At 69.3% G+C, this 55,773-nt stretch carries 55 protein-coding genes, 1 tRNA gene and 1 other RNA gene (1 of these 57 only partly in view); 38 read left to right on the forward strand and 19 right to left on the reverse strand.

The genetic code is table 11. The features are described from left to right. The first annotated feature begins 242 nt into the window (after positions 1-242). The 11 genes from B2W79_RS15115 to dapF all read left to right on the forward strand — a co-directional run bounded on the left by B2W79_RS15115 (position 243) and on the right by dapF (position 11,195). Positions 243-2,987, forward strand: coding sequence for a DNA translocase FtsK (locus tag B2W79_RS15115; RefSeq protein WP_292790822.1), 2,745 nt, complete (start codon positions 243-245; stop codon positions 2,985-2,987). 107 nt (positions 2,988-3,094) lie between these two features. Further along, a complete protein-coding gene (gene pgsA / locus B2W79_RS15120; protein WP_280559496.1) occupies positions 3,095-3,829 on the forward strand; it encodes a CDP-diacylglycerol--glycerol-3-phosphate 3-phosphatidyltransferase in 735 nt (244 codons plus the stop codon). Then, entirely contained in the window at positions 3,819-4,325 is a 507-nt protein-coding gene (locus B2W79_RS15125) for a CinA family protein (RefSeq protein ID WP_063250564.1), read from the forward strand. The genes pgsA and B2W79_RS15125 overlap by 11 nt, the downstream gene beginning before the upstream one ends. A gap of 147 nt (positions 4,326-4,472) precedes the next feature. Further along, the gene (locus B2W79_RS15130; RefSeq protein WP_373270486.1) at positions 4,473-4,841 is read left to right on the forward strand and encodes a helix-turn-helix domain-containing protein; all 369 of its coding nucleotides are present in this window, start codon (positions 4,473-4,475) and stop codon (positions 4,839-4,841) included. Continuing rightward, positions 4,841-5,068 carry a DUF3046 domain-containing protein gene (locus B2W79_RS15135; RefSeq protein WP_063250563.1) on the forward strand — a complete coding sequence of 76 codons (228 nt, stop codon included), beginning with the start codon at positions 4,841-4,843 and terminating at the stop codon, positions 5,066-5,068. Before B2W79_RS15130 ends, B2W79_RS15135 begins: the two co-directional genes overlap by 1 nt. 223 nt (positions 5,069-5,291) lie before the next feature. After that, positions 5,292-6,365 (forward strand): recombinase RecA, encoded by a 1,074-nt coding sequence (gene recA, locus B2W79_RS15140; protein WP_414683553.1) that lies wholly within the window; start codon positions 5,292-5,294, stop codon positions 6,363-6,365. Between the two features lie 389 nt (positions 6,366-6,754). Beyond that, on the forward strand, positions 6,755-7,228 hold the full coding sequence (locus tag B2W79_RS15145) for a regulatory protein RecX (RefSeq protein WP_292790836.1): 474 nt from the start codon (positions 6,755-6,757) through the stop codon (positions 7,226-7,228). A gap of 49 nt (positions 7,229-7,277) precedes the next feature. Next, complete coding sequence (gene miaB / locus B2W79_RS15150) at positions 7,278-8,822, forward strand: tRNA (N6-isopentenyl adenosine(37)-C2)-methylthiotransferase MiaB (RefSeq protein ID WP_292790838.1); 1,545 nt, start codon at positions 7,278-7,280, stop codon at positions 8,820-8,822. Then, positions 8,819-9,730 carry a tRNA (adenosine(37)-N6)-dimethylallyltransferase MiaA gene (gene miaA / locus B2W79_RS15155; protein WP_292790840.1) on the forward strand — a complete coding sequence of 304 codons (912 nt, stop codon included), beginning with the start codon at positions 8,819-8,821 and terminating at the stop codon, positions 9,728-9,730. The genes miaB and miaA overlap by 4 nt, the downstream gene beginning before the upstream one ends. 34 nt (positions 9,731-9,764) lie before the next feature. Continuing rightward, positions 9,765-10,313 carry a dihydrofolate reductase family protein gene (locus B2W79_RS15160; RefSeq protein ID WP_071328438.1) on the forward strand — a complete coding sequence of 183 codons (549 nt, stop codon included), beginning with the start codon at positions 9,765-9,767 and terminating at the stop codon, positions 10,311-10,313. 9 nt (positions 10,314-10,322) lie between these two features. Then, positions 10,323-11,195 carry a diaminopimelate epimerase gene (gene dapF / locus B2W79_RS15165; protein ID WP_292790845.1) on the forward strand — a complete coding sequence of 291 codons (873 nt, stop codon included), beginning with the start codon at positions 10,323-10,325 and terminating at the stop codon, positions 11,193-11,195. Positions 11,196-11,216: 21 nt separating this feature from the next. On the opposite strand, the gene B2W79_RS15170 is transcribed toward dapF, so the two are convergent. Continuing rightward, on the reverse strand, positions 11,217-11,858 hold the full coding sequence (locus tag B2W79_RS15170) for a class I SAM-dependent methyltransferase (RefSeq protein WP_292790847.1): 642 nt from the start codon (positions 11,856-11,858) through the stop codon (positions 11,217-11,219). Between the two features lie 66 nt (positions 11,859-11,924). On the opposite strand from B2W79_RS15170, the gene hflX reads away from it, so the two are divergent. Continuing rightward, the gene (gene hflX, locus B2W79_RS15175; protein ID WP_292790850.1) at positions 11,925-13,436 is read left to right on the forward strand and encodes a GTPase HflX; all 1,512 of its coding nucleotides are present in this window, start codon (positions 11,925-11,927) and stop codon (positions 13,434-13,436) included. 10 nt (positions 13,437-13,446) lie between these two features. Here hflX and B2W79_RS15180 read toward each other — a convergent pair whose 3' ends face one another. Further along, entirely contained in the window at positions 13,447-14,109 is a 663-nt protein-coding gene (locus B2W79_RS15180; protein WP_292790852.1) for an SIMPL domain-containing protein, read from the reverse strand. A gap of 140 nt (positions 14,110-14,249) precedes the next feature. Here B2W79_RS15180 and ssrA point away from each other — a divergent pair. Then, positions 14,250-14,619: a transfer-messenger RNA gene (gene ssrA, locus B2W79_RS15185) on the forward strand. 211 nt (positions 14,620-14,830) lie between these two features. Here ssrA and B2W79_RS15190 read toward each other — a convergent pair. Then, positions 14,831-15,175: a hypothetical protein gene (locus B2W79_RS15190; protein WP_292790855.1), complete on the reverse strand. Its 345-nt coding sequence runs from the start codon at positions 15,173-15,175 to the stop codon at positions 14,831-14,833. A gap of 195 nt (positions 15,176-15,370) precedes the next feature. On the opposite strand from B2W79_RS15190, the gene B2W79_RS15195 reads away from it, so the two are divergent. Then, entirely contained in the window at positions 15,371-15,685 is a 315-nt protein-coding gene (locus B2W79_RS15195; RefSeq protein WP_071328444.1) for a hypothetical protein, read from the forward strand. Between the two features lie 56 nt (positions 15,686-15,741). Here the strand turns inward: B2W79_RS15195 and B2W79_RS15200 are convergent, their stop codons facing one another. The 3 genes from B2W79_RS15200 to B2W79_RS15210 all read right to left on the reverse strand — a co-directional run bounded on the left by B2W79_RS15200 (position 15,742) and on the right by B2W79_RS15210 (position 17,373). Then, entirely contained in the window at positions 15,742-15,918 is a 177-nt protein-coding gene (locus B2W79_RS15200) for a hypothetical protein (protein WP_158698530.1), read from the reverse strand. A gap of 90 nt (positions 15,919-16,008) precedes the next feature. Beyond that, entirely contained in the window at positions 16,009-16,560 is a 552-nt protein-coding gene (locus B2W79_RS15205) for a hypothetical protein (RefSeq protein WP_292790863.1), read from the reverse strand. Positions 16,561-16,575: 15 nt separating this feature from the next. After that, complete coding sequence (locus B2W79_RS15210) at positions 16,576-17,373, reverse strand: inositol monophosphatase family protein (RefSeq protein ID WP_292790866.1); 798 nt, start codon at positions 17,371-17,373, stop codon at positions 16,576-16,578. A gap of 155 nt (positions 17,374-17,528) precedes the next feature. On the opposite strand from B2W79_RS15210, the gene B2W79_RS15215 reads away from it, so the two are divergent. After that, positions 17,529-17,601: transfer RNA gene (locus B2W79_RS15215), tRNA-Lys, on the forward strand. Between the two features lie 199 nt (positions 17,602-17,800). Here B2W79_RS15215 and B2W79_RS15220 read toward each other — a convergent pair. The 8 genes from B2W79_RS15220 to B2W79_RS15255 form a co-directional block, all read right to left on the reverse strand. Beyond that, positions 17,801-18,076, reverse strand: coding sequence for a hypothetical protein (locus B2W79_RS15220; protein ID WP_292790869.1), 276 nt, complete (start codon positions 18,074-18,076; stop codon positions 17,801-17,803). A gap of 29 nt (positions 18,077-18,105) precedes the next feature. Then, positions 18,106-18,375: a hypothetical protein gene (locus tag B2W79_RS15225; protein WP_292790872.1), complete on the reverse strand. Its 270-nt coding sequence runs from the start codon at positions 18,373-18,375 to the stop codon at positions 18,106-18,108. Positions 18,376-18,439: 64 nt separating this feature from the next. Then, positions 18,440-18,781 (reverse strand): hypothetical protein, encoded by a 342-nt coding sequence (locus B2W79_RS15230; RefSeq protein ID WP_025103253.1) that lies wholly within the window; start codon positions 18,779-18,781, stop codon positions 18,440-18,442. A gap of 144 nt (positions 18,782-18,925) precedes the next feature. Continuing rightward, complete coding sequence (locus B2W79_RS15235; RefSeq protein WP_071328449.1) at positions 18,926-19,618, reverse strand: SOS response-associated peptidase; 693 nt, start codon at positions 19,616-19,618, stop codon at positions 18,926-18,928. Between the two features lie 82 nt (positions 19,619-19,700). Continuing rightward, positions 19,701-20,183, reverse strand: coding sequence for a YbaK/EbsC family protein (locus tag B2W79_RS15240; RefSeq protein WP_292790879.1), 483 nt, complete (start codon positions 20,181-20,183; stop codon positions 19,701-19,703). Positions 20,184-20,205: 22 nt separating this feature from the next. Next, a complete protein-coding gene (locus tag B2W79_RS15245) occupies positions 20,206-21,444 on the reverse strand; it encodes an MFS transporter (RefSeq protein WP_292790882.1) in 1,239 nt (412 codons plus the stop codon). Then, on the reverse strand, positions 21,441-21,878 hold the full coding sequence (locus B2W79_RS15250) for a MarR family winged helix-turn-helix transcriptional regulator (protein ID WP_071328451.1): 438 nt from the start codon (positions 21,876-21,878) through the stop codon (positions 21,441-21,443). Before B2W79_RS15250 ends, B2W79_RS15245 begins: the two co-directional genes overlap by 4 nt. Positions 21,879-21,913: 35 nt before the next feature. Further along, positions 21,914-22,702: an IclR family transcriptional regulator gene (locus B2W79_RS15255; RefSeq protein ID WP_292790886.1), complete on the reverse strand. Its 789-nt coding sequence runs from the start codon at positions 22,700-22,702 to the stop codon at positions 21,914-21,916. Positions 22,703-22,805: 103 nt separating this feature from the next. Here B2W79_RS15255 and B2W79_RS15260 point away from each other — a divergent pair, with 103 nt between their 5' ends. From B2W79_RS15260 to B2W79_RS15270, 3 genes are read left to right on the forward strand one after another with little or no spacing between them, the layout of a single operon-like run. Then, on the forward strand, positions 22,806-23,579 hold the full coding sequence (locus tag B2W79_RS15260; protein WP_071328453.1) for a CoA transferase subunit A: 774 nt from the start codon (positions 22,806-22,808) through the stop codon (positions 23,577-23,579). Between the two features lies 1 nt (position 23,580). Beyond that, on the forward strand, positions 23,581-24,249 hold the full coding sequence (locus tag B2W79_RS15265) for a CoA transferase subunit B (protein WP_292790890.1): 669 nt from the start codon (positions 23,581-23,583) through the stop codon (positions 24,247-24,249). Beyond that, the gene (locus tag B2W79_RS15270; protein WP_292790892.1) at positions 24,242-25,426 is read left to right on the forward strand and encodes an acetyl-CoA C-acetyltransferase; all 1,185 of its coding nucleotides are present in this window, start codon (positions 24,242-24,244) and stop codon (positions 25,424-25,426) included. Before B2W79_RS15265 ends, B2W79_RS15270 begins: the two co-directional genes overlap by 8 nt. A gap of 20 nt (positions 25,427-25,446) precedes the next feature. Here B2W79_RS15270 and B2W79_RS15275 read toward each other — a convergent pair whose 3' ends face one another. After that, positions 25,447-25,746: a hypothetical protein gene (locus B2W79_RS15275; RefSeq protein WP_292790894.1), complete on the reverse strand. Its 300-nt coding sequence runs from the start codon at positions 25,744-25,746 to the stop codon at positions 25,447-25,449. A 206-nt stretch (positions 25,747-25,952) separates the two neighbouring features. Here B2W79_RS15275 and B2W79_RS15280 point away from each other — a divergent pair, with 206 nt between their 5' ends. The 8 genes from B2W79_RS15280 (at position 25,953) to B2W79_RS15315 (ending at position 36,088) form a co-directional block, all read left to right on the forward strand. Then, on the forward strand, positions 25,953-27,209 hold the full coding sequence (locus B2W79_RS15280; RefSeq protein WP_292790897.1) for an MFS transporter: 1,257 nt from the start codon (positions 25,953-25,955) through the stop codon (positions 27,207-27,209). Positions 27,210-27,274: 65 nt separating this feature from the next. After that, positions 27,275-28,681, forward strand: a complete 1,407-nt coding sequence (locus B2W79_RS15285; protein WP_071328456.1) for an alpha,alpha-trehalose-phosphate synthase (UDP-forming) — start codon at positions 27,275-27,277, stop codon at positions 28,679-28,681. 43 nt (positions 28,682-28,724) lie between these two features. Beyond that, positions 28,725-29,522: a trehalose-phosphatase gene (otsB, locus tag B2W79_RS15290; RefSeq protein WP_292790901.1), complete on the forward strand. Its 798-nt coding sequence runs from the start codon at positions 28,725-28,727 to the stop codon at positions 29,520-29,522. 9 nt (positions 29,523-29,531) lie between these two features. After that, on the forward strand, positions 29,532-31,250 hold the full coding sequence (ilvD, locus tag B2W79_RS15295) for a dihydroxy-acid dehydratase (protein WP_071328457.1): 1,719 nt from the start codon (positions 29,532-29,534) through the stop codon (positions 31,248-31,250). Positions 31,251-31,319: 69 nt separating this feature from the next. Then, positions 31,320-33,119 (forward strand): acetolactate synthase large subunit, encoded by a 1,800-nt coding sequence (locus tag B2W79_RS15300; RefSeq protein WP_071328458.1) that lies wholly within the window; start codon positions 31,320-31,322, stop codon positions 33,117-33,119. Positions 33,120-33,122: 3 nt separating this feature from the next. Then, the gene (gene ilvN / locus B2W79_RS15305) at positions 33,123-33,632 is read left to right on the forward strand and encodes an acetolactate synthase small subunit (protein ID WP_025103268.1); all 510 of its coding nucleotides are present in this window, start codon (positions 33,123-33,125) and stop codon (positions 33,630-33,632) included. Positions 33,633-33,691: 59 nt separating this feature from the next. Next, positions 33,692-34,720, forward strand: coding sequence for a ketol-acid reductoisomerase (gene ilvC, locus B2W79_RS15310; RefSeq protein ID WP_060920979.1), 1,029 nt, complete (start codon positions 33,692-33,694; stop codon positions 34,718-34,720). A gap of 102 nt (positions 34,721-34,822) precedes the next feature. Next, positions 34,823-36,088, forward strand: coding sequence for an alpha-L-fucosidase (locus tag B2W79_RS15315; RefSeq protein WP_292790911.1), 1,266 nt, complete (start codon positions 34,823-34,825; stop codon positions 36,086-36,088). A 19-nt stretch (positions 36,089-36,107) separates the two neighbouring features. Here B2W79_RS15315 and B2W79_RS15320 read toward each other — a convergent pair whose 3' ends face one another. Then, positions 36,108-37,259: an ROK family transcriptional regulator gene (locus B2W79_RS15320; protein ID WP_292790914.1), complete on the reverse strand. Its 1,152-nt coding sequence runs from the start codon at positions 37,257-37,259 to the stop codon at positions 36,108-36,110. Between the two features lie 199 nt (positions 37,260-37,458). Between B2W79_RS15320 and B2W79_RS15325 the strand changes: the two genes are divergently transcribed. The 6 genes from B2W79_RS15325 (at position 37,459) to B2W79_RS15350 (ending at position 44,501) form a co-directional block, all read left to right on the forward strand. Continuing rightward, a complete protein-coding gene (locus tag B2W79_RS15325) occupies positions 37,459-38,718 on the forward strand; it encodes an ABC transporter substrate-binding protein (protein ID WP_292790917.1) in 1,260 nt (419 codons plus the stop codon). Positions 38,719-38,761: 43 nt separating this feature from the next. Next, the gene (locus tag B2W79_RS15330; protein WP_025103273.1) at positions 38,762-39,667 is read left to right on the forward strand and encodes a carbohydrate ABC transporter permease; all 906 of its coding nucleotides are present in this window, start codon (positions 38,762-38,764) and stop codon (positions 39,665-39,667) included. Next, positions 39,657-40,571, forward strand: coding sequence for a carbohydrate ABC transporter permease (locus B2W79_RS15335; RefSeq protein WP_025103274.1), 915 nt, complete (start codon positions 39,657-39,659; stop codon positions 40,569-40,571). The genes B2W79_RS15330 and B2W79_RS15335 overlap by 11 nt, the downstream gene beginning before the upstream one ends. After that, positions 40,568-41,542, forward strand: coding sequence for an ROK family protein (locus B2W79_RS15340; RefSeq protein ID WP_292790922.1), 975 nt, complete (start codon positions 40,568-40,570; stop codon positions 41,540-41,542). Before B2W79_RS15335 ends, B2W79_RS15340 begins: the two co-directional genes overlap by 4 nt. A gap of 65 nt (positions 41,543-41,607) precedes the next feature. After that, positions 41,608-43,155 carry a M81 family metallopeptidase gene (locus tag B2W79_RS15345; RefSeq protein WP_292791018.1) on the forward strand — a complete coding sequence of 516 codons (1,548 nt, stop codon included), beginning with the start codon at positions 41,608-41,610 and terminating at the stop codon, positions 43,153-43,155. Next, positions 43,152-44,501, forward strand: coding sequence for an alpha-L-fucosidase (locus B2W79_RS15350; protein ID WP_292790925.1), 1,350 nt, complete (start codon positions 43,152-43,154; stop codon positions 44,499-44,501). Before B2W79_RS15345 ends, B2W79_RS15350 begins: the two co-directional genes overlap by 4 nt. Positions 44,502-44,558: 57 nt before the next feature. On the opposite strand, the gene B2W79_RS15355 is transcribed toward B2W79_RS15350, so the two are convergent. Then, the gene (locus B2W79_RS15355; RefSeq protein WP_292790928.1) at positions 44,559-47,393 is read right to left on the reverse strand and encodes an FAD-binding and (Fe-S)-binding domain-containing protein; all 2,835 of its coding nucleotides are present in this window, start codon (positions 47,391-47,393) and stop codon (positions 44,559-44,561) included. A gap of 74 nt (positions 47,394-47,467) precedes the next feature. Here B2W79_RS15355 and B2W79_RS15360 point away from each other — a divergent pair, with 74 nt between their 5' ends. Then, a complete protein-coding gene (locus tag B2W79_RS15360; RefSeq protein ID WP_071328468.1) occupies positions 47,468-48,130 on the forward strand; it encodes a GntR family transcriptional regulator in 663 nt (220 codons plus the stop codon). A gap of 2 nt (positions 48,131-48,132) precedes the next feature. On the opposite strand, the gene B2W79_RS15365 is transcribed toward B2W79_RS15360, so the two are convergent. Continuing rightward, the gene (locus tag B2W79_RS15365) at positions 48,133-49,083 is read right to left on the reverse strand and encodes a hypothetical protein (RefSeq protein ID WP_292790931.1); all 951 of its coding nucleotides are present in this window, start codon (positions 49,081-49,083) and stop codon (positions 48,133-48,135) included. An 83-nt stretch (positions 49,084-49,166) separates the two neighbouring features. Between B2W79_RS15365 and B2W79_RS15370 the strand changes: the two genes are divergently transcribed. The 4 genes from B2W79_RS15370 to B2W79_RS15385 all read left to right on the forward strand — a co-directional run bounded on the left by B2W79_RS15370 (position 49,167) and on the right by B2W79_RS15385 (position 53,619). Beyond that, on the forward strand, positions 49,167-49,637 hold the full coding sequence (locus B2W79_RS15370) for a hypothetical protein (RefSeq protein ID WP_292790934.1): 471 nt from the start codon (positions 49,167-49,169) through the stop codon (positions 49,635-49,637). Beyond that, entirely contained in the window at positions 49,634-49,969 is a 336-nt protein-coding gene (locus B2W79_RS15375; RefSeq protein WP_292790937.1) for a hypothetical protein, read from the forward strand. The genes B2W79_RS15370 and B2W79_RS15375 overlap by 4 nt, the downstream gene beginning before the upstream one ends. Positions 49,970-50,100: 131 nt before the next feature. Next, positions 50,101-51,705, forward strand: coding sequence for a phosphoglycerate dehydrogenase (gene serA, locus B2W79_RS15380; protein WP_292790940.1), 1,605 nt, complete (start codon positions 50,101-50,103; stop codon positions 51,703-51,705). Between the two features lie 216 nt (positions 51,706-51,921). Then, entirely contained in the window at positions 51,922-53,619 is a 1,698-nt protein-coding gene (locus B2W79_RS15385) for an ATP-dependent nuclease (protein WP_292790943.1), read from the forward strand. Positions 53,620-53,726: 107 nt separating this feature from the next. Here B2W79_RS15385 and B2W79_RS15390 read toward each other — a convergent pair whose 3' ends face one another. After that, positions 53,727-54,269 (reverse strand): TetR/AcrR family transcriptional regulator, encoded by a 543-nt coding sequence (locus B2W79_RS15390; RefSeq protein WP_292790946.1) that lies wholly within the window; start codon positions 54,267-54,269, stop codon positions 53,727-53,729. 96 nt (positions 54,270-54,365) lie between these two features. On the opposite strand from B2W79_RS15390, the gene B2W79_RS15395 reads away from it, so the two are divergent. Next, positions 54,366-55,773: the 5' portion of an MFS transporter gene (locus B2W79_RS15395; protein ID WP_292790949.1), read on the forward strand. 128 nt of this gene lie beyond the right edge of the window; the window shows 1,408 of its 1,536 coding nt (coding positions 1-1,408); it begins with the start codon at positions 54,366-54,368; its stop codon lies off the right edge, out of view.

Raw genomic sequence — 55,773 nt, forward strand, 5'->3', positions numbered from 1 at the left:
GATCACCGCGTCGAAGCAACACGACCCTCAAGGCGCGCCGAGACCTCCGGATTTGCAGGCCCCGCGCGCCGAATCGCCCTAGGATATGGAGCATGGCGACCAGAACGACTTCCCCCGCTTCTGGTACCGGAAAGCGCTCTGCCTCTAAGGCGGCCTCCAAGGCGAAGGGCGGTTCCGGACAAGCGGGGACCGAAGACCCCGGGACAAACGTTGTCACCGGTGCGTGGAGGGGAGTGGCCCACATGGCCGGAAACCGTGCGCGAAAGATCCTCAGTGACGAACCGGACGAGCAGTCACCGACGAAGAGGGACGGCACGGCCTTCTTCCTCGTCGGGCTCTCGATCGTCATCGCCGCCTTCGAATGGTGGAACATCCCCGGCGCGATCAGCGATGTGGTCCGCAACGTCGTCGAAGGCACCTTCGGCCGCGTCGCACTCGCCCTGCCGGTGGTCTTCCTCGCCTATGCGATCCGCCTCTTCCTCCGCGGCGACGACAACCGCGGCAACAACCGGATCCTCATCGGCATCGTCCTGCTGCTCCTCTCGGCGGCCGGACTCGCCCACATCGCCGCGGGCAACCCGAGCTTCGTCAACTCCCGCGAGGCGATGGCCAACGGCGGCGGAGCGCTCGGCTTCGTCATCTCCTCCCCGCTCGTCATCGCCACGACCGTCTACGTCGCCGTCCCCCTGCTCGTCCTCCTCGGACTCTTCTCCCTCCTCGTCGTCACCGCGACCCCGGTCCGCGCGATCCCGACCCGGCTCACCGCGCTTTACCAGCGCCTGACCGGCGGAGCCCGGCCGACCCCGAACGCCGAGGATGCCGACACCGCCGAGGCGAACTCGACCGATCTCGTGGCCGAGAACACCCATACCTCGAGCCTCAAACCGGTCATGGGCGCCAAGCGCCGCAGCCGGAAGAAGAAGACCGAGATCCCCGAGCTCGACACCCCCGTCGACGACGACCTCGCCGACAAGGCCTACGACAAGGCCTACATCCGCGAAGAGGAGGTCTCCGACGAGGAGGCCGCGACCACGGTCATCGAGACCGAACCCCAGTTCAAGCCCGGGGAGCGCCGCCCGACGAAGGCCGAACGCGAGGCCTCGGCGCTCAAGAAGGCCATCGGCATGGAGGACGCGCCGACCGTCGCGCACACCGCGAACTCCGCTGCCGCCTCGGCGCCGGTGCCGACGACAAACACCCCGGCACCGCCCCCGACCGAGCAGCTGCCCGAACGCGTCGAACAGCTCACCCTCGCCGGCGACGTCACCTACACCCTGCCGAACTCGGACTACCTCGTCCCCGGACCGCCCGCGAAGGAGCGCTCCGAGGCCAACGACCGCGTCGTCGAGGCCCTGCGCGACGTCCTCGAGCAGTTCAAGATCGACGCCCAGGTCACCGGGTTCTCCCGCGGACCCACGGTCACCCGGTACGAGGTCGAACTCGGTGCGGACACGAAGGTCGAGAAGGTCACCGCGCTGTCGAAGAACATCGCCTACGCCGTGGCCAGCGCCGACGTCCGCATCCTCTCACCGATCCCCGGCAAGAAGGCGATCGGCATCGAGATCCCGAACTCCGACCGCGAGAACGTCGCCCTCGGCGATGTGCTCCGCTCGAAGGCCGCCCGCAAGACCGACCACCCGATGGTCATGGGCGTGGGCAAGGACGTCGAAGGCGGATTCGTCGTCGCCGACCTCTCGAAGATGCCCCACCTCCTCGTCGCCGGTGCCACCGGTGCCGGTAAGTCGAGCTTCGTCAACTCGATGATCACCTCGATCATGATGCGCGCGACCCCCGACGAGGTGCGCATGATCCTCGTCGACCCCAAGCGCGTGGAGCTGACGATCTACGAGGGAATCCCGCACCTCATCACCCCGATCATCACTAACCCGAAGAAGGCCGCCGAGGCGCTCGAATGGGTCGTGCGCGAGATGGACGCCCGCTACGACGACCTCGCGAACTTCGGCTTCAAGCACATCAAGGAGTTCAACAAGGCCGTCCGCGAGGGCCGCGTGCAGGTGCCGCCCGGGTCCGAGCGGGTCCTCCAGCCCTACCCGTACCTCCTCGTCGTCGTCGACGAGCTCGCCGATCTCATGATGGTCGCCCCCCGCGACGTCGAGGCCTCGATCCAGCGGATCACGCAGCTCGCCCGCGCCGCCGGCATCCACCTCGTGCTCGCCACCCAGCGTCCCAGCGTCGACGTCGTCACCGGCCTCATCAAGGCCAACGTGCCCTCCCGGCTCGCGTTCGCGACGTCCTCGCTCGCCGACTCCCGTGTCGTCCTCGACCAGCCCGGTGCGGAGAAGCTCATCGGGCAGGGTGACGCCCTGTTCCTGCCGATGGGTGCGGCGAAGCCGATGCGCGTCCAGGGTGCGTGGGTGAATGAGTCCGAGATCGAGAAGGTCGTCGAGCACGTCAAGGGCCAGCTCACCCCGAACTACCGCGAGGACGTCGCCGTCGAGGCGCCGAAGAAGCAGATCGACGAGGAGATCGGCGACGACCTCGAACTCCTCCTCCAGGCCGCCGAACAGGTCGTCACCACCCAGTTCGGGTCGACCTCGATGCTCCAGCGCAAGCTCCGTGTCGGCTTCGCGAAGGCCGGTCGCCTCATGGACCTCATGGAGTCCCGCGGCATCGTCGGCCCCTCCGAGGGATCGAAGGCCCGCGACGTCCTCGTCCGCCCCGAGGATCTGCCGGCGACCCTGGCCGTCATCAAGGGGGAGACCCCACCCGCCGAGGCGGCAGGTCCCTCCGCGGGTGCCTCGGCTGCCGATGACTTCGCCGAGGACTTCGACGACGACTACGGTGACTCCGGCGACGAGTACGGTGCGTCCGATGACAGTCGGGGGACCGCCTCGGCGAGGGAGGACCGTTACGGCAACGGCGTCGGCCATGCCGAGGATCTGCGGGTCGGCGACATCGACCCGGAGACGGGACTCGAGGTCGTCGAGGCCTCGGGAGAGGACGCCTGGCAGCTCACCGGCCGCTGAGGCCACGGGCCGCTGTGAGGCGGCCGGCATAACGATTGCGGAGTCGATCGCCTACGATGGGCGGTCGGCTCCGTCTCATTGCCTGGGGTCTCCGATAGGGTTGAGGTGTGAACGATCGAGCTGAGACCCCACCCGAGGCCGCCCCGAGCAACTGGAACCTCCCCAACGCGCTGACGGTCGTGCGGATCCTGCTCGTTCCCGTCTTCCTCGTCTTGCTTCTGGGCGACGGCGGGCAGAACATGACGATGCGGTGGTGGGCGCTCGCGGTGTTCCTCCTGGCGATGCTCACCGACAAGATCGATGGTGACCTCGCCCGCAAGTACAACCTCATCACGGACTTCGGCAAGATCGCCGACCCGATCGCCGACAAGTCGCTCATGGCAGCGGCTCTCATCGGCCTCGCCGTCGTCGGCGAGGTCCCGTGGTGGGTGCCCGTGATCATCCTCGTGCGGGAACTCGGCATCACGGTGCTGCGGTTCTTCATGATCCGCATCGCCGTCATGCCCGCCTCCCGCGGCGGCAAGATCAAGACCGTCCTCCAGACCGTGGCGATCGGCCTCCTGCTCCTGTGGAAGCCGCTCGCGTTCCTCGTGCCCGGGACCGTCGCCGTCGTCCTCCTCGTCATCGCGTGGCTCGTCCTCGTCGCCGCGATCATCGTCACGATCGTCACCGGCGTCGACTACTGCATCCAGGCGGCGAAGCTCGCCCGCGCCGCGCATGCGGGGGAGGCAGGCGCACCTGCCGGCAATGCGGACAGCGGCGGCAACCTCGGCGAACGCAACCCTGGTGGCACTCGCGATGACGGCACTCCGGGCCAGTCACAGTCCGACGATGGCCGCTGACCTTCTCGCGACGTGCCGGGGCATCATCGCCACGTGCACGCGGCTGGGACTCTCGGTCGCCTCGGCGGAATCGCTCACCGCGGGACGCTTCATCTCCACTCTCGTCGACGTCCCCGGCGCCTCCGCGGTCGTCCGCGGGGGACTCGTCACCTATGCCACCGACCTCAAAGCGACCCTTGCCGGGGTCGATGCCGACCGTCTCGAGGAGACCGGACCCGTCGACCCGCACGTCGCCGCGGAGATGGCCGTCGGAGCCGCTCGCGCCTGCATCGCCGACATCGGGGTCTCGTGCACCGGGGTCGCCGGACCCGATCCGCAGGACGGCAAGGAGGTCGGACTCGTCTTCACGGCTGTCGCCTTCGGCTCCCGAGCAGAAGTCCTCGAGCATCACTTCACGGGGGACCGGGAGGCGATCCGGCGGGCCACGGTCGAGACCATGGTCGAGCGCCTCGGCGAGTTCACGACGAAACTCGCCTTCGGTCCCGGCGGTGAATGAGCGCGGAATAAGTTCCCTGTCTCAGCGGTTGTCTCATCAACATGACATACGCACTGAAATGCCACCGTGCCGGTTTCTCCGAAAGGACTGGCAATACCCCGATCTCACCCGCCCAGGTTGGCGCGTCCGCGCGGCCGGGCTGTAAAGTTGAATGCACGATCGCGCGAGCAAAGGGAGGGACGCACAATGTTACTGAGAGTTGAAATCGGCGACGCCCTGCGTTCCGCTCGCCGCCGTCAGGGACGGACGCTGCGCGATGTCTCCACGGGAGCCAGCGTCTCGCTCGGCTACCTCAGCGAGATCGAACGCGGACAGAAGGAAGCCTCTTCCGAACTCCTGTCGGCGATCTGCGAAGCCCTCGATCTCCCCGTCTCGGCGCTGCTCACCGAGGTCTCCGATCGCTTCGCCCTGGCAGAGGGCGTCGAGATCCCGGACACCATCCCGCAGGAGCTCTCGGACAAGATCCTCGGACACCCCGGCGGATATCCGTCTCCGCGGCTGGCAGCCAAGCCGTAATGCGCCACACCCTCTACTGGACCCTCATGAATGAGGAGTTCGGTGAGGCTCGCGCGGCCTCACTCCACACCGACCTCACCCTGAGCAGCATCGGGTCGATCACCGCCGCCGAGGCGTTCCGTCGCGGCATCGAACCCCGCGACATCTGGATCGCCGTGTGCGATTCGATGGGCGTCCCCGATTCCCGTCGCCTCGGCAAGGAGAAGCCCCGGTCGACGCCGTTCTGACCTCATCCGGGGCTGCGGCATGCCTGGTGGTTCGGACAGATCTTCGCCCGACACGCCGACATATATCGAACACCTGTTCCCATATGGGCTATGCTGGTGAGCGAATCACGGGACCTGTGACCACGAGTGGCCGACTGTCCACAGGGGAGAATCCTCCTCTGTCCTCATGTCAGTGCCGTCTTCTAGCGTTGGTCTCACAGGAAACGACACCTTAGGAGAGGTCATGGCGCGTACACCCAAGAACCTGCAGATCCCCACCGGCGGCGACAAGTCGAAGGCCCTCGACGCCGCCCTCGGACAGATCGACCGCAACTACGGCAAGGGCGCGATCATGCGCCTCGGCGAAGGAGTCCGGGAGCCGATCGAGTCGATCCCGACGGGTTCGGTCTCCCTCGACATCGCCCTGGGCATCGGCGGTCTCCCGCGCGGCCGCGTCGTCGAGATCTACGGTCCGGAGTCCTCCGGTAAGACGACCGTGGCCCTCCACGCCGTCGCGAACGCGCAGAAGGCCGGCGGCATCGCTGCGTTCATCGACGCCGAGCACGCCCTCGACCCCGAGTATGCGAAGAAGCTCGGCGTCGACACCGACCAGCTGCTCGTGTCCCAGCCCGACACCGGTGAGCAGGCGCTCGAGATCGCCGACATGCTCATCCGCTCCGGCGCCCTTGACATCATCGTCATCGACTCGGTGGCGGCGCTCGTGCCCAAGGCCGAGATCGAGGGCGAGATGGGCGACTCCCACGTCGGTCTGCAGGCCCGCCTCATGTCGCAGGCGCTCCGCAAGCTCACCGGTGGGCTCAACCAGACCAACACGACGATGATCTTCATCAACCAGCTGCGCGAGAAGATCGGCGTGTTCTTCGGCTCGCCCGAGACCACCGCCGGTGGTAAGGCGCTGAAGTTCTACGCCTCCGTGCGTATGGACATCCGCCGCATTGAGACGCTCAAGGACGGCACGGACGCGGTAGGTAACCGCACCCGCGTCAAGATCGTCAAGAATAAGATGGCCCCGCCGTTCAAGCAGGCGGAGTTCGACATCCTCTACGGCGTCGGTATCTCCCGCGAGGGCAGCCTGATCGACTTCGGTGTCGAGCACGGGATCGTCAAGAAGTCCGGATCCTGGTACACCTACGACGGCGATCAGCTGGGCCAGGGCAAGGAGAACGCGCGAACGTTCCTGCTCAACAACGCCGACATCGCCTTGGCGATCGAGAGTCAGATCAAGCAGAAGCTCGGTATCGGCGGCCCGGCCGCGGCTCCGGGTGCTGATGAGCTGGCTGAGCGTCGCCCGGCCTGATGAGTGATCAGCGTGGGGGCGATTCCGAGCGGATCGCCCCCATCATCCCTCTCTTCGGCGGAGCTGCGCGCACCGAGCGTCCGGCTGATAGCGGGGCAGACGACCCGTCGTCCGCTCGGCCTGTGCGGTCTGGGTCGCAGGCGGACGCTGCGGGACTCTGGCGCTCGACGTGGCACGAGCCCGCGCCCGCAGGATCATCGTCGGCTGACGATGGTTCCCCCAGCGCCCGGCACCCCGCTCGTGGTGCCTCGACGCGAGCCGCTTCCGTGGGCGGGAAGACCACCAGGTTGCGCGCCGTCGGCGGCGTGTCCCGAGCGACAGAAGAGGGAACGGACGCAGAGAGCGACGCGTCGGCGGAGGAGATCCGAACGACGGCGGAGGAGTCGTTGGTGCGGAAGCTGCGAACGCGGTCGCTGTCGATCTCCGAGGCCCGGCTGGTGTTGAAGGGACACGGACTCGCCACGGACGCCATCGACGACGTGATCGACGACTTCGTACGGCGGGGTTACCTCGACGACGCCGTGCTCGCGGAGCTCCTCGTGACGGCCGGTGTCGAACGCAAGGGGCAGGGCCGGGTCGCCCTCTCCCGAGCGCTGTCGCAGCGGGGCATCCCCCGTGAGGTCATCGACGCGGCTCTCGACGAGCTTCCCGACGACGACGCCGAGCGGGCGCTGGAGTTCGCCCGGACCAAGGCCCGCTCCATGGGACGTCTCGATCCGGACGCGGCGCTTCGCCGATTGGTCGGACAGCTGGCTCGCCGCGGGTACGGGGGAGCGGTCGCCATGAACGCGGCGAAGACGGCGCTGCGGGAAGCCTCGTTCGGCGGGGGCCCCTCCGGCGTCCGGTTCGTGGATTCCGACTGACGGTTCGCACGCGATCGGCTCTCGGTGACGCTCGTACAATGGGAGCATCATGACTATCCCCCGCAGCGAACCGACGATCATCAGCGCGTCGTCGGCGGCCGTCGACGACGACGGGCGCCAGCGATCCTACGAAGTGCGCACCTTCGGCTGCCAGATGAACGTCCACGACTCCGAGCGTCTGTCCGGATCCCTGGAGAGCGCCGGCTACATCCGCGCTGAGGCCGGAGCCGAAGCCGACGTGGTGATCATCAACACCTGCGCCGTCCGAGACAACGCCGCCGGGAAGCTGTACGGCACCCTCGGGCACCTGGCCGCCGTCAAGCGCCGCAAGGCCGGGATGCAGATCGCCGTCGGCGGCTGCCTGGCGCAGATGGACAAGCAGGCCGTGCTTGACAAGGCTCCCTGGGTCGACGTGGTCTTCGGCACGCACAACATGGGGTCCTTGCCCGGTCTCCTGGAGCGCGCGCGCCACAACGGCGATGCCGAGCTCGAGATCCTCGAGTCCCTCGAGGTGTTCCCGTCGACCCTCCCCACCAAGCGCGACTCCGCGCACAGCGGCTGGGTGTCGATCTCCGTCGGCTGCAACAACACCTGCACCTTCTGCATCGTCCCGAGCCTCCGGGGCAAGGAGAAGGACCGTCGGCCGGGAGACATCCTCAACGAGATCCGCCTGCTGGTGGAAGACGGCGCCATCGAGGTGACGCTCCTCGGGCAGAACGTGAACTCGTACGGGGTGGAGTTCGGCGACCGTCAGGCGTTCGGCAAGCTCCTCCGTGCCGCCGGCGAGATCGAGGGCCTCGAGCGCATCCGCTTCACGAGCCCGCATCCCGCCGCCTTCACGGACGACGTGATCGACGCGATGGCGGAGACGCCCGCCGTCATGCCGCAGCTCCACATGCCGCTGCAGTCGGGGAGCGACCGGATCCTCAAGGCGATGCGCCGTTCCTACCGCAGCGAGCGCTTCCTGGGCATCCTCGACCGCGTCCGCGAGCGCATCCCGCATGCGGCCATCACGACCGACATCATCGTCGGCTTCCCCGGCGAGACCGAGGAGGACTTCGAGGAGACGATGCGCGTCGTCGAGCTGTCGCGCTTCTCCGGCGCCTTCACCTTCCAGTACTCGATCCGTGAAGGGACCCCGGCGGCGACCATGCCCGACCAGGTGCCCAAGGAGGTCGTGCAGGCGCGCTACGACCGGCTGATCGCGCTCCAGGAGCGCATCTCGCTCGAGGAGAACCAGAAGCAGGTCGGCCGTGAGGTCGAGGTTCTCGTGTCCACGGGCGAAGGCAAGAAGGACACGGAGACGCGTCGCCTCACCGGGCGGGCGCAGGACAACCGGCTCGTGCACTTCGAGGTCACTCCCGGGTCGGAGCTGCCGCGGCCGGGTGACGTCGTCACGGTGACGGTGACGCACGCCGCGCCGTTCCACCTCCTCGCCGACGACCCGACGGGTGCCCCGCTCCGCATCCGCCGGACGCGCGGTGGCGACGCCTGGGATCGGGGACAGGCCGAGTCGTGCGCCGTGCCGGCACCGAGCGACGGCGCTCCGCGCGCTGTCTCCCTCGGCCTGCCGACCCTCCGCATCGGAGTGTGACCGCGCCTCGGCTCTGGGCCGTCGTCGGCGCGACCGGCACGGGGAAGAGCGATCTGGCGCTCGATCTCGCCGAGGAGCTCCGACAGCGCGGCAACCCGGCGGAGATCGTCAACGCCGATGCCATGCAGCTCTACCGCGGCATGGACATCGGCACCGCGAAGCTGTCGGTCGCCGAACGTCGCGGCATTCCGCACCACCTCTTCGACGCGCGAGAGGTGACGCAGGACGCCGCCGTGGCCTGGTATCAGCCTCTTGCACGAAAGGCTGTGCAGCGGATCCACGCGGCAGGCGGCGACGCGATCCTCGTCGGCGGATCAGGACTCTACGTCTCGAGCGTCGTCTACGAGTTTCACTTTCCGCCTCGGGACCCCGCCATCCGCGCGCGTCTGGAGGAGGAACTGGATCGTGATGGTGTCGAGTCGCTGCTCCAGCGGCTGCGTGTGCGCGATCCGGAGGCCGCGGCGCGGGTGGACCCGCGCAACGGGCGACGCGTGGTCCGGGCCCTCGAAGTCGTCGAGCAGGGGAGTGCGACGCACGGAGCGGCACTGCCGGAGAGACCCACACTCTGGTATCCGCACACGCGTCTGATCGGGCTGCACGTGGATCGGGGCGAGCTCGTCGCCCGCCTCGATGCGCGCGTGCGTCGGATGTGGGAGCACGGCCTGGTGGCCGAGGTCGCCGGGCTGCGGGACCGCGGTCTGGAGCGGGGGACGACAGCCCCGCGGGCGATCGGATACGCGCAGGCGCTCGCACAGCTGGACGGACGCTCCACCGCCGAGGAGGCGATCGCCGAGACGCAGGCGCTCACGCGGCGCTACGCACGTCGGCAGGTGTCGTGGTTCAAGCGCTACCCGGAGCTGGAGTGGGTGACGCCACCCGTGGCCGTCGCCGACCTGTTGCGGGACTGACCGCGATGTCGGTGGCCCGTGCGAGCATGCGCGTATGGCCACTCACTACTTCACCGCGTCCAGCCTGGACGGCTTCATCGCCACTGCCGAGCATTCCCTGGACTGGCTGCTGAGCCAGGATATCGACATGGAGGGCCCGATGGCGTACCCCGCCTTCGAGAAGAGCATCGGTGCGCTCGTGATGGGGGCATCCACGTTCGAGTGGGTCATGCGCCACGAGGAGGGCCGCTGGACGTACACGCAGCCTACGTGGGTGCTGTCGCATCGTGATCTCACGGTGCCGGAGGGGGCCGATGTCCGGGTGACGAGTGCCGACATCCGCGACGTGCACGCGGCGATGCTCGACGCCGCGGGTGGCAAGGATCTCTGGGTGGTCGGTGGGGGAGACCTCGCCGGGCAGTTCGCCGACGCGGGGCTGCTGGACGAGGTCTGGGTGCAGTACGCACCGGTGACCCTCGGCAGCGGGGCCCCGCTGTTGCCGCGGCGACTCGATCTGGAACTGATCGAGGTGGCCCGCAACCGCAGCTTCCTCTGCGGGCGCTATCGCGTCGCAGGAGCCGCTGCTGGGCCTTCGGCTCCCTAGACTGGTCGCATGGTCGCATTCACCAAGGGGCACGGTACCGGCAACGATTTCATCATCATCGCCGACCCCGATGGCGGGCTGGAGCTGACCGCGGAGCAGGTCGCGGTGCTTTGCGATCGGCATTTCGGGATCGGCGCCGACGGGGTGCTGCGCGTCGTGCGATCCTCCGCTATCCCGGAGGGTGCAGCGGCCCTGGCAGAAGAGCCGGATGCCGAATGGTTCATGGACTACCGCAACGCGGACGGTTCCGTGGCCGAGATGTGCGGCAACGGGATCCGCGTCTTCGCCCACTACCTCGTCCGCTCCGGTCTCGCGGCGATCGAGCCCGGCAGCACGCTTCCGATCGGCACCCGAGCGGGGATCCGTGACGTCACGCGCAGCGTGAGCGGCTATCAGGTCGACCTCGGCGCGTGGAAGCTGTCGGGAGACGACCCGCTGGTGCGCGCGGACGGGCTGACCGTCACCCGTCCGGGCCTGGGGATCGACGTCGGGAATCCGCACGTCGTGGTGGCGCTCGCGTCCGACGCGGAGCTCGGCCTCCTCGAACTCACCCGCACGCCCGAGCTGGAGCCGGCTCCGCCCGCGGGAGCCAACGTCGAGTTCGTGGTGCCCGGTGAGCCCCTCGTGCGCGACGGCATCGGGCACGTGCGGATGCGTGTGTTCGAGCGCGGGGTCGGAGAGACGCTGAGCTGCGGAACGGGCGTCGCCGCCACGGCTCTCGCTGTGCGCTACTGGGCCGGCGCTCAAGCCCCGGACAACTGGCAGGTCGAGGTTCCGGGCGGCACACTGGGCGTCCGCATGTTCCCCGCCGAAGACGGGGAGCACGTCGCGCTGTCCGGGTCGGCGCAGCTCGTCTATCAGGGCGAAGTCGATCTCGCCTGAGGCCGCCGAGCGGCGGAATTCTCAGACGACGTCGATCGGCTCCGTCGGGGGCGTTCCGTGCTTTCGCACCTTGAGGATGCGGTAGCCCTTGCCGGTCGCCGTCCGGAAGACGCTGTAGCCGGGCTGGAAGGTCGCCGCGATCCAGCGCTGCAGGGAGTCGGCGCCGAGGTTCCGCTGCACGACGAGCCACGCATCGCTGCGCTCGTCGAGCCTCGGGATCCACTTCTCCAGCAGACCGTGCAGCTCGTTCTTCCCGACCCTGATCGGAGGGTTGGACCGGATCGTGCGAAACGTGACATCGGCGGGAACATCCTCGGGCAGTGCCGCGTTGACATTGGTGAGGCCGAGGGCGGCGGCGTTGCGACGCACGAGGTCCAGAGCCCGCTCATTCACATCGACCGCCCAGACGGTCGCGTGCGGTGCGGCCAACGCCATCGACAGGGAGATGGGCCCCCACCCGCTGCCGAGGTCGAGAAGATGACCTCCGGGAGGAACGGGAGGCATGTTGGCGAGAAGCACTGCGGTGCCGGCGTCGAGTCGATCAGGGCTGAAGACACCACCCGCGGTGGTCACTTCGAGCTCACGTCCTGCCAGGGATACGCGGATCTTGCGCAGGTTCTCGGGGCTAGCCGGGGCCGCAGTGAAGTAGTGGTCGGACCCCATACGGTGAGCGTACCGGACGGCGCGGGCTAAGGTTAAGGCTCGCGAGGAAACCAGAGACAGGAACGGATGACGGAGACGAAGACACCCTCCACCGACGACCAGACGGTCGACCGCGTGCTGGCGAACGCAGAGAAGCGCTCGGAGGTGCGGACGTTCGGTGCCGCGCAGGCGCTCCAGGACGAAGCCACCGCCGCGCACTCGACGGCAGACGGCGACCAGTGGGACCTCGAGGATCGGCACGCGCTGCGGCGTGTGGGCGGTCTGTCGACGGAGCTCGAAGACGTCACCGAGGTCGAGTACCGTCAGCTGCGCCTCGAGAACGTCGTGCTTGTTGGCGTGTACCCGCAAGGGGCCCAGGAGGACGCGGAGAACTCCTTGCGCGAGCTCGCCGCCCTCGCGGAAACGGCCGGCGCCGTCGTGCTCGACGGCGTCCTGCAGCGCCGTCCGCACCCGGACGCCGCGACCTATCTCGGACGCGGCAAAGCGCAGGAGCTGAAGGACATCGTCGCGGCCGTAGGGGCTGACACCGTCATCGCCGACACCGAGCTGGCCCCCAGCCAGCGACGCGCGCTCGAAGACGTCGTGAAGGTGAAGGTCATCGACCGGACCACCGTGATCCTCGACATCTTCAGCCAGCACGCCAAGAGCCGGGAGGGCAAGGCCCAGGTCGAGCTCGCGCAGCTCGAGTATCTATTGCCGCGCCTGCGCGGTTGGGGCGAGTCGATGAGCCGACAGGCCGGTGGACAGGTCGGCGCCGGTGGCGCGGGCATGGGCTCGCGCGGTCCCGGTGAGACCAAGATCGAGCTCGATCGCCGACGCATCCGGACGAAGATGGCCCTCCTGCGCAAGCAGATCCGCGACTTCGCGCCCGCACGCGAGGCGAAGCGGGCCGAACGCAAGCGGAACACCATCCCCTCCGTCGCGATCGCCGGGTACACGAACGCCGGGAAGTCGAGTCTTCTCAACGCTCTGACGAGCGCGGGCGTGCTCGTGGAGAATGCGCTGTTCGCGACCCTCGATGCGACCGTCCGTCGGTCCGAGACCGAAGACGGCCGCGTGTACACGCTGACCGACACGGTCGGGTTCGTGCGCAACCTGCCGCATCAGCTCGTCGAAGCCTTCCGCTCCACGCTGGAGGAGGTCGGCGACGCCGACGTCGTGCTGCACGTGGTCGACGGGTCGCACCCCGACCCGGCGGGCCAGCTGCAGACGGTGCGGGACGTGATGGGCGACGTCGGCGTGCGCGACATGCCCGAGATCGTCGTCTTCAACAAGGCCGACCTCATCCCGGAGGACGAGCGGCTGGTGCTGCGCGGCCTGGAGCCCCGGGCCCACTTCGTGTCGTCACGTTCCGGAGAGGGCATCGTCGAGCTCCGCGCGGCGATCGAAGAGGCACTGCCGAAGCCGGCCGTGGAACTCCACGCCGTGATCCCGTACGACCGCGGCGACCTCGTCGCGGCGATCCACGAGACCGGGATGCTGTTGTCGGTCGAGCATCGGGAGGCGGGTACCGCCGTCCACGCGCACGTGTCCGAGCGGCTCGCCGCCGACCTCGCGGACTTCGTCGTCAGCGCCTGACGACCAAGGCTCAGCGAGCCAGGAAGCGTGCCTCGACGGTCGCCGTGAGGACGATGTCCTGCGGCTCGTACTCCATGGCCGGCGCGGTGTCGGCCGCGAAGGCGACCGCACCCCGTGCCTTCCCCAGCGGAGCTCCGGGCGATGGCGCCGCGGAGAGCAGGCCCATGTCAGCGATCTCCAGGGGCGTCACCTCGGCGAGGCCGAGAGCGGTGGCGTAAGCCTCCGCTCTCGTCACCGCGACGCCGACCGCCTGTGCGGCGACCTCCCGTTCCACGCGGACGCGGGTCTCGAGGGTGAGGTGCCAATCGACCCCGCCGATCTCGACACCGTCCCACGCGGAGATGTCGGAGATCCAGAGGGAGAGCTCGGAGGCCTCCGCGAAGGTCGCGGTCAGGTCGATGCTCGCGTAGTACACCGCGGCGAGCCGCTTGCCATCGGCGTTCCAGGGGCGCTCGGCGCGCACGGAGAGCCGCGTGCTGCTCCAGTCGAGGGCGGAGCCGGCGTCCACGCGTCCCACGATGCTGCTGCGGACCGGCTCAGCCAGGCGCATGACGTGATCGACGACGGTCGCGCGCTCCGGACCCTCGGCGCGCACCGAGACGCGGATGGTCGCCCGTTCGGGCGCCAGGCGGGCTTCGTGTTCGCCGCGGACGGTGACTGTCACATCGCTCATGGGGCGACTCTACGCGACGGGCACGGCCGCCGGGAATGGCGGCGGAGGCGCAGACGTTGTAGTCTGTGATGCTCGGGCGCTCGTCGTCCGAGGCTGACAATTCCACAGCGTGACAGCGGCTCCTTCGAGAGAAGGACCACGGGGCTGATCGGTTTCGACAGCGCCTGTGAATCCACGAGAAGCGGGCCGAGGATGCAGAGTTATCTCGTAAACGCTCTCTGCAAAACAATAGTTGCCGAAACCAAGCGCAACGACTTCGCCCTCGCTGCCTAAGCGAGCCCGATAGTCCGTCAGACCGTAGGTGATTCCGATACGGATCCTGGCGTCATCTAGGAATCTTGCTGCGTGACGGCGTCTGGACGTCACGTGGGACTCCTCCCAGGCTGGGCTCGTCGACTTAGGTGTCTGTGACAAAGGTCGGAGCCGAGCAGAACGCTTCCACAGACTGCGCCCGGAGAAGGCGTGGAGACTCAGCGTTGGACGGGGGTTCGATTCCCCCCAGCTCCACCAGGTCGCTGTCACACTGAATGAGGCCCGCCTCCCTGGTGATCACCAGGGAGGCGGGCCTTTTCGCGTCGTGGGAACAGGAGGCCGAGACCCCCGCAGCGTGGGTGCTGGGCCGGCGGGGGGACCTCGCCACGAACGTGACCATCGCGCTGAGCTACGTCGGCGACGACGGGCGGACGTACGATAGGCTCCGCGGCGCGGTGACCGTGATCGTTTACGCGGTCACCCAGCGGACGCCGTCGGCATCGGGGGTGAAGCGGCGTCCGCCGTCCGTCTCCAGCTCCTCCATGAGCGGGATGATGACGCTCCACAGCGCCCAGTGCTCCGGAGTTCCTTCGCCGCCTTGCGCCTTCCCTTCCCACCGGGCGGCCGCCGGAAGGGGAACGCGGAAGCCGAACCGGGTCCCCGTCGAGTCGGTAACCTCTGCGCTCAGCGACCCTGCTCCGGCCGCGAGCTCCGTCAACGTGAACTCCCGGGGGACGATCAGCGTTCCGCGTGCGCGATCCCAGGCCTGACGGACAGCCGTCAGGAACGGCCCTGCGATGATGTCGGTCGTCATCAGAAGTCTCCTTCCCCGATCGGCGGGACAGCGCCCACCCGTTCGACTCCCCCACTGCGATGATCGCAGGCGCGAGCGCCGGGTGTCTGTCCCCTCTTCGGGGGACGCGAACGGACACCAGGAGGGCGCTGGTTCAGGAATGCACGCGGCAGGGCAGCCCTGGTGGCCGGGGCAGGCGAGGCCTAGCATTCGGTCATGGGGTTCATCATGTACGACAGCACGAGCCAGCTCCACATCGAGGACCGCGCGCTCGCGCACCTCAAGGTCGTGATCGCGACGAAGCTGCGACGCAACGAGAGCTTCACGGTATCGTGGACCCACCCCGAAGGCGACGCATACGGACGCTCCACCATCTGGCTCCACCCGTCGATCCCGCTGCGCTTCACCTTCGAAGGGAGGGAGCCGCCGAAGCTCAATCCGAAGTGGATCGACGACCTCATGCAGTCGGCGAACTCGACCGGAGGCATCACGCTCGTCGACGAGATCGTCCAGAGTTCGACGACGGAGTGACAGTGCAGGAGCCCCACCTCGTGCGAGGCGGGGCTCCTGTCATCGGGACAGCGGGCTCAGTGCGAGCGGTCGGGGTCCTCGGCGAGCACGTCGTCGCCGTCGTCATCCGATCCGTCCGTGGGCGGAACGGTGCGCGGCTCGCCCTTGTTGTCCTCGGCGCCGAGGTTGTCGTTCTCCTCGGGGCCGGGGGAGGGCTCAGTGCTGATGTCGTTGCGGTCGCTGTCGTTACCCATGGGCGTTCCTTTCCTCGGATGCCTCCACCCTCGTCGATCCGCGGCCGCAGGCCCAGCCGCTTGACACCGCGGGCCGTATGGTGTGCGCCGTCAGCTCTGTCCTTCGATGAGGAGGAGTCCCTGCTTCGTGTCGGCGACCTTCACCCAGCCATCGCCGAAGAGGTAGGTCATACCGTACCCGTCTTCGTCCGTGCTCATGGCGAACTGCGGGTCTTCGGTGACGTACACGCCCTGCGCGTCTTCCTCGCTCCGCCAGCCCTCCTCCACGAGGCCAGCTTGTGCGCGCTCCGCATCCTCGGTGGACACGAGGGACCAGCCGTACATCTGACCATGGTCCGAGGGAACGCCGAAGTCGGCCCAGAAGCAGAGGAGTCCCTGGGTCAGCTCGACGCCCCCGACGCGGAACTCGCGTGGCTCGGCGGTCCACCCCGCGTCGGTGAGGGCCGCGACGGTGCCTTCGGAGATCATGGACTCGCACGTCAGCTCGTCGCCGCCCGGCGCCGTGCTCGCGCCGGCGTCTGCCGTGGGCGTCACGGAGCCCTGCGACGGCGACGGACCGGGCGCGCCTCCACCGGTGCATGCGGTGAGGATCGAACCCGCGAGCACGAGACCGGTCAGGATCGCGAATCGTCGGGTGGTCATCGTGGCCTCGGAGAGTCAGTCGTGCAGGAGACGGAGGAAGTCGTCGTGAAGGGTGCCGTTGGTAGCGAGCGTCGAGCGGGCGGAGATCGTCTCGGAGCCGTCGAACGCGGTCATGCGTCCGCCCGCCTCCTGGACGATCGCCACGGCCGCCGCGATGTCGTACTCCTTCACATCGAACTCGGCTACTGCCTCCAGCCGTCCCTCGGCGAGCAGCATGTAGGCGTAGACGTCGCCGTACGCCCGATCGCGCCAGACACGCTCGCTCAGGCGCAGCAGGGCATCCAGCTGTCCGGCGTCGCGCCACTGTGCGATGCTCTGGAAGCTCACGCTGGCATCGTCCAGCGAGGAGACGGTGGAGGTGGTGAGACGGCGCTCGGTGCGGTCGCTCACCGTCCAAGCGCCGTGTCCTGCTGCGGCCCACCAGCGCCGCCCGAGGGCGGGCATGCTGACCACGCCGACACGGGGCACGCCATCGATCGCCAGGGCGATCATCGTCCCCCATAGAGGGACGCCGCGGAGGAAGTTCGCGGTGCCGTCGATCGGGTCGATGATCCACTGCCGGGCGGTGCTGCCCTGGGCGCCGAACTCTTCGCCGAAGATGCCGTCGTCGGGGCGTTCCTCCTCGAGGATCCGGCGGATCGCTCGCTCCGTCGCCAGGTCGGCGTCCGTCACATGCGAGCGGTCCGCCTTCGTGGAGATCTCCAGATCGGCGGCGTCGAAGCGGGGGAGGGACTGGGCATCCGCGGCATCGGCGAGGCGAAGGGCGAGCTGGAGGTCGGCGCGCAGGTCGGCGGCGTCGGGAGTGGCGGTCACGCTCTCAGGATAGTCGTCGCCCCGACCGCGCCCGCAGAGACCATCGGCCAGGATCGGCGGGCGAAACGCCCGGGCCACGCCCGGGCCGCGGCGGATTTCGTGTCGGCGCCAACCGCTGGTAATGTAATTCCTCGGTCGGGGTTATCCCGGGCCACGCACCTCTAGCTCAATCGGCAGAGCAACTGACTCTTAATCAGTGGGTTCAGGGTTCAAGTCCCTGGGGGTGCACGGAACAAGCCTCGGAGATCTCGCCATCTCCGGGGCTTTTTCTCTGCCTGCTTTGGGGTTGCATCGCTCCGGGCGGGATCGAAATCGTGCCTCTCGCGGCCAGGGAAGGCACGGTTTCGCACCCGCAGCGGGACAGACGCGACGGTGCGCGAGGCCGGATCGAGAACGCACGCTGCGGGTGGGCGGGCGAGGCTGAGGGTCAGGCGCGGCGGACGGAGAGCAGCTGCCAGCCCTCGGGGACTTTCGCCTCGATGCCCGCCATGTCGTCGGCCTCGATCTGTTCGACGCCGTCGATGCGCTGGAACGTTCCCGTCGCCTCCATCTTCGCCTCGCCCTTGAGCATGCGCACCGGGGCGGACGTCAGAGCGTAGCCCGGCTCGCGCTGCGCATCGAGCTGAGTGTGGACGTCTTCCAGCGAGATGCCAGTGACGTCGACGGTCATGGATCCCCGGGGGCGGATGAGTGCGACGAGCATCCGCTCAGTTTACGAGTTCAGCGGTTCTATCAGAGGTCCCAGTCCAGCGACGAGTGGGAGTCGATGGGGGAGTCCATGCCCGCGTCCTCGCGGATCAGGTAGACGACGACGCGGGACTGCGCGGTGATGAGCACGCTCGTGAGCGTGTCGCCCGTCGCCAAGTCGACGAACGTCGGTTGCGAGCGCGCCGCCGCTTCGATGCGAGACATGAGGTCCGCGACATCCGTGCTGCGAGGCAGGAGGAAGTCGTGCCCATCGATCTCGATGTGCGTCGTCGTCATTCCCGTCTGGTTCCCCATGCGCTCCACGGTACGAATCACCTCAAGACCCGACAAGAGGGGTTGAACCCCGCAGGCGAGCGTGTTAGGACCGCGTGAGAGCGCTCTCGCTGCCGTCCGGCTGCTGCTGGTCCGCGGGCTCGGGGACGAGGTACAGACCGCTCGGGGCATTCGCGGTGAATGCGAGGGCCTCGATCCAGGCGCGGTTGACGCTGGGTTGGCGACTGCCATGGTACTTGTACACCAGTGAGCTTCCGGCATGGATCCAGACCGTCGTGCGGCCGCCGCCCATGCTGACGTCGTCCTTCCAGGTGAAGCCGAAGGGCTCGCCACGGCGGAGCTTCGCGGTCATGACCAGCTGGATGTGCGTGAGAGCGCGGTCTTCGATGTCGACCTTGACGCTGTTCTCGTAGATGAACTTGCCCATCGCAAGATTCCCTTCTCTCCACGGGAACCTGTGCTAAGAGGCGCGGCCGAGGTGACCGCTGGTGTGGGTGTGCTCAGCGTGTCACACATCCGCCCGATCTCCTATCCCACCGGGGTGTCGTGCGTCCGCGCGTGTCGCCGCGTTTCACCCGACCGGGGCGAGGAGCGTGGGATCCGTGGGATCGACGGTGCGCGTGTTGCTCACCTTGCGGTCCACGACGTAGCCGTGCAGCGTCGCGGCGACATCGGCGGAGGTGTGATCGAGCATCGCCAGCGTGTCGAGCTTGGTCTGCCCGGTGAGCTTCTCCGGTGCGAGCCAGGCGTCCCAGGTGTCGGGAGTCAGGAACGCCGGCATCCGGTCGTGCACCTCGCCGCCGGCGTCTCGCGCCTCTCGGGTGACGACGACGAAGCAGCGGACCTTCTCTCCCGCATGCTCCATCGACCAAGTGAGACCGGCCGCGGCGAGCAGGCCGTCTCCGTGGAGGAAATGCGGGGTCTTGTGCCCCTTCTCGCCCGTCCATTCGAAGTACCCGCGCATCGGTACAAGGCAGCGCGCCGCGGAGAACGCCGGCGCCCAGAACCCGGCGGCGAGCTTCTCCATCCGGGCGTTGATCAGCGGGGCGCGCTGCGGACGGTTGGGGGGACTCTGCCAATCCCATCGCACGAGTTCGAGGATGCGGCCCTCACCGCGGTCCCGGACGATCGGGGCGCTTTCGGTCGGCGCGATCGAGTAGGCGCCGTGCCAGGACTTCCACCAGTCCTCCGGCCGGCCGCCCTCGGCGACGAACTCCCGGATCAGCTCGTCCGTCGTCGCGTCGTTTGCGAATCGTCCGCACATGTCATCGCCTCCGTCTCGCCGGTCGCTCGCGCCGCGGCCCGCATCGCCTCCATCATGAGGCACGGCGCGGACATCCGGGGCGTCACACCACGTCGATCACGGTGCCGGCGGTCAGATCCGACAGCTGGACGAAGGTCAGCGGCATGACGGTGTGTGGATGGCCCGCCGCCGCCCAGATCACGTCGTACGCCTGCAGGGCGCTGTCGATGAAGGTGGGGAGGGGCGCGGGGTGGCCGACGGGCGCCACCCCGCCGATCGCCTGCCCGGTGGCGTCGCGCACGGTGGCGGGTGGTGCCATGACGACTTTGCTCGCCTCCATGCTTCGCGCCAGGACGGCGAGATCCGCCCGGTGCCCGCCGCTGGTCATGACGAGGACGGGGCGGCCGTCGGCGAGGAAGACGAGGCTGTTGGCGATCGCGGCGACATCACAGCCGATGGAGGCGGCCGCCTCGGCGGCGGTGCGCGCCGAGTCCGGGAGGACCCGGATCTCGGTCTCGACACCGGCCGCGAGGAGGTGTTCCTGCACCCGTCGGCTGCGCTCGGGGAGGGGAGGAGCGTCGGTCATGACCCCACGGTAGCCGAGCGGGTCAGCCGGCGTCACCGACGAGGATCGCCGCCGCGTCCTCGGTGGTCGCATCAGCCGGCTCGTCGTCGATGTGCGCGAGGACCTTCCGGCCGAGGAGGATCGTCAGCGCGGCCAGCAGGACGGCGGCGGCGGCGAAGAGGTACGGCACGGTGGCGCTGAATAGGTGCCACAGCAGCGCCGCGATCGGCGGGGCCATCGCGCCGCCGAGGAAGCGGACCGCGGAGTAGGCCGAGGAGGCCACCGAGCGGGGGAGGTCGGTCGCCTCCATGACGGCCTCGGTCAGCACGGTGTTCATTACGCCCAGGAGCAGGCCGCCCACGATGATGCACACCACGAGAGCGGCAGGCTCGGCGACGACAAGTCCCGCGACCACGAGGTCGACGGCGAGCAGGGGCAGCACGGTGAGGATCACATGCGTCCTCGGCATCCGGCGCATCAGCACCGGCGCGACCCACACGCTGGTGATCGCGAGGGCGACACCCCAGCCGAAGAACGTCAGGCCGATGCCCATCGCTCCGAAGCCCAGGGGGAAGGGCGAGAACGCCAGCAGCACGAAGAATCCGATGTTGTAGAACAGGGCGGCCACGGCGAGGATCGCGAGCGCCGGACGGCGCAGGGCCGTGAACGGGGCGGAGAACTTCACCGGCGTGCGCTTCTCACCCGGACCCCGCAGCAGCACGAGCACCGCGATGAAGGCGATGGCCATCAGGGCCACGACGCCGAAGAACGGTCCTCGCCAGCTCTGCTCGCCGAGGATGCCGCCGAGCAGCGGACCCACGGCGATGCCGAGGCCGAGAGCCGCCTCGTACAGCACGATGGCCGCGCTGCTGCCGCCGGATGCGGCGCCGACGATCGTGGCCAGCGCGGTCGAGATGAACAGCGCGTTGCCCAGCCCCCAGCCGGCACGGAAGCCGATGACCGCGTCGACGCTGCCGCTGATCGCGCACAGGAAGGCGAACACGACGATCAGGCCGAGACCGACCAGGAGGGTCGCCTTGGCGCCGATCCGGCTGGAGATCCAGCTCGTGACGAGCATCGCGAGGCCGGTGACGAGGAGGTAGCTGGTGAAGAGCAGCTCCGTCTCGACCGGGGAGGCCTCGAGCGACTCCGCGATCGCCGGGAGGATCGGGTCGACGAGCCCGATCCCCATGAAGGCGACGACGCACGCGAAGGCGACGGCCCACACCTGGGCGGGCTGCCTCCAGACCGAGGGGGCGGGTGTTGCGGGGGCGGTGTTCAACGGATCTCTCCTGTCCGATCTGCGGAGGTGCGGGCGGCGAGGATCTCGGCCGCACGGGTGAGGGCGTGCCAGTCGTCGTCGTCGAGGTCGGCGAACCGCGGTGCGATCGTCTCCCGGAACTCGGAGCGCCAGGCGGCCAGGGCTGCCGTGCCGTCGGGGGTCGCGGCGACGACGGTGGCACGGGAATCGTCGGGGTCGGGGGAGCGGCGGACGAGGCCCTCGCGCTCGAGGGTGCCGAGCAGCCGGGTCATCCCGGGCTGCGTCGTGCGGGCCGCCACGGCGAGCTCGCCGACGCGACGGGGACCTGACTGGTCGAGCAGGCTGAGCACACGCCACTGCGCGGCGGGGGCCTCGTTCCCCGCGTCCTGGGCGGCGATGCGACCCAGCGCGTAGCCCGACAGCACGAGGGACGGGATGACCTCGGAGCGATTCATACCAGAAAGTATATACCTCTTGGTATGTATCGAGTTCAGCGTCGGGCGTGCGCGATCCTCGCGGAGAGCTGATGGGCGTGCGCGAGGAGGATCCGGCCCAGCTCGGCCTGGCGCTCCGGGCCGAAGCGGAAGGCGACACCGGTGAGGCTGAGCGCCCACTCCGGGCGTCCGGCGCGGTCGAACACCGCCGCGCCGAGGCCCCAGCTCCCCTCGACGATCAGGCCGGGGTTGACGGCGAACCCGCGTTCCTTTGTCTCGGCGAGGCGCCTCCGCAGCGGGCGCTCGCCGTGAGCACGTCCCCAGTTCTCGACGAGCTCCGGATGGCGCTCCAGGTAGGCATCCACATCGTGGTCGGGGAGGAAGGCAAGGATCGCAAGGCCGGCGCTCGCCACGCCGAGCGGGAAGCGCACCCCCTCGCTGAGCACGAACGAGCGGATGGGAAAGGAGCCCTCTTCCCGCAGCAGGCAGACCGTCTCGTCCGCGCGCCGGACGGAGAAGAACGCGCTCTCCTCGGTCTTCACGGCGAGCGACCGCACGATGTCCCGGGCCAGGGCCGTCACGTCGTATCGAGCGGCGGCCACCGATCCCATGAGGAAGAGCTCGGGTCCCGGCATCCAGCGCGTGCTGTCGGCGTCGCGGTCGACGAGACCCTCCGCGCGCAGGGCGCTGAGCAGGCGATGCGCGGTGGGTCGGGAGAGCCCGGCGCGTGCCGCGAGCTCCTGCAATGTGGCGCCGTCGGTGCCGGCGGCCGTCACCAGCCGCAGGAGCCGCGCCGCCCGCGCGACCGCCTGAGTTCCGGGGACGGGATTCGTCGCAGTGTCCACATCGTGGACGCTAGTGGTGCGGGCGTCCACATCGCAAGAGGGTGCTGGCCGTGACTCCGCCGGGACGGGAGGCTGGAGGGGACACGGAACCGAAGGAGCAGACGTGATCGACAAGCAATGGGACTCCGCGGAGGCCGCCGTCGCCGACATCCCGGACGGCGCTTCGCTCGCCGTCGGAGGCTTCGGACTCTCCGGGAACCCGATCGCGCTCATCGAAGCGCTCCTCGCGCAGGGCACGACCGACCTGAGCGTCGTCAGCAACAACTGCGGAGTGGACGACTGGGGACTCGGCGTCCTGCTCGCCGCGCAGCGCATCCGGAAGATGACCTCGTCGTACGTGGGGGAGAACAAGGAGTTCGAGCGGCAGTTCCTGTCCGGGGAACTCGAGCTGGAGCTGACCCCTCAGGGCACGCTCGCCGAGAAGCTGCGGGCGGGAGGGTCCGGAATCGCCGCGTTCTTCACCCAGACGGGCGTCGGCACCCAGGTCGCCGAGGGGGGCCTTCCTCGCCGGTACCACGCCGATGGCTCGATCGCGGTGGCCTCGCCGCCCAAGGACGTGCGCACGTTCGCCGTGCACGGTGAGCCCCGCGAGTTCGTGCTCGAGGAGGCGATCACCACCGACTTCGCCCTGGTGCACGCGGCCCGCGGCGACCGGCACGGCAACCTGGTGTTCACGAAGGCCGCGCGGAACTTCAACCCGCTCGCCGCGATGGCCGGCCGCGTGTGCATCGCGCAGGTCGAGCGGCTCGTCGAGCCCGGCGAGCTCGACCCGGATGCGATCCACCTCCCCGGGGTCTTCGTGCACCGGATCGTCGAGGTGGGCGAGGACATCCCCAAGCGCATCGAACGGCGGACCGTCGCCGCGGAAGGAGCCTGACATGGCGCTCACGAGAGACCAGATGGCCGCGCGCGCGGCGGTCGAGCTGCCGGACGGCGCGTACGTGAACCTCGGCATCGGCCTGCCCACGCTCGTCCCCAACCACGTGCCGTCCGACGTGACCGTGGTGCTGCAGTCGGAGAACGGCATCCTCGGGGTCGGTCCGTACCCCCGGGAGGACGAGGTCGATCCGGATCTCATCAACGCGGGGAAGGAGACGGTGACCACGCTCCCGGGGGCGGCGTTCTTCGACTCCGCCCTCAGCTTCGGCATGATCCGCGGCGGGAAGATCGACGCCGCCATCCTCGGGGCGATGCAGGTCTCCGCCACGGGCGATCTCGCGAACTGGATGATCCCCGGCAAGATGGTGAAGGGGCCCGGAGGGGCGATGGACCTCGTGCACGGCGCGGGACGGGTGATCGTGCTGATGGAGCATGTCGCCAAGGACGGCTCGGCCAAGATCGTCGACGCCTGCACGCTGCCTCTGACCGGGCGCGGCGTCGTGGACCGGATCATCACGGACCTCGCGGTGATCGACGTGACGCCGGAAGGGCCGGTCCTGGTCGAGCTCGCCCCCGGCGTCACGGTGGAGCAGGTGCGGCAGGCCACGGAGCCGCCCCTCCGCATTGCCCCGGAACTGGACAACGGAAGGACCGAGATCAATGAGTGAGAACGATGTCGTCATCGTCGCCGCGGCGCGCACCCCGCAGGGGCGGCTGAAGGGGCAGCTCGCCGCGTTCACGGCGCCGCAGCTGGGGTCGTTCGCGATCCGCGGTGCCCTGGAGCAGGGCGGTGTGGACCCGGAGGACGTCGACGCGGTCATCGTGGGACAGGTGCTCGCCGCCGGATCCGGACAGAACGCCGCCCGGCAGGCGGCCATCGGCGCCGGGATCGGCTGGGACGTCCCTGCCCACTCCGTGAACAAGGTGTGCCTGTCCGGGCTCACCGCCGTGATCGACGCGGCGCGCATGATCCGGACCGGGGACGCCGAGGTCGTCGTCGCCGCCGGCATGGAGTCCATGACCCGCGCACCGCACCTGCTCATGGGATCGCGCGATGGCTGGACCTACGGCACCGTCGAGGTCCTCGACCACATGGCCTACGACGGGCTGACGGACGCCTACGACCGGGAGAGCATGGGCGCGTCCACGGAGCGCCACAACGCGCGGTACGAGCTCACAAGGGAGATGCAGGACCGGGTCGCCGCGCTCTCGCATCAGCGGGCCGCCGCCGCGCAGGAGAGCGGTGTGCTCGACGCGGAGATCGTCGCCGTCGAGGTGCCGCAGCGCCGGGGCGAACCCGCGCGGGTGACCCGAGACGAGGGGGTGCGCCCCGACACCACGGTGGAGACCCTCGCGGGACTGCGAGCCGCCTTCGCCGAGGGCGGCTCGATCACGGCGGGCAACTCGTCCCAGATTTCGGACGGCGCCTCCGCCGTGGTCGTCACCACGCGCGGGACGGCCGAGGCCAAGGGCTGGCCGGTGCTCGTGACCGTCGGGGCGAGCGGCCAGACCGCCGGCCCGGACAACTCGCTCCAGGCGCAGCCGGCGCGGGCGATCGAGCAGGCATGCCGGAAACAGGGCATCACGCCGCAGGACCTCGACCTCGTGGAGATCAACGAGGCGTTCGGGGCCGTCGTGGCCCGCTCGCAGACCGAGCTCAGGCTGGACGATGAGATCGTCAACGTGCACGGCGGCGGCATCGCGATCGGTCATCCGATCGGTGCCTCCGGCAACCGTCTCGTGGTGCACGTCGCGCACGAGCTGGCCCGCCGGGGAGGCGGAACCGCGGCGGTCGGCCTGTGCGGCGGCGGCGGTCAGGGCGAGGCGCTCATCCTCACCCGGTGACGCGGAAGGCGCGGGGCGCGTCAGGGCCGCTTATCCTGGGCGTGCCCCTGCGCGTCGGCGAGGGCCTTCTGCGAACGGAACTGCAGACGCTGCGCCTTCTTGGACTTCTTCACCGACTGCGGGGAGTCGGCGTCCACCGGCACGCCGTGGCGTTCGCGGCGCATGTCGACGACCGCGCCGACCGCGAGCGCCATGGTGATGCCCCAGCTCACCCACGACAGGAGCGAGCGCCAGGTGATGGGTTCGTTGCGGGTGCCGCGCAGCAGCGAGATCCCAGCCGAGATCGCGGCGACGAGTCCGGTGCTGAAGAGGTAGCGCATGCCCCTACGGTACCCGCAGCCAGGCTGCGCGGGTCGGTGGCTTGACAAGCCGGGGGAGAGGCTGGCAGGGCGCCCGCCCGGGGCACCGGATATCATGGGAGGGTCGCGGTTCGCCCGCGGCCGCAGAAACCGTGTATCTACCGGCCGTCGGCGTCTCCGGCGGACAGCGGCGGCACCCGACATCGCGTCGTCGACGCGCGAGAGCCATGACACACGCCAGCACCACGCCCGATACCGCCGAGCCGAGCCTCTTCCGCCTCGCCGGCCTGCCCTACTTCCTCATCGCGTTCATCGCGCGGCTGCCCTTCGCCATGATGGTCGTCGGTGTGCTGACCGTCGTCGTGTCGGCGCGGGAATCGCTGTCCCTCGGCGGGCTCACGTCCGCTGCCGTCGGTCTCGGCACCGCCTGCTTCGGCCCGCTCCTGGGCGCCGCCGCCGACCGCTTCGGTCAGCGCACGGTCCTCCTCGCGCTCGCCGTGGGCAACGCGGCGATGCTCCTGCTCTTCACCGCAGTGGTCTACGGTCCGGCCGCCGACGGCTTCGTGCTTCTCACCGCGATCGGCATCGGCGCGACGGCTCCGCAGGTGGCGCCGCTCTCGCGCTCCCGTCTGGTCACGATCATCGGCGAGCGGATGCCGGCGGAGCGCCGCGTCCGCACCGTCTCCGGCACGATGGCGTACGAGTCGGCCGCCGACGAGACCGTCTTCGTGTTCGGGCCATTCCTCGTGGGCGTCCTCGCCTCGGCACTCGCACCCTGGGCGCCGCTGGTCGGCGCCGCCGTGCTGACACTGGTGTTCGTCGGGGCCTTCGCGCTGCACCCGAGCGGACGGCACGTCTCCCAGGACCGCACCGACGACGGTCGGGCGCCGTCCGCCGTGTCCGAGCTGTTCCGGCCGCAGCTCCTCATCGTCGTCCTCGGCATCCTCGGCGTCGGAATCTTCTTCGGCACGATGCTCACCTCGCTCACGTCGTTCATGGCCGACCTCGGTGCCCCGGAGCAGGCGGGCCTGCTGTACGGCGTGATGGGCGTCGGCTCAGCGCTGCTGGCCCTGGGCGTCGCGTGGCTGCCCGCCCGGTTCTCGCTGCGTGTGCGCTGGCTGGTCTTCTCCGGAGTGCTGCTCGCCGGCTCGCTGCTGCTCGGCATCGTCGACTCGCCGACGGGGATGATGCTCGCCCTGGCCATCATGGGCATCGGCATCGGGCCGACGCTCGTCACCCAGTACAGCTTCGGAGCGGCGCGGAGCCCCCGTGGCCGGTCGGCGACGGTGATGACGATGCTCGGCTCCGGCGTGATCGTCGGCCAGTCGATCGGCGCCGCGGTGGCAGGAGAGATCGCGGAGAGCCTCGGCACCTCCGCCGCCCTGGTCCTCCCGATGATCGCGGCCGGCATCGCGTTCGCGGCGGGCCTCGGGAACTGGGCCCTCAGCGGTGTGCACCGCGCGACGTCCGCTGTCAAGGCCTGAGGGAGGACCGGCGGTCGGCGCGCATCCTCGATAGGTTGGAAGCTCCTGGACCGAGGAGTGCCCCTGTGACCGCTGCTGATTTCGTCGTCGTCGCCAACCGCCTCCCGGTGGACCGGGTCGTGGGCCCCGACGGCGAGGAGACGTGGCGGACGTCGCCCGGCGGCCTCGTCGCCGCCCTCGAGCCGATGATGCGCCGCGTGCACGGCGCCTGGGTCGGCTGGCCCGGTCAGCCGGACGTGGAGCTCGAGGCCTTCGACGCCGACGGCATCCATCTCATCCCGGTGGCATTGAGCTCCGAGGACGTCGCGGACTATTACGAGGGCTTCGCCAACGACACCATCTGGCCGCTCTACCACGACGTCATCGCACCGCCGCAGTATCACCGCGAGTGGTGGGACGCGTACGTGCGGGTCAACCGCCGGTTCGCGGAGGCCGCCGCGGCCGCCGCCGCCCAGGACGGCACCGTCTGGGTCCACGACTACCAGCTCCAGCTCGTGCCGCAGATGGTCCGCGAGCTGCGCCCCGACGTCACGATCGGCTACTTCCACCACATCCCCTTCCCGGCGCACGGCCTGTACGCGCAGCTCCCGTGGCGTGACCAGGTGCTCCGCGGGCTGCTCGGCGCCGACGTCATCGGCTTCCAGCGGGCACAGGATGCGACCTACTTCCTCACCGCCGTGCGGCGGCGGCTGCGCTACGAGGTGAAGGGGTCGAACATCACGGTCCCGGATCAGGGAGGCTCGCGGACGGCGATCGCCAAGGCGTTCCCGATCTCCATCGACACCGCTCCGTACCTCGAACTGGCCGCCAGGGAGGACGTGCGGGCGCGTGCCGCGGAGATCCGCGCCAGCCTCGGCAATCCCCAGCGCATCCTCCTGGGCGTCGACCGCCTGGACTACACCAAGGGCATCGGGCACCGGATCAAGGCCTACGGCGAGCTCCTCGAAGACGGCCGCCTGGACGTGGAGGACGTCACCCTCATCCAGGTGGCGAGCCCGAGCCGGGAGCGGGTGGACGCCTATGCGCACCTCCGGGACGAGATCGAGCTCGCGGTGGCCCGCATCAACGGCGACCATGACACGGTCGGCCACTCCGCGATCCGCTACCTCCACCAGGGGTATCCGCGCGAGGAGATGGTCGCCCTGTACCTCGCGGCGGACGTCATGCTCGTGACGGCGCTGCGGGACGGCATGAACCTCGTCGCGAAGGAGTACATCGCCACGCGGACGGACAACCGCGGTGTGCTGGTGCTCAGCGAGTTCACCGGAGCAGCGGACGAGCTCCGTCAGGCGGTTCGCGTCAACCCGCATGACATCGCCGGTCTCAAGGACGCCATCATGGAGGCGGTGGAGATGTCGCCCGCCGAGCAGGGACGCCGCATGCGGTCCCTGCGGCGACGGGTGCTGGACAACGACGTGAACGCCTGGTCGTCGTCCTTCCTCCAGGCTCTGGCGGACGTCCGCAGCCGCTGAGCGCCCTCCCCGCACCCCCTTCTTCCTCTCGATCGGAGACACCGTGACGCGCCCCTGGATCCCCGGAACCGCCGACGCCGACCTCACCGCCCTCGCGACGACGCCGCGGCTGGTGGTGGCCCTCGACTTCGACGGCACCGCCTCCCCGCTCGTGGTGGACCCCATGGCCGCGCGAGCGCTGCCGGAGGTCGCCGCGCAGATGAATCGCCTCGCCGCGATGCCGAATACGGTCGTTGCCTACGTCTCCGGGCGCAGCATGCACGACCTCCGGGAGATCACCGAGCACACCGACGACTCCGTCGTGGTGCTCGCCGGCTCCCACGGCGCGCAGTACTGGTTCCCCGGTGAGGGGGCCGCCGACGCGCCGGGCGATGCGACCGAGAACGGGGCGCGGGAGGAGCTGTGGGCGGCCGCGCAGCCGATCATCGACCGCTACGAGGGGGCGGAGCTGGAGCCCAAGACCTTCGGCATGGGTGTGCACACCCGCCGCGCGGACCGGGACACCGAGGAGAAGGTCTTCGCCGAGATCGACGCCCTCGTCGCCGAGCGCTTCCCGCACTGGCGGCGGCGCGCCGGTCACCGGGTGCTGGAGTTCTCGTCGCGGAACGAGGGGAAGGACGCCGCGATGATCGCCCTCCGGCAGCGCTTCGACGCGACCGGGATCCTCTTCGCCGGCGACGACGTGACCGACGAGGATGCGATGCGCGTGTTGGAGGAGGGCGACCTCGGCGTGCGCGTCGGGCCGGGGGAGAGCGCCGCAACCCTCCGTGTGGACTCCCCACAACAGATCGCCGCGCTTCTGGAGACGCTCGCGAACGAGAGGGTCGTCGCGCAGGAATAGACTCTCGTCATGTCCTCGCATGATCCCTCCACCAGCGCGCCCATCGACATCAAGCCCCGCAGTCGCGTCGTCACCGACGGCATCGAGGCCACGACCTCCCGCGGCATGCTCCGCGCCGTCGGCATGGGGGATGCCGACTGGGACAAGCCGCAGATCGGCATCGCGTCCAGCTGGAACGAGATCACGCCCTGCAACCTGAGCCTCGACCGGCTCGCGCAGGGGGCGAAGGAGGGCGTGCACTCCGGCGGCGGCTACCCGCTGCAGTTCGGCACGATCTCCGTCTCGGACGGCATCTCGATGGGGCACGAGGGGATGCACTTCTCGCTCGTCTCCCGCGAGGTCATCGCCGACTCGGTCGAGACCGTGATGATGGCCGAGCGCCTCGACGGCTCCGTCCTCCTCGCCGGCTGCGACAAGTCCATCCCCGGCATGCTCATGGCCAGCGCGCGCCTCGACCTGTCCAGCGTGTTCCTGTACGCCGGATCGATCGCACCGGGCTGGGTCAAGCTCTCCGACGGCACCGAGAAGGACGTCACGATCATCGACTCGTTCGAGGCGGTCGGCGCCTGCCGTGCCGGTCTCATGAGCGAGGAGGACCTCAAGCGCATCGAATGCGCCATCGCTCCCGGTGAGGGCGCGTGCGGCGGCATGTACACCGCCAACACCATGGCCTCCGTCGCCGAGGCGCTCGGGCTCAGCCTCCCGGGCTCCGCTGCGCCGCCCGCTGCCGACCGCCGTCGCGACTACTTCGCGCACCGCTCGGGCGAGGCGGTCGTGAACCTGCTCCGCCAGGGGATCACGACGCGCGACATCCTCACCAAGGAGGCGTTCGAGAACGCGATCGCCCTCGCGATGGCCCTCGGCGGCTCGACCAACGTCGTCCTCCACCTCCTCGCGATCGCCCGCGAGGCCGAGGTCGAGCTGAGCCTGCACGACTTCAACCGCATCGGCGACAAGGTCCCGCACGTGGCCGACATGAAGCCGTTCGGCAAGTACGTCATGAACGACGTCGACCGGCACGGCGGCATCCCCGTGATCATGAAGGCGATGCTCGACGAAGGGCTGCTGCACGGCGACGCGCTCACGGTCACCGGCAAGACGCTCGCCGAGAACCTCGCCGAGCTCGACCCGCAGCCGATCGACGGCGAGGTCATCCACACCTTCGACAACCCGATCCACGCCACCGGCGGCCTGACGATCCTGCACGGATCGCTCGCGCCGGAGGGCGCCGTGGTCAAGACCGCCGGCTTCGACGCGGCCGTCTTCGAGGGCCCCGCGCGGGTCTTCGAGCGGGAGCGCGCCGCCATGGACGCGGTCGCCGAGGGCAGCATCGAACCGGGGACGGTCATCGTCATCCGGTACGAGGGTCCCAAGGGCGGACCGGGCATGCGCGAGATGCTCGCCATCACCGCCGCCATCAAGGGCGCGGGGCTCGGAAAAGATGTACTACTCTTGACGGACGGACGATTCTCAGGCGGCACAACCGGCCTGTGCATCGGCCACATAGCACCCGAAGCGGTGGACGCAGGTCCCATCGCCTTCGTGCGCGATGGTGATCTGATACGGGTCGATATCGCAGCTCGCTCTCTCGATCTACTCGTCGACGAGGCAGAGCTCGCCTCCCGCCGCTCTGGCTGGGAGCCGCTTCCCCCGCGCTACACCCGAGGCGTTCTTGCCAAGTACTCGCGCCTCGTGCGGTCCGCCGCCGAGGGCGCGACGACCGGCTGATCCATCGACCGGCTCAGCAACCGCTCGATCGGAGCGCCGGTGCCCGCACAGTTCATCAGAAGGAAAGTCATGACTGCTGACTCCGTCTCGGCCGTGCCGAGGCCGCCCGCCCGTCCATCCGCTCCGGAGATCACCGGTGCAGAGGCCGTCGTCCGCTCGCTCGAGCTGCTCGGCGTCACGGACGTCTTCGGCCTTCCCGGCGGCGCGATCCTCCCGGTCTACGACCCGCTCATGGACGCCTCGCAGCTCCGCCACATCCTCGTGCGGCACGAGCAGGGCGCGGGCCACGCGGCCGAGGGTTACGCGTCCGCATCCGGCAAGGTCGGCGTGTGCATCGCCACGTCCGGTCCCGGAGCGACCAACCTCGTCACGGCGATCGCCGACGCCTACATGGACTCGGTGCCGCTGCTGGCGATCACCGGTCAGGTGTTCTCGACGCTGATGGGGACGGATGCGTTCCAGGAGGCCGACATCGTGGGGATCACGATGCCGATCACGAAGCATTCGTTCCTGGTGAAGGACGCCGCCGACATCCCCGGCGCGATCGCCGCGGCCTACGAGATCGCCGGCACCGGTCGCCCCGGTCCCGTGCTCGTGGACATCACCAAGGATGCGCAGCAGGCGACGGCGCCCTTCGTGTGGCCGCCGAAGATCGACCTCCCGGGGTATCGCCCGGTGACCAAGGCGCACGGCAAGCAGATCCAGGCGGCCGCCGCCCTCCTCGCGGAGGCGAAGAAGCCGGTGCTGTACGTGGGCGGAGGCGTCGTCCGCGGTCGGGCCGCGGCCGAGCTGCTCGAGCTCGCCGAGTCGACCGGTGCGCCCGTCGTGACGACGCTGATGGCGCGTGGCGCGTTCCCCGACTCGCACCCGCAGCACTTGGGCATGCCCGGCATGCACGGCACGGTTCCCGCGGTGCTCGCGCTGCAGGAGGCCGACCTCCTCGTCTCGCTCGGCGCCCGGTTCGACGACCGGGTCACCGGCAAGGCCGCCCTGTTCGCTCCGAACGCGAAGGTCGTGCACGTCGACATCGACCCGGCGGAGATCTCCAAGATCCGCACGGCCGACGTGCCGATCGTGGGCGATGTGCGCGACGTGCTCACCGACCTCGACGCCGCCTTCCGCGGAGCGACGGCCGACGCGAAGCCCGACATCGAGGAGTGGTGGTCGTACCTCGACGGACTGCGGAACGAGTTCCCGCTCGGGTACGCGCCGACGACCGACGGCCTGCTCGCCCCGCAGTACGTGATCCAGCGCATCGGCGAGCTCACCGGGCCGGAGGGCATCTTCGCGTCTGGTGTGGGGCAGCACCAGATGTGGGCCGCGCAGTTCATCAAGTACGAGCGTCCGAACGCCTGGCTGAACTCCGGCGGCGCGGGCACGATGGGCTACTCGGTGCCGGCGGCCATGGGCGCCAAGGTCGCGGAGCCGGAACGCCAGGTCTGGGCGATCGACGGCGACGGCTGCTTCCAGATGACCAATCAGGAGCTCGCCACCTGCGCGATCAACAACATCCCGATCAAGGTCGCGATCATCAACAACTCGTCGCTGGGCATGGTCCGGCAGTGGCAGACGCTGTTCTACGACGGCCGTCACTCCAACACCGACCTGAACACCGGGCACGGCACGATCCGCATCCCCGACTTCGTGAAGCTCGCGGAGGCGTACGGCTGCCTCGCGATCCGCGTGGAGAAGGAGGAGGAGGTCGACGCCGCCATCCAGCTCGCGCTGGAGACGAACGACCGCCCCGTGGTGATCGATTTCGTCGTGAGCGCCGACTCCATGGTGTGGCCGATGGTGCCGCAGGGGGTCAGCAACAGCTATGTCCAGTACGCGCGCGATCACGCGCCTGCGTTCGACGAGGAGGACTGAGCCATGTCGACCCACGTCCTGAGCCTGCTGGTGGAGAACACCCCCGGCCTTCTGACCCGCGTCGCCGGCCTGTTCGCGCGCCGGGGCTTCAACATCGACTCCCTCGCCGTCGGCGTGACCGAGGTGCCGGGCATCTCCCGTATCACGGTCGTCGTCGATGTGGAGGAGCTGCCGCTCGAGCAGGTGACCAAGCAGCTCAACAAGCTGATCAACGTCATCAAGATCGTCGAGCTCGACCCGGCGTCGTCCGTGCAGCGCGAGCACATGCTCGTGAAGGTGCGCACGGACAACGCCAGCCGCTCGAACGTGATCGAGGTCGTCAACCTCTTCCGCGCCTCGGTCGTCGACTACGCCGCCGATGCCCTCGTCATCGAGGTCACCGGAGACAAGGGCAAGGTCGAGGCGCTGCTGCGCGCTCTGGAGCCCTTCGGCATCAAGGAGATCGCCCAGTCCGGCCTCCTCGCGATCGGCCGCGGCGGCAAGAGCATCACCGAGCGCGTCCTGCGCGGCTGACCCTTCGACAGACTCTGGGACCGCGCGTCCCGCACAACCACAACCAAGGAGAGAAACCAGTGAGCACCGAGATCTTCTACGACGACGACGCCGACCTGTCCCTGATCCAGGGCAAGAAGGTCGCGATCGTCGGCTACGGCTCGCAGGGCCACGCCCACGCCCAGAACCTGCGCGACTCGGGTGTCGAGGTCGCGATCGCCCTCAAGGAGGGCTCGAAGTCCGCCGCGAAGGCCGAGGAGGCCGGCTTCCCCGTGAAGACCGTCGCCGAGGCGACCGAGTGGGCCGACGTCATCATGATCCTCGCGCCGGACCAGCACCAGCGCACGATCTACAGCGAGTCCATCGCCCCGAACCTGACGGCGGGCAAGACCCTGGCCTTCGCGCACGGCTTCAACATCCGCTTCGGCTACATCGACGCTCCCGAGGGTGTCGACGTGATCCTCGTCGCGCCGAAGGCTCCCGGCCACACCGTGCGCCGCGAGTTCGTCGCCGGCCGTGGCATCCCGGACATCATCGCCGTCGAGCGCGACGCGTCCGGCCACGCCTGGGACCTCGCGCTGTCGTACGCGAAGGCGATCGGCGGCACCCGCGCCGGCGTCATCAAGACGACCTTCACCGAGGAGACCGAGACCGACCTGTTCGGCGAGCAGGCCGTGCTCTGCGGTGGCATGAGCCACCTGGTGCAGGCGGGCTTCGAGACCCTCGTCGAGGCGGGCTACCAGCCGCAGATCGCCTACTTCGAGGTGCTGCACGAGCTCAAGCTCATCGTCGACCTCATGTGGGAGGGCGGCATCGCCAAGCAGCGCTGGTCGATCTCCGACACCGCCGAGTTCGGCGACTACGTCTCCGGTCCGCGCGTGATCGACGAGCGCGTCAAGGAGAGCATGAAGGGCGTCCTGTCCGACATCCAGTCCGGCGCGTTCGCGAAGCGCTTCATCGAGGACCAGGACAACGGGGCCGAGGAGTTCCTCGCCCTCCGCGCCAAGGAGGAGCAGCACCCGATCGAGGCGACCGGCAAGGAGCTGCGTTCGCTCTTCGCGTGGAAGCAGCAGGACGAGGACTACGTCGACGGCAGCGCCGCGCGCTGATTCGACTCGCGAACGAACGGGCGTCCCTCCGGGGGCGCCCGTTCGGCGTTTCGCGTGCCATTCACCGACGCAGACATCGGATGTCTGTGCCAGGATGGACGCATGCGACAGGAATGGTTTGATGACGCCCGCTTCGGCATGTTCGTCCACTTCGGCCTCTACAGCGGGGCCGCGCGGCACGAGTGGGTGCAGAACTACGAACGCCTCACCGACGAGGAGTACCGCCCCTACTTCGACAACTTCGATCCCGACCTCTTCGACGCCGCGGCCCTGGCGAGGACAGCCAAGGAGACGGGGATGGGCTACGTCGTGCTCACGACGAAGCACCACGACGGCTTCTGCCTCTGGGACTCGAAGCTGACCGACTTCACCTCCGTCACGGCGGGCGGACGGGACCTCGTGCGCGAGTACGTCGACGCCCTCCGTGCCGAGGGGATCCGCGTCGGCCTCTACCACTCGGTCATCGACTGGCATCACCCCGATTTCACGGTGGACTGGAACCATCCCCGACGCGACGACGAAAACGCGCACGCCCTGAACGAGGGGCGCGACATGGCCCGCTACCGCGAGTACTTGCACGGTCAGGTCCGCGAGCTGCTCACCGGGTACGGCGACATCGACTACCTGTTCTTCGACTTCACCTACCCGGAGTCCAAGGACGGCTGGGAGGGGAAGGGGCCGCAGGATTGGGATGCCGAGGCGCTGCTCGCGCTGTGCCGGGAGCTGCAGCCGGAGATGCTCGTCAACGACCGTCTCGGCATCCCCGCGGACTTCGTGACTCCCGAGCAGTACCAGCCGACGGCTCCGATCGTCCGCGACGGCGTGCCCCTCGTGTGGGAGGCGTGCCAGACGCTCAACGGCTCCTGGGGCTATCATCGGGACAACACCGACCAGAAGTCGCCGGTGCTGCTCGTGCAGATGCTCGTCGACTCGGTGTCGATGGGCGGCAACATGCTGCTCAACATCGGTCCGGACGGGCGCGGGGCAATCTCGCCCCGGGACGCGGCGACCCTCGCCGAGATCGGGGAGTGGATGCGGCTCCACGACCGCGCCGTGATCGGGGCCGGTCATGCGCCGTTCACGCCGCCCCGAGAGGGCGTGTACACGCTCCGCGGCGACCGGCTCTACCTGAGCCTGTTCAGCTGGCCGCTGGGCTTCGTGCATCTGCCCGGTCTTGCGGGCAAGGTCTCGTATGCGCGCCTGCTGAACGACGGGTCCTGGCTGCGTACGAGCGTCAGCGACCCGGACCAGCAGGCCGACCTGATGACTCCGGCGGGCGAGGCCGAGGGGACGCTCACGGTGCACCTCCCGGTACGGCGTCCCGACGTGCTGATGCCGGTCATCGAGCTGCGGCTGACGGGGGAGTGAGGCCGTCGGTGGCGACGGCTCAGGCCGTCGCCACCGGGATCTCCATGCCCTCCAGCGCGAGGCGCGCGGCGCCGTGCAGGATCGCGTCCGCGCCGGTGGCCGCGGCCTCGATCCGCAGGCGCTGGGTCGCGAGCGGGTGGCAGGCCTCGTAGACCCGGCTGCGCACCGCGGCGATGAACGGCTCGGAGGCGCTCATGCTCCCGGTGAGGAAGAGGGCGTGCGGGTTGAAGAAGTTCACGACCCCGGAGAGCGCCTGACCCAGGTGTGTCCCGGCGGTGCGGACGAGCGTCGTCGCCAGCGGGTCGGCGTCCCGTGCCAGTGTCAGCACGTCGGCCGTGGTGCGGACCTCGGTGTTGCCGCGCTCGCTCATCTGGCGGACGAGGCTCGCGCCGCTGGCCACGGTCTCCAGGCAGCCGGTGTTGCCGCAGGAGCAGGGGATGTCCCCGCTGCCGTCGATGCGGGTGTGCGTGATGTCGCCGGCTGCGGCGGTCGCTCCCCGATGGATGTGCCCGTCCACGATGATCCCGCTGCCGATCGCCGTGCCCGCCTTGACGGTGATGCTGTGCTGGGTGTGCCCGAGCTGGCGACGGTGTTCGCCGAGGGCGGCGAGATTGGCGTCGTTGTCGACGACGACGGGGACGCCGTGGCGCTCCGCGAGGTGCTCGCCGACGCGGAATCCGGGCCACCCCGGCATCCGCGATGGCTGGTCCACTGCACCGGTGGCGACGTCGACGGGGCCGGGCAGGCTCACGCCGATCGCGTGGACCCGCGTCTCGGCGAGCAGGCGCTCGAACACCTCCGACACTCTCTCCAGCGTGGCCTCCGGGCCGTCCGCGACATCGATCGCGATGGTCTCCGAGTGGAGCAGGCCGCCGCTGAGGTCGTGCCGCCCGATGCGGGCATGGCGCCCGCCGAGATCGGCGGACAGCACGATCCCGTCGCCGGCGATCCGGAGCACGCGCGGCCGTCGTCCGCCGCGGGAGGTGCCGGCCCCGGCCTCCTCCAACACGCCGGCATCGAGAAGCGCCTGCACGCGTAGGCCGACGGTGGAGGCGGCCACGCCGAGAGCGGAGGCGAGCTCCGAGCGGGAGCGGGCCTGCCCGCGCGCGACGAAGTCGAGGATGCGCCGGGTGTGCGGATCGTCGACGGGGGTGTCGGCGGGGTTCGTCATGGAGGCCCTTCGTCTCGGAGCATCGTCAGCGTAGCGGGGGTGTCGCATGTTTCGGGGGAGTGACGAATTATCACCACCCTATAAACATCGGATGTTCAGCTTGCGGCACCTTGCGAACTATGACAGCGTAACTTCATACGAAATCCTAATTGGTTAGTTCGAGTCTCGAAATAACCGTTCCCTTCTCAGGAGGCATTCAATGAAGAAGTTGCGTGTGGGGGCTGTCGCCGCTGTCGCGGGCGTGGCCGTGGCGATGACCGGTTGTGCGAGCAGCGGGGGATCCGGAGGCTCGGCCGACGGCGACACCATCGTCGTGGACATGTGGGCCGGCAGCGAGTCGGACGTCGACGCGCTGGAGGCGCAGATCGAGTTCGCGCAGAAGCAGAACCCGGACATCAAGATCAAGCTGCAGACCTCGCCGTGGAGCGACTTCTTCACGAAGCTCACCACCAACATGGCCAGCGGCAACATGGCCTGCATCACCGGCATGAGCGGTGCGCAGCTCGGCGGCTACACGGCGGGCTTCCGTCAGCTCAGCGACGAGGACCTCGAGACCGCGGGCATCGACTGGTCGGAGTTCAACCCGAGCGCCGACGGCATCCTCAGCTTCGAGGGCAAGGTCTACGGCGTGCCGTTCGACGTCGCCACCATGCTCGTCTACTACAACCAGGACATGCTGACGGCCGCCGGCGCCGCGACTCCGGAGATCGGCTGGACGTTCGACGACTTCGCCACGATCGCGGCCGACGCCACCAAGGACGGCAAGTACGGCTTCGGCATGGGCATGGGCGGCTACCAGTGGATGTCGATGCCGATCGCCTACTCCGCCACGCAGCCCGCCTCCGAGGACGGCACGCTGCACATCGACGATGAGGACTTCGTCGACGCGGCCTCCTGGTACGCGGGACTCGTCACGGAGAAGAAGGTCGCGGCTCCGGTCGCCTCCGCTTCCGACACGGGCTGGGGCGAGAACCAGTACACGGGCGGCAACGCGGCCATGGCCGTCGACGGCACCTGGAACGCGGTCAGCTACCTCAACAACGAGTCCGGCTTCGCTGCCGGCATGGTGCCGCTGCCCGCCGGCGTGGACGGCAACCCCGGTCCGATCCTCGGCTCCGGCTACGGCATCGCGGAGAACTGCAAGAACCCGGAGGCCGCGCTGAAGGTGCTCGGCTCCCTGGTCGGCGAGGACGCACAGGACTACATCGCCTCGTCCGGCCGCTCGTACCCTGCCCGCATCTCGTCGCAGCCGCTGTACTTCGAGTCGATCGACGAGCAGTACCGGGACCAGGTCCAGACGGTGTTCGAGGCCGCGTTCGGCGACACGGTGCCGCTCTACATGACCAAGAACTGGCAGAAGCTCGACAGCTACATCCAGCCCAACCTCGTCAGCGTCTACAACGGCCAGATGACGATGGAGGAGCTGCTGTCGAACGCCCAGGCGCAGTTCGGCGAGTAAGCCGGATCCGGCCCGCACAGCAGTAACAGAGAAAGACAACGAGATGACGATCACGACGAGACGTCGAGGATCGCTCGCCAAGGTCGAGGGCCGCCAGGCGCTGGGTTTCGCAAGCCCGGCCCTGGTGGGCCTCGCCCTGTTCACGATCGTGCCCGTGGGGCTGTCGATCGTGATGAGCGTGTTCGACTGGCCGACCTTCGGCGAACGCACCTTCAACGGGGTGGACAACTACGTCAAGCTGTTCACCAGCAGCCCGGACTTCTGGCCCGCGCTGCGGAACTCGGCCGTGTACACGCTGCTGTACGTGCCGTTGAGCGTCGCTCTCTCGCTCGTGCTCGCCCTCGGCCTCGGCCCCCGCATCCGCGGCCGCGGTGCCCTGCGCGTCCTCTTCTTCATCCCCGTCGTGACCCCGATGGTCGCGAACGTCCTGGTGTGGAAGATGATGCTGCAGCCGCAGGGGCTCTTCAACGGCCTCTCGGTCACCTGGTTCGGCATCGAGCTGCCGAACTTCCTCGCCGACCCCAACTGGGCGATGATCATGGTCGTCGTCATGAGCGTCTGGCAGGGTCTCGGCTACAACATGCTGATCTTCTCCGCGGCCCTCGAGCAGCTCCCGGAGAGCGTGCTGGAGGCCGCCAGCATCGACGGTGCGCAGGGGTTCCGGCGGGTCTGGAGCATCATCATCCCGATGATCTCGCCGTCGATCTTCTTCGCGACGATCATGACGATGATCACCTCGCTCCAGGTCTTCGTCCAGCCGCAGATGCTCACCGGAGGCGGCCCCGGCAACGCCACCAAGCCGCTCGTGATGTACATCTGGGAGCAGGGCTTCACCTTCGGCGACCTCGGGCTCGCCGCCGCCGCCGCATGGATCCTCTTCGCGATCATCATCGCGATCACGGGCATCCAGTTCGCCGCACAGAAGAAGTGGGTGCACTATGAGCACTGAGACCCTCGTCCGGCCCACCGGCACCGCCCCGCGGCGTCAGCGCGAGCGGGAGCGGGCCCGCGGCGCGGCGACAACGCCCGGCGCGCGTGCCCGGCTGATCCTCGCGCACGTCACCATCTACGTCGCGGCGCTCATCTTCATCGCGCCGCTCGTCTACGCGTTCTTCTCGGCCCTCAAGCCGAACTCGGAGATGTTCTCGATGCCGCCGACCCTGGTGGGCTCCGAGATCCGCTGGAGCAACTTCGTCGACGTCTTCGCCTACGGACCGTTCCTGACGTACATCATGAACTCGTTCATCGTGGCGATCGGCGGCACCCTGGTCGTGCTGGTGGTGTCCACCACGGCCGGATACGCGTTCGGGCGCCTGCGGTGGAAGGGCAGGGACGCGGTGTTCGTCCTCTTCCTCGCCACGCTGATGGTGCCCGCCGAGGTGCTCGTCATCCCCATGTTCCAGGTCATGCAGTGGTTCAACTGGGTCGACACCTATCAGGCGCTCATCCTGCCCTTCGCGTTCGGCGCCTTCGGCACGTTCCTGATGCGGCAGTTCTTCCGCGGCATCCCGTACGAGCTGGAGGAGGCGGCCCGTGTCGACGGCGCCGGCCCCGTCCGGTCGTTCCTGCAGATCATCCTGCCGCTGTCGAAGTCCGCGGTCGCCGTGCTCGCGGTCTTCACGTTCCTCTCGTTCTGGAACAGCTACCTCTGGCCCCTCATCGTCACCGTCGACTACAACGCGCATGGCACGCTGCCCGTCGGTCTGGCGAGCTTCGCCGGCCTCACCGGCACCCGCTGGGACCTGCAGATGGCCGCCGCCATCATCTCGATGATCCCCACCACCCTGCTCGTCATCGTGCTGCAGAAGCACCTGGTCAAGGGCATCGCGATGGCCGGGCTGGGCGGACGATGAGCGCGGTCGGGCAGCAGACGGACGACCCTCGACGAAGCACCACGGGCCTCGCGGCCGACCTGGCGCTGGCGGGGGTGGACATCGGGGGCACGAAGATCGCGGCCCTCGTCGTGGATGCCTTCGGAGTCGTCCTCGCACGCGGAAGCGTGCCGGCGCCCGCGAGCGTCGGCGGCTCGGCGATGGCGGATGCGGCGGCCGGTCTCGTCGCGCGGCTGGCGACCGAGGCCGGTGTCGCGGTCGCCGCGGTGGGGGTGGGTGCCGCGGGGGTCATCGACCACGAGAGCGGCACCATCCGCGCCGCGTCCGCCCTGTTCGCGGACTGGGCGGGTTTCCCGCTCGGCCCGGAGCTGGCGCAGCGCCTCGGCGTCCCGGTGCGGGTGGAGAACGACGTGAACGCCTTCCTCCTCGGAGAAGCCGCCGCGGCGGGTCCGAGCGTGCCCGATGTGCTCGGCGTGATGCTCGGCACGGGCGTCGGCGGCGCGCTGGTCATCGGCGGGGAGCTGCACCACGGCCCGCACGGCGCGGCCGGGGAGATCGGGCATACGCCCGGGTACAGCGACCTCGTCTGCACCTGCGGGCAGACCGGTCACCTGGAGACCCTGGCCTCCGGAACGTCGATCGCCCGGCGGTTCGAGGAGCGCACCGGGCGTCCGGTGGACGATGCCAGGGAGGTCGCGGAGGCCGCCAGGGCCGGCGACGCCGACGCCCGCGCGGTGTTCCACGACGCCGGGCGCGCGCTCGCCCTCGCCTGCGCGAGCGCCGCGACGCTCCTCGACCTGCCGACCGCCATCGTCGGCGGCGGGGTCACGGCGGCCTGGGACCTCCTGTCGCCGTCGATCGAGCAGACCCTGCGCACCGACGCCCCGGTGTCCGGCATCGCGCTGCGCATCGTCCCCGCCGTCCTCGGCGCCGACGCCGTCGCGCTCGGTGCCATCGAGAGCGCCCGGCGCGCCCTCGCCCCCGTTTCCTGACCACGACTGCGACCGCAGAGGAGAACAGCACCGTGACCGCACGTCCCGAAGCCCACGAGATCTGGATGGGGCCGCTGCCGCCGCTCGCCGAGGGCGGGCTCGCGCGACCCCGGATCGGCATCGGCGGCATCTCCATCGAGTCGAGCACCTTCTCCCCGCACATCTCGGGGGACGAGGCCTTCACGATCCGGACCGGCGATGCCCTGCGGGCGTACTACCCGTTCCTCGATGCCGGGCGTGAGCTCGCCGAGGCCGCGGAGTGGGTCCCGCTCACCCACGGCCGGTCGCTGCCCGGCGGCGCCGTGGATCCGGACACCTATCGTCGGATGAAGGACGCGCTCGTCGAGGGGATCCGCACACAGGGGCCGTTCGACGGCTTCTTCTTCGACATTCACGGCGCGATGAGCGTCGTCGGGATGGAGGATGCCGAGGGCGATCTGGCCCTAGCGGTGCGGGAGGCGCTCGGTCCGGACACCCTCGTCTCCACGTCGATGGACCTGCACGGGAACGTCTCGGAGACCCTGCGCGACGCGGTGGATCTGCTCACCTGCTACCGCATGGCCCCGCACGAGGACTGGCTGAACACGAAAGAGCGGGCGGTGTGGAACCTGCTCGACCGTCTCCGTGGCCCGCACGGCGGCGACGTGCAGGCGCGGCGACCCTTCACCGCCTGGGTGCCCGTTCCGGTGCTCCTGCCGGGGGAGAAGACGAGTACGCGGCTGGAGCCCGCGCAGAGCATCTATGCCGAGCTCCCCAAGATCGAGGCCCTGCCCGGTGTCGTCGACGCCTCGGTGTGGATCGGCTACGCGTGGGCGGACGAGCCGCGCTGCCAGGCCTACGTCGTGGTCACCGGGGACGACCGGGAGGTCATCGCCCGGGAGGCGGAGCGCGTGGCCCGGATGTTCTGGGAGGCGCGGGAGGACTTCGTGTTCGTCGCGAAGACCGGAAGCCTCGACGAGGCGCTGGAGGAGGCCCTGGCGTCCGGAGCCCCGCGTCCGTACGTGATCTCCGACTCCGGGGACAACCCGACGGCCGGGGGAGCGGGGGATGTGACCTGGACCCTCGCCCAGCTGCTCCGGCGACCCGAGCTCACCGACGGGACGCACACGACGCTGGTCGCCTCGATCTTCGATCCGCGGGCTGTCGCCGAAGCCGTGGAGGCGGGCGTCGGTGCAACGGTCACGCTGTCCGCCGGTGCCGCGGTCGATGCCGGGCCGCACGGACCGGTCGACATCACCGGCACGGTGTTCTCGGTCACCGACGGCGACCCGGACGCCGGCACCCAGGTGGTGATCGCTGTCGGCGGGCTGCACGCCATCGTGACCGCGCGCCGCAAGCCCTTCCACCATCTCTCCGACTTCCGGATGCTGGGGCTCGAGCCGACGACGGCCGACGTCGTGGTCGTGAAGATCGGCTACCTGGAGCCGGAGCTGTACGAGCTGGCGGCGGGATGGACGCTCGCGCTCACCCCGGGCGGGGTGGACCAGGACCTGCTCCGTCTCGGACACCATCGCCTGCGCCCCGGGGTGTTCCCGTTCGACACGACAGGCGACCCCGATCTGACCGCGGTGGTCGTGCGCCGCGGCGCCGACGAGGAGGACACGGCATCATGATGAACTTCGAGAAGCGCACCGGCCCCGACTTCGGTGCGGCGGCCCCGGTCTACCCCGCGAACGGCGTGCCGGACTGGTATCGCGACGCCAAGCTCGGCTTCTTCGTGCACTGGGGCCTGTACTCCGTGCCGGCGTGGGCCGTGCAGCACGGGGAGGGCGTGAACATCCCCACCGAGGACGCCTATGCGTGGCACCAGTACGCGGAGTGGTACGGCAACACGGTGCGCATCCCGGGCAGCCCGACGTGGGAGCGCCACCAGCGCACCTACGGCCCCGGGACCTCGTACGAGGACCTCGCCGACCGATGGGACGCCGACGCCTTCGATGCCGACGCCTTCGTCGGTGAGCTCAGGTCGGCGGGGGCGCGTTACGTCGTGCCCACGACCAAGCACCACGAGGGCTTCTGTCTGTGGGACACCGCCACGACGGGGTTCAATGCCGTCGCGCGCGGCCCTCGCCGCGACCTCATCTCCGAGTTCCACGACGCCACGCGGCGGGCCGGAGCCAAGTTCGGCGTGTACTACTCCGGAGCGCTCGACTGGCACGTGAGCGACTTCCCGCCGATCGAGTCGGACACCGACCTGTTCCGGTTCCGTCGCAACGACGCCCACTTCTCCCGGTACGCCGCTGCACAGCTCGAGGAGCTCGTGGAGCGCTTCGCGCCCGACGTGCTCTGGAACGACATCGAGTGGCCGGACGGCGGCAAGGGCACGGAGGACTACGCCGTGGCCGCACTGCTGCGGCGTTACTTCGACGCCGTTCCGGACGGCGTCGTCAACGACCGGTGGGGCGTGCCGTACCACGGCTTCCTCACCCGCGAATACACGGACATCCCGGACATCATCCCCGAGCCGTGGGAGTCGACCCGCGGGCTCGGCTACTCGTTCGGGTTCAACCAGGCGGAGGACGAGCGGCACTCGCTCTCCGGGGCGGCCCTGATCCGGCTCCTCGTCGACGTCGTCGCGAAGAACGGCAACCTGCTCATCAACGTGGGCCCCGCGGCGGACGGGTCCATTCCGGCGCTGCAGCGGAAGGCGATGCAGGAGCTCGGCGGCTGGCTGGCCGTGAACGGCGCGGCGATCTACGGCACGCGGCCCTGGACGCGGATGGGGGAGCGGACGGGGGCTCCTCGTCGCTACACCACCTCCGGGGCGACCGTGCACGTGCACGCGCTGGACCCGGCGGCAGGCGAGTTCGAGCTGCCGTCCGAGCTCGCGGGCGCTGCGCTGTCGTGGGCGGACGGGACTCCGGCCCAGACGTCCGCGGGCGGCGGTTCGACGCGCATCGTGATCCCGGCCGGACTCCGCGAGGCTCCGGTCGCCGTGCTCACCGCGCACGGCGCCTGACACCGGCTCCGCAGAAGGGCCCCCGTCGGTGATCCGACGGGGGCCTTCGTCGCTGAGCTAGGGGCGCGTGCGCTCCTCGAGAACCTCGATCACGTGGCGGTACGGGCGGCCGGTGGCGCGGGTCATGCCGATCTCGCACGTGCGGTTGGCCGACACGAAGGCGTCGAAGCCGCCGCGGGCCGCATCGGCCGCGGAGACCTCGGCCGATTCCTGCGCCGTCGCGCTCGCGGTGAGCTCGGGGTGCAGCATGCCGCGGTCGCCGGCGAACGCGCAGCAGCCCCAGCCATCGGGCACGAAGACCTCGTCGGCGACGGCGGCAGCGATCGCCGTCAGTGCCCCGGTCGCGCCGAGTGCGGTCGTCGAGCAGGTCGGGTGCACGGCGATCGAGGGGAGCTTCGCATCGACGGAGAGGCGCGGCAGCACCTCCCGCGCGACGAACGTGGTGGCGTCCTCGATGCGCAGTCCCGCGTACTCCGGGTGCGCGGCGACGGCCTGGGTGAGCATCACGTCGAGGCCCTCGGTGCAGGAGGCCGCATCGCAGACGACCGGGAGCTCCCCGTGGCGGCTGGCGTCCCAGAGCGAGGCCAGCACCCGGTCGGACATGAGGCGATAGCCGTCGAGGTGTCCCTTGGACTTCCATGGCGTCCCGCAGCAGAGCCCGCCGTTCTCCTCCGGGACCACGACGGGGATCCCGGCGCGGTCAAGCAGCGCGCGCAGGGCGTCGCGGGAGCCGGGCCCCTCGTCCTCCGGGCCGAACATCGTGCCGATGCAGGCGCCGAAGAAGACGGCCTGGGCATCGGGTGGCGAGACCGGCTGGGGCGGCGCGGTTCCGCCGCGGGGGAGGCCGCCGTCGTAGAGGGGCACGGTGTCGGCGCCGAGCACCGCCCGTCCGATCCGCGTCGCGCCGCGCACGAGCGGGACGGGGAGGGCGTCGGCCACCGTGAGGGCGACGCCCCCGGCGCGCGTGACGGTGCTCCAGTGCTTCGCCGCGGTTCCCCACGCGGCCCCCTCCACGGCGTTCTCCTGCTCGGCGCGGAGTCGGCGGACGAGGTCGCCGGTGTTGATGTCCACCGGACACGCGACGCCGCACATGCCGTCGACCGCGCAGGTCTGCACGCCGTCATAGTCGTAGTCCGCGCGCAGGTCGCGCAGCAGCGCCGTGTCGCCCTGCTCCTCGGCCCAGGCCATGTCCCGGCGCAGCACGATGCGCTGCCGCGGTGTGAGCGTGATGCTCTTGCTCGGGCACGTGGGCTCGCAGTAGCCGCACTCGACGCAGCGGTCCACCTCGCGCTCGACCGTGGGCACGCGCTTCAGGTCCTGCAGATACGAGTCCGGGTCGTCGGAGAGCACGACGCCGGGGTTGAGGATGCCGTCCGGATCGAACAGCCGCTTGATCTCCCACATCATGTCGGTGAGCTCGTCGCCGTACTGCCGCCGGACGAACGGTGCCATGATGCGGCCGGTGCCGTGCTCGGCCTTGAGGGATCCCTCCTGCGAGAGGACGAGCTCGACGAGGTCGTCCGTGAAGCGGCGGTACCGCGCCACGCTGTCGGGGTCGTCGAAACGCTCGTTCAGCAGGAAGTGGACGTTGCCGTCCTTCGCGTGCCCGAAGATGACGGACCCCTCGTAGCCGTGTTCCGCGAACAGCTCGATCAGGCGTTCGCAGGTGGCCAGCAGTCGGGGGACGGGGACGACGATGTCTTCGAGGAGGGCGGTCGTGCCGGACGGCCGCGCTCCGGCGACCGCCGTGTAGAGGCCCTTGCGGACGTGCCACAGCGCGGCGCGCTCTCCCGCGTCCGTGGTCAGTCGCGGGGCGACGGCGAGAGGAAGGGCGTCGAAGTGTGCCTGGGCGGTGGCGCTCGCGACGGCGAGGCTCTCGTCGTCGGCGGCGTGCACCTCGACGAGGAGGGCGGCGTGGCCCTGGACGTCGATCTCCGAGATCGCGGCGGGGACGTCGCTCAGACCCTGGGCGACGCGCAGTGAGGCGGCGTCCAGGAGCTCGATCGTCGCGAGTCCCAGCTCGGTGAGAGAGGGGAGCGCGGCCATCGCCGCCGACAGCGTCTCGAAGACGAGCAGACCGGTGGCGATCGCGGGGCGCACCTCGATGGTGCGGAAACGGGCCTCCGCGACGAAGCCGAGGGTCCCTTCCGATCCGATGAGGAGGTGTTCGAGGATCCGCACCGGGTCGTCGAAGTCGAGCAGGGCGTTCAGTCCGTAGCCCATGGTGTTCTTCATCGAGAACTGCTGTCGGAGGAAGGCGACGTTCTCGGGCGCGGCGAGCAGCCGCTCCCGGAGCGACGACAGTCCCGCGAAGAGCGCGGGTTCCGCGGCGCGGAGCACCTCCGCGGCATCCGCGCGTCCGGTGTCCAGGACGGTGCCGCTGGGCAGCACGACGACCATCGAGGTGATCGTCTGATACGAGTTCTCCGTGATGCCGCAGGCCATACCGCTGGAGTTGTTCGCGACGACGCCGCCGATCGTGCAGGCGATCTCGCTGGCCGGATCGGGTCCGAGCTTGCGGCGGTACCGGGCCAGTCGCGTGTTCACCTGCCGGACGGTGGCCCCGGGGCCGACCCGGACCGCGGCGCCGTCGTCCTCGACGTGGATGTCGCGGAAGTGGCTGCGCGTGTCGACGAGGATGTCGCCGCTGATGCCCTGTCCGGAGAGGCTGGTGCCGCCGGAGCGGAACGTGAGCGTTCGTCCGGCCGCGCGGACCGCCGAGAACGCGCGGGCGACGCCCTCCGCGTCCGCGGGCGACAGCACCGCGTCCGGGACGAGCAGGTAGTGCGAGGCGTCGTGGGCGCGGGCGAACCGGTCGATGGATCGGGCGTGGACCTGCGTCTCGGTCCCCAGCAGCGCGGGGTCGAGGGGGTGGTCGAGGGTGGTGGGCACGGTGCTCCTCTGCTCCGCTCGAAGATTGTCTGACAAGTGTACTGAACGACGGCCGCCTCACTAGACTGTTCCGCATGACCTCGATCGCGGAGCGCCCCCTCGGCGTGGTCGGCGTGGTCGACGCCGTGACCGGACAGCTGCGCAGCCGGATCCTCTCCGGCGAGATCCGCTCGGGGGAGCCGTTGACCGAGGCGGCCGTCTCCCAGGCCTACGGCGTCGCCCGACCCAGCGCCAAAGCGGCCATCGAGCAGCTCGTTGCCAGCGGGCTGCTCGTGCGGACGGCGCACCGCACGGCGCGCGTGGTCGGCATCGAGGCGGAGACCGTCCGCGACGTCTACCGCACGCGGATCCGGCTGGAGAGCGCGGCGCTGCGCGAGTTGGCGGAGAGCGCCGCCGTCCCGGCGGCCGCCGTAGCGGCGAACGCCGAGCTGCAGGCGATGGCACCGGGCCCCGATCCCGCGACGGTCGATCCCGACCTCCGATTCCACACGGCGCTCATCGACGGGCTGGGCAGCGAGCGCACCAGTCGCATGTACCGGAGCGTGCTGGACGAGGTGCGGCTGTGCATGGCGCAGGTGCAGGGACGGCGTCTCCTCGACGCGGAACTCATCGCCGCGCAGCACGCGGAGATGCTCGAGGCCGTCGCCGCCGGGGACGCGGAGCGCGCGGCCGCGGTGCTGCGTGCACACCTCGCCTCGGCGGAGGACCGTCTCGTCGAGGCCCTGAGCGCCTCCTGACGTCAGCCTTCGTTTGCGGGCGCGTCCTGGATCTCGATGGGTGCGTCCGTCGTGTCGGCCCAGACCGGAGCGGGCAGAGGGGTATCGACCTGGCCGGCCTGGATCGCGCGGAGGGCTTCGGTGATCTCGTCGGCGTTCTCGGGCACCGCCAGGCCGCAGGTGCGCAGCTCGGACGCGAACTGCAGGGTGAGCCGGATCTTCCCCGCCTCGATGGCCTCGGAGGTGGTGCCGGTGCGGATCTCGCTGCCGGTCTGGATCGCGGGCACCTCGTCGCAGACGTGATAGACCTTGCCGCCGTCGACCCACACGACCTCGTCCGCTCCGAGGAGCTGGATCACAGCGGACTGGTCCGCGGTGTACTGCTCGACGGACGGCGGGGCGAAGCTCGTCCCGATGACCGCCGCGAGGACGGCCAGGACGATGCCGACGATGCCGGCGGTCGCCTTCTGTCCCTTGTCCATGTCCTTGTTCAGGAAGATGAGGATGACCAGGGGGAGGAAGGCGACGACCGCGATGATCGCGCCGAGCTGGTTCTGGACGAAGAACCGCGTCTTGTCCGCGCGTCGCGCCGGGTCGAGGGTGTTGGCCTTCTTCCACAGGATCGAGCCGATGATCGACAGCGCGGCGATCACGACCAGCAGGACGAGCAGGGCGATGAACGCCCACTGCGGGAACTGCGCCGTCGCTCCCTGCTCTTCCAGGAGACCGGTGTCCGGATCGCGGAGCAGCGTGCCGCCCTCGTCGACGAACTCGCGCTGGCGCAGGAGCCAGAAGATGCCGACGGCCTCGCCCGCGATCGCGAGCGCCCAGAGGACCGCGGCGATGATGCGGAAGCGCGTCGCGGAGGCCTTGGCCTCCGGGCTCGGCGTCCAGCCCGCGGGCGGTTCGCCGGTCGTGGCGCCGGTCGTGGGACGACGCGGCGCGGCGGAAGACGTCTGCTCGTTCTCGGCCATGGTTGTCCTTTCCCCCGAAAGTGCCCGGCGACCTCACCGAGGCATCCCCGAGCCTAGTGGCCGCGGTGTCCTACGCTGGAGAGATGACATCCGATTCGGACGACGCCCTGAGCTGGGAGGGCGACGACAGCGCGGAGCGACGCCCCCGGGACGCCGCACGGCGCTCCACGCCCGCTCCGGAACCGACGCCGGTCGAGGCCGTCGCGCCTGCGGCGCCCGCACCCGCGTCGGTGGACGAGACGACCGCGGCGCCCTCTGGTCTCAGCAACGCGATGCTGGTCCTCGTCGGGGTCGTCGGGGGCGTCTACCTGCTCTACACCCTGGGGTGGATCGCGGGCGGTTTCCGGCTGCAGCCGCTCGCCTCGTTCCTCGTCGCCGATTTCATGTTCCTGCCCTGGTTCGTGCTGGCCATCGCCGCCCCCGCGCTGTGGTTCCTCGCGACATGGGTGCTGACGCGGGGCCGGGCCTCCTGGATCCGTGCCGCCGTGCTCCTGGCGGGCGTCGTGCTGCTCGTGCCGTGGCCGTTCGTGACCGTGGGGGTGATCGGCTCATGACCGCTCCGAAGTCACCGTCCGCCGTGGCGACCGGCTCGCCGCGCTGGCTCGTGTGGACCGTCATCGCCCTCGCCGGCCTCTTCTACGCCTACGCGGTGTGGAACGCGGTCGCGCACCTCATCACCATGGCCCAGACCGGCCTCACCGGCACCGGATGGGCGACGCTCCTGTTCGGCGTGGTGTTCCCCGTCATCGTGTTCGGGTTCGCCTACGCGATCGGCCGGCGGCGGCGGGTGGGTGAGCTCGCCCTGACGTTCATCGCCGGACTCGGGATCGTCGCGGTGTTCTGGATGAGCCTGCTCGCGCTGAGTCTGACGCTGCCCAGCGCCTGAGCAGGATCCGTCACGCCGTCACACGGCACGGAGCGGTCCCGGTGCTCGGGTAGAGTTGTCGCGATCGCGCCCCCGACGGTGTGCGGCGCATCGGCCCCTCCCGCCTGTCGCGCTGCCCCGAAGGATCCACTGTGCCGAAGCCTGTCGTGCTCATCGCCGAAGTACTCTCTCCCGCCACGATCGAGGCGCTCGGCCCCGACTTCGACGTCCGCCACGTCGACGGAACCGATCGCGAGGCGCTGTTCGCCGCCCTCGCGGACTCGGACGCGGTGCTCATCCGCTCCGCGACCCGCATCGACGAGGAGGCGCTGTCACACGCGCCGAAGCTCAAGGTCGTCGCGCGGGCCGGTGTCGGCCTCGACAACGTCGACATCAAGGCCGCGACCGCGGCCGGCGTCATGGTCGTCAACGCCCCTACGTCGAACATCGTCTCCGCCGCCGAGCTCACGGTCGGCCACATCCTCAGCCTCGCCCGCCGGATCCCGGCCGCGCACGCCTCGCTGTCCGCCGGCCAGTGGAAGCGCAGCTCCTTCACCGGTGCCGAGCTCTTCGAGAAGACCGTCGGCATCGTCGGACTGGGCCGGATCGGCGCTCTCGTCGCCGCTCGCCTCGCCGCCTTCGACATGCGCGTCGTCGCGTACGACCCCTACGTCACCTCGGCGCGCGCCCAACAGCTCGGCGTGCAGCTCCTCTCGCTCGACGAGCTCGTCGCCGAGGCCGACTTCCTCACGATCCACATGCCCAAGACCCCGGAGACGACGGGCATGATCGGCGCCGAGCAGTTCGCCGCGATGAAGCCGACCGCCTTCGTCGTCAACGTCGCCCGCGGCGGGCTCATCGACGAGGAGGCGCTGCACGAGGCGCTCGTCGCCGGCGAGATCGCCGGGGCCGGCCTGGACGTCTTCACCTCGGAGCCCCCGGCCGAGGGTGGCAGCGCCCGCGCGCTCCTCGACCTCCCGAACGTCGTCGTGACTCCGCACCTCGGTGCGAGCACGGAAGAGGCGCAGGAGAAGGCCGGCGTCTCGGTCGCGCGCTCGGTGCGGCTCGCGCTCGGCGGCGACCTCGTCCCGGATGCCGTCAACGTCGCGGGCGGCGTCATCGACCCGTACGTGCGTCCCGGCATCTCGCTCGTGGAGAAGCTCGGCCAGATCTTCGCCGCGCTGGCCACGTCGCCGCTCACGAGCCTCGACGTCGAGGTGCACGGCGAGCTCAACGACTACGACGTGAGCGTGCTCAAGCTCGCCGCCCTCAAGGGGGTCTTCACGAACATCGTGAGCGAGACCGTGTCGTACGTGAACGCGCCCCTCCTGGCGGAGCAGCGCGGCATCGCGGTGCGCCTGCTCAAGGACGATGTGAGCGAGGAGTACCGGAACGTCATCACCCTCACGGGGGCGCTGTCCGACGGATCGCAGCTCTCGGTGTCGGGCACGCTGACCGGACCGAAGCAGGCCGAGAAGCTCGTCGGCATCAACGACCACGCCCTGGAGCTGCCGATCGAGAAGCACCACGTCGTGATGCTCTACACCGACCGCCCCGGCATCGTGGCCGTCTACGGGCAGAAGTTCGGCGAGGCCGGGATCAACATCGCCGGCATGCAGATCTCGCGGCTCGCGGCGGGCGACCAGGCGCTCAGCGTGCTGACGCTCGACTCGCCCGTGTCCGAGGAGCTGCTGGACGACGTGCGGGGCGCCATCGACGCCGATCTCTTCCGTCAGATCGAGATCACCGAGATCTGATCGGCAGACGCAGCAGAGAGGGCGGGAGCGTGAAGCTCCCGCCCTCTCTGCATCCGGGGTCAGTCGTGGTAGAGCCTTTAGTGGTCGGGCATTTAGGATGCTCGGGCATATTGCCGGGATGTCGCGCACCAGAACATGATGATGCTCCACGGACGTCCACAAATTGAGGACGATGGTCATGAAAGATCGCGGGCTCTGGTGTGCGATCATGTCCGCATGACGTATCTGAGCGGCGGCCAACCAGGGCATCTCGAGCTGACCTTCGATCAAGTCTTCTCAGGCGGCAACCAAAGCGTGTTCTTTCGCACGCATGGTTGGGAACATCCCGTGACGTTCTTTGTTGGACGTAACGGGAGCGGAAAATCACGGACGGCGCGCCTGATCGCTCAACAGTTGGGCGGGCGGTACTTGTCTACAGACCGTCTTTCCGGCCTTATGAACTACTCAAACTACGGGTGGACTTCGGTTCCCGAGATGAGTTCATACAAAGGCGTTCCGCTCGGCGATAGTGAGCGTGGCATGGCTGCGGCGTTCGCACAGAATCAGGGCAGCGCTGTCGCGGAGCTTTACGCTCTTAAGGATCAACCGGAAGTTTGGCTGCGTGTTGCAGCTTTCCTCCGCCGAGCACTCGGGCGCATTATCGAGCTTCGGGAGAGCGCGGGCTACCTAGACCCGTACATACAGATTGGGTCTGTCGAATACTCGTTACTTCGTGACGAAGGCCACGGTCTCAGAGAGCTCGTGGTGCTTCTCACCGCTGTGTATCGCCAGGACTGGGCGTTACTAGTCGTTGACGAGCCGGAGTTGCATCTTCATCCATCAATGACCCGACTCTGGTTGAGCGAACTGGAACGCGAGTGTCGGGAGAGAGGGCGACACGCTATCGTCGTGACGCACGAACCTACGATGCTCAAGCCGTCCGCGTCGGGTGATTTGGGGGCAGTCTGGCTGTTTACTGCGGGCAATCCAAGCACACGTGTTTCAGAGCACGTGCCGGAAGATTGCGCCACCCGAGTGACGTCGTCGCTGCGCAACAATCCTCAGCTCGTCAGCCAGATCGTTTTCTCCCCTCGCCCCGTTTTGGTGGAGGGCATACACGACATTGCGGCATTGTCGGTAGCTTTGACGCGTACTCAGCCTCCGGAGGTAGTCGCCCAGACCGATCTCGTCGATTGTGGAGGCAGCGGTGGGGTCGCGTTATGGTATTCAATCACGAGATCCATGGGGCTGGACGTGCGGGCTGTTGCTGATCTGGACGCTTGTCTTTCGCCGGAGGTCCAGAAGATCATGGACGCGAATGAGGCGGTCCTTACGCGGTATCGAACCGACTTCGCAATTGAGCCGCCGAAGTCGCACGCCGCACTGCGGCCTCTGATAGACGCGATGAACTCGGCTGGCGTCCCGGCCAACCCGAAAGAGCGCGCCGCCTGGATGGCGAGTTCGGTTCCACCGACGACAGGATGGGCGGCTCGCGCCACAAAATTCATCGAGATCTGGAAGGCGGCTGGGTTCTGGCTCCACCCGCAAGGGACCTTGGAGAATGTACTGGGTCTAAGTTCGAAGGGTCGACTGGCCGCGCAAGAGGCAGCGTCCAGGGGCGGTGCAATTGACGAGGTCGCCGCATGGTGCGCCTTCAGGTTGGACCCGATGGGAGACGTTGAACTCCTACTCGGCGCCGCCGTCGAACGTATCGCGCACTCGATTCTCGAAGCGCTGAGGGTTGATCCCACCGCAGAGTTTTCTTCTCCAGTAGGGGGAACAGCAGCTAGTGATTCTCGGCTCGTAGCGGTGGTGCCACGTGGAAACGGTTTTCATAGGATCACCGTGGTTCAGCCATATGAGTTTGCGGGCCAGTGGCTGGAGTTTTCGCGCGACACGCCTTCGACAGCCCTGCAGCTACGCATGCCTGAGTAGTGACGCGGTCGCGGAGCGAGATCGCAATCGCGCGTAACTAGTTGGCCCGATGCCAGCAGCCTCCGCGTTCGTGTCTGTTAGTGCTACGGAGGCCTGCATCGCCACTCTCAGGCGGTCGCCTTCAGAACCAGGGTGATCAGCTCCGCGAGTTCATCGCTGCGGGGCACGAGTCGCTCGGGGCCGTGCACGTCGAGCGAGTTGTTGAAGTAGAGGCCGTCGCTCACGAGCATCACGAGGTCGAGGCTGGCGGTGTCGCGGACGTGTGGGCGGATCGTCTCCGCCCAGCGGCGCCGGGTCTCGCGGAGCATGTCGGACGCGGCGGTCGAGCCGCCCTGGGCCAGCCGGGTCGTGGCGATGAGCGCCCGATCGAGGGCGTCGTCCTCCATCACCGAGGTCCGGACGTAGTACGCGACGGGACCTTCGTCGGCGGTGCGCATGCGCTCCAGATCGAGGGTGGTCAGATGGTCGAGACGCTCCAGGAGCCCGGCCTCCAGATCGTCCTTGGAGCGGAAGTGGTACAGCAGGCCGCCCTTCGACACCCCGGCGGTCTTCGCCGTGGCCTCGAGCGTCGCGGCGCGTTCGCCCTCGTCGATCAGGATCGCCTCGAAGGCGTCGAGGACCTTCTCACGGGCGAGGGGAGGGCGGGGCATCGGTCATCCTCTGAACGGGATCGGGAGGGCGGCATCTGTTACTATACCAGCCGGACGGTTTAGTAACGAGCGGTCCGCAGGAAGGAAAGGTGTTCCATGACCCGTACTGCGTCGATCCCGACGACAGAGACGGAAGCTCCCCGCGTCGGGGCTCGGGGGTGGGCGGCGCTCGTCGTCCTCATGCTCCCGGTGCTGCTGGTGTCGGTGGACAACACGGTGCTGAGCTTCGCGCTGCCCGAGATCTCGATCTCGCTCGCGCCGAGCGGGGCCGAGCAGCTCTGGATCATCGACGTCTATCCGCTCGTGCTCGCCGGACTCCTGGTGACCATGGGGACGCTCGGGGACCGTTTCGGGCGTCGCCGCCTGCTCCTCATCGGGGCCACCGGGTTCGCCGTGGTCTCCGCGCTGGCCGCCTTCGCGCCGACCGCGGGCCTGCTGATCGCCGCCCGCGCCCTGCTCGGCTTCTTCGGCGCCATGCTGATGCCGTCGACGCTGTCGCTGCTGCGGTCGATCTTCCAGAACCGCGACCAGCGCCGCATGGCCATCGCGGTCTGGGCATCCGCGTTCTCTGCCGGATCCGCGCTCGGCCCTATCGTCGGCGGCTTCCTCCTCGAGCACTTCGCGTGGGGCTCGGTGTTCCTCATCGCCGTGCCGGTGCTCATCCCGCTGCTCATCGCCGCACCGCTGCTCGTGCCGGAGAGCCGTGACCCGAACCCCGGCCGCATCGACCCGCTCAGCATCGCCCTCTCGATGGCCGCGATGATCCCGGTCGTCTACGCGATCAAGTCCTTCGCGGTCGACGGTCCGTCGCTCTACGCCGGAGGATGGGCGCTGCTCGGTCTCGTGATGGGGACGCTGTTCGTGCGCCGTCAGCTCCGCGCCGACACCCCGATGCTCGACATGGCGCTGTTCCGCCGTGGCTCGTTCTCGGGCGCGATCCTGGTGAACCTGCTCAGCGTCGTGGCCCTCGTCGGGTTCCTCTACTTCGTGTCGCAGCACCTCCAGCTCGTGCTGGGGCTCTCGCCGATGGTCGCGGGCCTCGCTCTCGTGCCCGGGATGGCGGCGATGATCGTCGCCGGACTCACGGTGGTGCCGATCTCGCGGCGGGTGCCGCCGCACGTGCTCATCCCGGTGGCGTTGGTGTTCTCGGTCGCGGGCTACCTCATCGTCGCGTTCACGACGCACGAGCACGGCGTGGCTCCGCTGATCCTCGCCTTCGCCGTCCTCGGCATCGGCATCGGCGCGGCCGAGACCATCTCGAACGAGCTCATCCTGTCCAGCGCCCCCGCGGCGAAGGCCGGTGCCGCCAGCGCGGTGTCCGAGACGGCGTACGAGCTCGGTGCCGTGCTGGGGACGGCGATCCTGGGCGGCATCATCACCGCGTTCTACCGCGGTGCGCTGGTGCTGCCCGAGGGGCTTCCGGCGGACGTGGCCCGCGCTGCGCAGGAGACGCTGGCGGGCGCCTACACCGCCGCCCACGAGCTCCCGGCCGCGCTCGGCGACG

Origin of the sequence: Microbacterium sp. UBA7513 (assembly GCF_002478345.1) — a bacterium.
GTDB lineage: Bacteria > Actinomycetota > Actinomycetes > Actinomycetales > Microbacteriaceae > Microbacterium.

Coding starts and splice junctions, on each gene's coding strand:
- B2W79_RS15115 (WP_292790822.1), top strand. CDS start 243: ATGGCCGGAAACCGTGCGCGAAAGATCCTCAGTGACGAACCGGACGAG.
- B2W79_RS15125 (WP_063250564.1), top strand. CDS start 3,819: ATGGCCGCTGACCTTCTCGCGACGTGCCGGGGCATCATCGCCACGTGC.
- B2W79_RS15135 (WP_063250563.1), top strand. CDS start 4,841: ATGCGCCACACCCTCTACTGGACCCTCATGAATGAGGAGTTCGGTGAG.
- recA (WP_414683553.1), top strand. CDS start 5,292: ATGGCGCGTACACCCAAGAACCTGCAGATCCCCACCGGCGGCGACAAG.
- miaB (WP_292790838.1), top strand. CDS start 7,278: ATGACTATCCCCCGCAGCGAACCGACGATCATCAGCGCGTCGTCGGCG.
- B2W79_RS15160 (WP_071328438.1), top strand. CDS start 9,765: ATGGCCACTCACTACTTCACCGCGTCCAGCCTGGACGGCTTCATCGCC.
- dapF (WP_292790845.1), top strand. CDS start 10,323: ATGGTCGCATTCACCAAGGGGCACGGTACCGGCAACGATTTCATCATC.
- B2W79_RS15170 (WP_292790847.1), bottom strand. CDS start 11,858: ATGGGGTCCGACCACTACTTCACTGCGGCCCCGGCTAGCCCCGAGAAC.
- hflX (WP_292790850.1), top strand. CDS start 11,925: ATGACGGAGACGAAGACACCCTCCACCGACGACCAGACGGTCGACCGC.
- B2W79_RS15180 (WP_292790852.1), bottom strand. CDS start 14,109: ATGAGCGATGTGACAGTCACCGTCCGCGGCGAACACGAAGCCCGCCTG.
- B2W79_RS15190 (WP_292790855.1), bottom strand. CDS start 15,175: ATGACGACCGACATCATCGCAGGGCCGTTCCTGACGGCTGTCCGTCAG.
- B2W79_RS15195 (WP_071328444.1), top strand. CDS start 15,371: ATGGGGTTCATCATGTACGACAGCACGAGCCAGCTCCACATCGAGGAC.
- B2W79_RS15200 (WP_158698530.1), bottom strand. CDS start 15,918: ATGGGTAACGACAGCGACCGCAACGACATCAGCACTGAGCCCTCCCCC.
- B2W79_RS15205 (WP_292790863.1), bottom strand. CDS start 16,560: ATGACCACCCGACGATTCGCGATCCTGACCGGTCTCGTGCTCGCGGGT.
- B2W79_RS15220 (WP_292790869.1), bottom strand. CDS start 18,076: ATGCTCGTCGCACTCATCCGCCCCCGGGGATCCATGACCGTCGACGTC.
- B2W79_RS15225 (WP_292790872.1), bottom strand. CDS start 18,375: ATGGGGAACCAGACGGGAATGACGACGACGCACATCGAGATCGATGGG.
- B2W79_RS15230 (WP_025103253.1), bottom strand. CDS start 18,781: ATGGGCAAGTTCATCTACGAGAACAGCGTCAAGGTCGACATCGAAGAC.
- B2W79_RS15235 (WP_071328449.1), bottom strand. CDS start 19,618: ATGTGCGGACGATTCGCAAACGACGCGACGACGGACGAGCTGATCCGG.
- B2W79_RS15240 (WP_292790879.1), bottom strand. CDS start 20,183: ATGACCGACGCTCCTCCCCTCCCCGAGCGCAGCCGACGGGTGCAGGAA.
- B2W79_RS15250 (WP_071328451.1), bottom strand. CDS start 21,878: ATGAATCGCTCCGAGGTCATCCCGTCCCTCGTGCTGTCGGGCTACGCG.
- B2W79_RS15265 (WP_292790890.1), top strand. CDS start 23,581: ATGGCGCTCACGAGAGACCAGATGGCCGCGCGCGCGGCGGTCGAGCTG.
- B2W79_RS15270 (WP_292790892.1), top strand. CDS start 24,242: ATGAGTGAGAACGATGTCGTCATCGTCGCCGCGGCGCGCACCCCGCAG.
- B2W79_RS15275 (WP_292790894.1), bottom strand. CDS start 25,746: ATGCGCTACCTCTTCAGCACCGGACTCGTCGCCGCGATCTCGGCTGGG.
- B2W79_RS15280 (WP_292790897.1), top strand. CDS start 25,953: ATGACACACGCCAGCACCACGCCCGATACCGCCGAGCCGAGCCTCTTC.
- ilvD (WP_071328457.1), top strand. CDS start 29,532: ATGTCCTCGCATGATCCCTCCACCAGCGCGCCCATCGACATCAAGCCC.
- B2W79_RS15300 (WP_071328458.1), top strand. CDS start 31,320: ATGACTGCTGACTCCGTCTCGGCCGTGCCGAGGCCGCCCGCCCGTCCA.
- ilvN (WP_025103268.1), top strand. CDS start 33,123: ATGTCGACCCACGTCCTGAGCCTGCTGGTGGAGAACACCCCCGGCCTT.
- B2W79_RS15315 (WP_292790911.1), top strand. CDS start 34,823: ATGCGACAGGAATGGTTTGATGACGCCCGCTTCGGCATGTTCGTCCAC.
- B2W79_RS15320 (WP_292790914.1), bottom strand. CDS start 37,259: ATGACGAACCCCGCCGACACCCCCGTCGACGATCCGCACACCCGGCGC.
- B2W79_RS15325 (WP_292790917.1), top strand. CDS start 37,459: ATGAAGAAGTTGCGTGTGGGGGCTGTCGCCGCTGTCGCGGGCGTGGCC.
- B2W79_RS15330 (WP_025103273.1), top strand. CDS start 38,762: ATGACGATCACGACGAGACGTCGAGGATCGCTCGCCAAGGTCGAGGGC.
- B2W79_RS15335 (WP_025103274.1), top strand. CDS start 39,657: ATGAGCACTGAGACCCTCGTCCGGCCCACCGGCACCGCCCCGCGGCGT.
- B2W79_RS15340 (WP_292790922.1), top strand. CDS start 40,568: ATGAGCGCGGTCGGGCAGCAGACGGACGACCCTCGACGAAGCACCACG.
- B2W79_RS15345 (WP_292791018.1), top strand. CDS start 41,608: ATGGGGCCGCTGCCGCCGCTCGCCGAGGGCGGGCTCGCGCGACCCCGG.
- B2W79_RS15350 (WP_292790925.1), top strand. CDS start 43,152: ATGATGAACTTCGAGAAGCGCACCGGCCCCGACTTCGGTGCGGCGGCC.
- B2W79_RS15360 (WP_071328468.1), top strand. CDS start 47,468: ATGACCTCGATCGCGGAGCGCCCCCTCGGCGTGGTCGGCGTGGTCGAC.
- B2W79_RS15365 (WP_292790931.1), bottom strand. CDS start 49,083: ATGGCCGAGAACGAGCAGACGTCTTCCGCCGCGCCGCGTCGTCCCACG.
- B2W79_RS15370 (WP_292790934.1), top strand. CDS start 49,167: ATGACATCCGATTCGGACGACGCCCTGAGCTGGGAGGGCGACGACAGC.
- B2W79_RS15375 (WP_292790937.1), top strand. CDS start 49,634: ATGACCGCTCCGAAGTCACCGTCCGCCGTGGCGACCGGCTCGCCGCGC.
- B2W79_RS15385 (WP_292790943.1), top strand. CDS start 51,922: ATGACGTATCTGAGCGGCGGCCAACCAGGGCATCTCGAGCTGACCTTC.
- B2W79_RS15390 (WP_292790946.1), bottom strand. CDS start 54,269: ATGCCCCGCCCTCCCCTCGCCCGTGAGAAGGTCCTCGACGCCTTCGAG.